This window comes from Lentzea sp. NPDC004782 (genome assembly GCF_040609115.1).
Classification (GTDB): Bacteria; Actinomycetota; Actinomycetes; order Mycobacteriales; family Pseudonocardiaceae; genus Lentzea.
This window is the reverse complement of record NZ_JBEXJN010000034.1, coordinates 1-57,671: the sequence shown is the minus strand read 5'-3', so window position 1 is coordinate 57,671 and position 57,671 is coordinate 1. Positions and strand designations below refer to the sequence as shown.

Genomic DNA, 57,671 nt, shown 5'->3' with positions numbered 1-57,671 from the left:
TCCAGCGCGGCAACCCGGCCGAGGCCCCACACGCCGGCCTGCCAGGGGCTGGTGACGGCGTCCGCGCGCCCGGTCGACACCGCACCGCGCGTCACCACCCACAACGGCGCCAGGACACCGGCGTCACCGAGCGCCTGGATCAACGCCGTGGTCGCGGTGATCGGCGCGAGCCCTTCACCGAACGCCGGCAACGACACCACGCCGGTGAACGGCTCCTGCGCGAACTCCGCGAGCCGCTGCGCCAGGTGCTCGCGATCGAACCGATCGACAGCGATCGCCGTGACATCACCGAGCGCCTCGATCAACGTCTCGTCGTGGCCGATCATGAGCCACTTGCCGGGCTTCGCGGTGAGACCGGTGATCGGCTGCCAGCTCTCCCCGTGCAGCCAGGACTCCACAGTGGACTGCGCCCTGCGCTTGCCCCTCCACGCCGACAGCGCGGGCAGCACACCCGCGAGCGTCTCGCTGTCGAGGTCGAGCGTGGCGGCGAGCGACGCGACGTCTTCCTGCTCGACCGCGGTCCAGAACGCCGCGTCGGCCGGGTCCGCCGCCACCACACCGGTCGCGGCCTCGGGCCAGAACCGCTCGTGCTGGAACGGATACGTCGGCAGGTCGACCCCGCGCCCGCCCCGGTAGAAGCTGGACCACTCGACGTGGACACCGCTGACGTGCAGCCTCGCGAGCGCCGTCAGGAACGCCTTGGGCTCGCTCCTGTCCTTGCGCAGCACCGGAATCGCGCCGTCCACGAGCGCGGCCAGCACGCCGTCCGGCCCGATCTCCAGGAACGCGTTCGCGCCCTGCTCCTTCAGCGCCGCGACGTTGTCGGTGAACCGGACGGTGTCGCGGACGTGACTGACCCAGTACTCGGGGTCCGTGACGTCGCCCGTGGCCGCGATCGGGATGCTCGGCTCGGCGAACCGGATTCCCGCGATCGCGCCGCGGAACGCGTCGAGCATCGGTTCCATCAACGGCGAGTGGAACGCGTGACTGACCTGCAGCTGCTTGCTCTTGCGGCCGGGGAACCGCGCGGTCACCGACCGCGCTTCTTCTTCCACACCGGCGATGACCAGCGAGTCGGCCGCGTTGATCGCCGCGATCGACACACCGGGCGTCAGGTGCGGGGCGACCTCGTCCTCGGTCGCCTGCAACGCGATCATCACGCCACCGGGTGGCAGCGCCTGCATGAGGTCCGCTCTGGCCCGGACGAGCCTCGCGGCGTCTTCGAGACTCAGGACGCCCGCGACGTGCGCGGCCGCGATCTCGCCGATCGAGTGACCGGCGAGCAGGCGCGGGGTGACGCCGAACGACTCCATCAGCCGGTACAGGGCCACCTCGACGGCGAAGAGCGCCGGTTGCGTGTTCCCGGTCCGGTTCAGGGCGTCGGGGTCTTCGCCCCACATGACCTCGCGGACGTCTCCCAGGTGCTCAAGCACCTCGTCCAGCGCCTGCTTGAACACCGGGAACTCTTCGTACAGCTCCCGGCCCATGCCGAGCCGCTGCGCCCCTTGGCCGGAGAACACCATCGCGAGCGTCTTGCCCGACGCCTCACCACTGGCCAGTACATCGCCGTCCAACAACACGGCCCGGTGCTCGAACAACGTCCGCCGGTGCAACAACGAGTACCCGATGTCGACCGCGTCCGCTTCCACGGCCCGGATCCGCTCGATCTGCGCCTCCAGCGCCTGCGCCGACCGCGCCGACACCAGCCACGGCACGCCCGCACCCTGGATCGATCCCGACTGGGGGCCCCAGGGGGAGACCGAGGTCCCCACTCCAATCGTCGCACGCGGGCCTGACGATTCCGGGCCGACAAGATCGGCAACGGCCGAGTTGTCCACAGGCGCCGAGTTGTCCACAGATTCCGCAGCAGTGCCCTGACCAGCGTTTTCTGCGAGTACGCTGGAAATCGGGGGGATCCCCGACGGCGCCTCCAAGATCACGTGCGCGTTCGTGCCGGACAGGCCGAAAGACGAGACACCCGCGCGCCACGGCCGGTCGACCGAAGGCCACGGGGTGTTCGAAGTGAGCAGCGAGACGGCGCCCGCGGACCAGTCGACGTGCGACGAAGGTTCAGTCACGTGCAGCGTCCGCGGCAGCAGGCCGTGCTGGAACGCCAGCACCATCTTGATCACGCCGGCCACACCCGCGGCGGCCTGGGTGTGGCCGAGGTTCGACTTGATCGCGCCCAGGTGGAGCGGGGCGCCGGTGCGGTCGCGGCCGTAGGTGGCGAGCAGGGCCTGGGCTTCGATCGGGTCGCCGAGGCGGGTGCCGGTGCCGTGCGCCTCGACGGCGTCGACGTCCGAAGTGGACAGTCCGGCGTTGGCGAGGGCTTGGCGGATCACGCGTTGCTGTGCGGGACCGTTCGGGGCGGTCAGTCCGTTGGAGGCGCCGTCCTGGTTCACCGCCGAGCCGCGCACGACGGCCAGCACGGTGTGGCCGTTGCGCAGCGCGTCGGACTGGCGTTCGACGACCAGCACGCCGACGCCCTCGGCCCAGCCGGTGCCGTCGGCGTCGTCGGAGAACGCGCGGCAGCGGGCGTCCGCCGCGAGGCCGCCCTGGGCGTTGAAGCCGGCGAAGTTCATCGGCGTGGACATCACCGTCACGCCACCGACCAGCGCGAGCGTCGACTCGCCCGACCGCAGCGACTGGGCGGCCAGGTGCAGTGCCACCAAGGAGGAAGAGCAGGCGGTGTCGATCGTGAGCGCGGGCCCCTCGAAGCCGAACGTGTAGGAGAGGCGGCCGGAGATCACCGCGGCGGCCAGGCCCGTGGAGGCGTGGCCCTCGATGTCGCCGCGCGCCCGCAGCACGAGGTTCGTGTAGTCCTGGCCGTTCGTGCCGACGAACACGCCGGTCTTGGAGCCGCGCAAGGTGGCGGCGTTGATGCCCGCGCGTTCGACGGCCTCCCAGGAGACTTCGAGCAGCTGGCGTTGCTGGGGGTCCATCGCGAGGGCTTCGCGTGGCGAGATGCCGAAGAACGCCGGGTCGAACTCCGCCGCCCCGTACAGGAAGCCGCCCTCGACGGTGCCGCCCGCCGCGAGGGCGTCCTGTTCCCAGCCGCGGTCGGCCGGGAAGCTCGCGATCGCGTCGGTGCCGTCGGCCAGCAGCCGCCACAGGTCCTCGGGGGTCGCGACGCCACCGGGGAAGCGGCACGCCATGCCGACGATCACGATCGGGTCGTCCGCGTCGGCCACGCCCTGCGCGGACACGTCGAGATCCGCGCCCTCTCCGGTCAGTTCGGCGAGCAGGTGCTCGGCCAGCACGAGCGGCGTCGGGTAGTCGAAGATCAACGTGGCGGGCAGCGTCAGACCGGTGGCCAGCGCCAGGGCGTTGCGCAGTTCGATCGCGGTCAGCGAGTCGAATCCGAGTGCGCGGAACTCCTTCTCGGCGCCCACCGCGCCGGCGTCGGCATAACCGATGACCTTCGCGGCTTCGCCGCGCACCACGTCGACGACGATCCGCACGCGTTCGGCGTTGGGCAGACCGGCGAGCTTGGCGAGCAGGCCGCCGGCGACGACCTCTCGCGCGGCGGTGCGGCGGCTCGCGCGGACCAGGCCGCGCATGATCGCGGGGACGTCGCCTTGTGCGGCACCGCCGCCGGAAGCGAGCGGGACGAGCAGCGGCTCGTCCGACGAGACGGCCGCGTCGAAGAGCGCCAGGCCCTGCTCGACCGACAACATCGGCATGCGGCGCAGATCGCTCTCGTCCAAAGTGGACGTCATACCGGTGTCCCAGGCGCCCCAGGCCAACGACAGCGCGGGCAGGCCGAGACCGCGGCGGTGCACGGCCAGGGCGTCCAGGAAGGCGTTGGCGGCGGCGTAGTTGCCCTGACCCGCGGCACCCATCACGCCCGACACCGACGAGTACAGGATCAGCTGCGCGTCACCGGCGAGCTCGTGGAGGTGCCACGCCGCGTCGACCTTGGGACGCATCACCGTGGAGAGCCGTTCGGGCGTCAGCGAGCCGATCACGCCGTCGTCCAGAACACCGGCGGTGTGGATGACGGCGGTCAGCTGCACACCGTCGAGCAGTTCGGCGACGGCAGCGCGTTCGGTGACGTCGCAGGACTTCACCTCGACGTCCGCGCCCAACGCGGCCAGCTCGTCGCGCAGGTCCGCGGCGCCGGGTGCGTCGAGGCCGCGGCGGCTGACGAGCAGCAGCTTGCGTTGGCCGCGCGTCACGAGGTGGCGGGCGATGACGGCACCGAGACCGCCCGTGCCGCCGGTGATCAGGACCGTGCCGTCAGAATCCCACTCGCGCACAACTGTTTCCGTGACACGGGCGAGCCGGCCTGCGAAGACCTCACCGGCCCGCACGACGACCTGGGTCTCCCCCGCGTCGATCAACCCGCCGAGGCCGGGCAGCAGCGCTTCCGACTCGGGGGCGTCGTCGAGGTCGACGAGCAGGTAGCGGCCGGGGTTCTCGGTCTGTGCGGACCGCACCAGTCCCCAGACGGCAGCGGCCGCGACGTCGTCACCGGTGACCGCGCCGCGCGTGACGAAGATCAGCCGGTCGGTGGCTTCCTGAAGAGTGGCCAGCGTTTCCGCGGCCAGTGCGTGCGCGGACTCCGGCGACTGCTCACCGGTCACGTGCACGAGCGTCGCGCTGCCGGGCGTGTAGGCGACGGGGACCCAGTCGAGGCGGAACAGCGAGTCGACGCCGCTCTGCGCGGTCAGCTCGCCGAGCGGTTCGATGCTCACGGATTCGGCCGTCAGCACGGGCTCGCCGGTGACGTCGACCGCGTTCAACGAGACAGCTCTGTCCACAGCAGACAGTCGAACTCGGACGACTTCGGCGCCGTTGGCATACAGGGAGACGCCGTGCCAGTTCGCCGGAACGCCTTCGAAGCCGAGGAAAGCGGCCGCGTGAGTGGCCGCGTCCAGCAACGCCGGGTGCACGCCGAAACCCTGCGCGTCCACGGGCAGGGCGATTTCGGCGAACACCTCCTGGCCTCGCCGCCAGGCCGCGCGCAGACCCTGGAACGCTTCCCCGTAAGGCGTTTCGTCGTAGAAGCCGTCGAGGTCGACGACGGTCGCACCCTTCGGCGGCCATTCGGTGTCCTTGACCGGTGCCGGAACCTCTTGCCCGAGAACGCCGTTCGCGTGTTCGGTCCAGTCCTGGTCGCCGCGCCGCGCGTGGAACCGGAACGCGCCGTCGCGCCCGACCTGGAGCTGCACCTGGACGGCGCCGCTGTCCGGCAGCACGAGCGGCGCGACCTGCGTGAGCCGCTCGACGCGTGCGTAGCCGGCGAGGTCGGCGGCGCGGAACGCCAGCTCCAGCGCGCCCGCGGTCGGGAACACGACGTGGTCGGCGAGCCACGCCGTCCTGGTCAGCGTGCCGGTGAGGATCAGCTCGCCGGAGCCCGCCACGGTCATCGCCGCGCCCAGCAGCGGGTGTTCGGCCGGGGTGAGGCCGAGGCTCGCCGCGTCGCCCGCGCTCACCGACACCGACGGCCAGTAGCGGTCGTGCTGGAACGCGTAGGTGGGCACGTCGACGCGCTTGCCGTTGGGGTAGAACGGTTTCCAGTCGACTGCGACGCCCGCGACGTGCAGACGGGCCAGTGCGGTGATGAACGTCGTGCGCTCGTCGCGGTCCTTGCGCTGGGCCGGGATCGCACCGTCGACCAACGCCGACAGGACGCCGTCGGGGCCGATTTCCAGGAACGTCTTGTCGCCCAGGCGGGTCACGGTGTCGTGGAAGCGGACGGTGTCGCGGACGTGGCGAACCCAGTACTCGGGGTTCGTGACGTCGCCGAGGCCGGGGACGGCCGGGGTGTGGAAGGTGATGCCGCTGATGGCGTCGCGGAAGTCGGCGAGCATCGGGTCCATCAGCGGCGAGTGGAACGCGTGGCTCACGGACAGCTGCTTCGTCTTACGGCCCGTGAACTTCGCCACCAGCGCACGGGCTTCGTCTTCCACGCCTGCGATGACGAGCGAGTCCGGGCCGTTGACGGCCGCGATCGAGATGCCCGGCGTCAGAGTGATCTCGTCCTCGGCCGCCTGCAACGCGATCATCACGCCACCCGGCGGCAACGCCTGCATGAGGGTCGCGCGGGCTTGGACCAGCTTCGCGGCATCTTCGAGGCTGAACACACCCGCGACGTGCGCGGCCGCGATCTCACCGATCGAGTGGCCCGTGACGTGTGCAGGGGTGACGCCGTAGGACTCCAGCAGCCGGTAGAGGGCGACTTCGAACGCGAACAGCGCGGGCTGAGTGTGGCCCGTCTGGTTCAGCGCGTCCTCGTCACCCCACATGACGTCGCGGAGGGCCGGGTCGAGGTGCGCCAGGACCTCGTCGAGCGCCTCGCGGAACACCGGGAACGCCTCGTACAGCCCTTTGCCCATGCCGACGCGCTGGGCGCCCTGTCCGGAGAACAGCAGGGCGAGCTCGGTGCGCCGCGCGAGTCCGGTCGCGATCTCGGCGCCGTCGAGCAACACCGCGCGGTGCTCGAACAACGCGCGCGTGGTCGCCAACGAGAACCCGATGTCCACCGGGTCGCCGTCGAGCGCGCGCACCCGGTCGATCTGCGCCGCGAGAGAGGCCTCCGTCTTCGCCGACACCAGCCACGGAATCGATTCGGATTGGCCGGCCCCCTGGGGGGATCGGGTCCCCACTCCAATCGTCTCAGGCAGGTCTGACAATTCCTGGCCGGTGGGAGTTGGCTCAGGCGGGCCCTCCAGGATCACGTGCGCGTTCGTGCCGGAGACGCCGAACGACGAGACGGCGGCGCGCGGGGCTCGGTCGGAGGAGGGCCAGGCCACGGCGGTGGTGGCGAGCTCGACGGAACCGGCGGTCCAGTCGACGTGGGTGGACGGGCGCGACACGTGCAGGGTCGCGGGCACCACGCCGTGCCGCATCGCCTGAACCATCTTGATCACGCCCGCGACGCCGGCGGCGGCCTGGGTGTGGCCGATGTTCGACTTCACCGAGCCGAGGAGCAGCGGCGTGGAGCGGTCGGCGCCGTAGGTGGCGAGGAGGCTGCGGGCCTCGATCGGGTCGCCGAGCGGGGTGCCGGTGCCGTGGGCTTCGACCACGTCCACGTCGGCGGGTGACAGGCCCGCGCGGTCGAGGGCGGCGCGGATGACGCGTTGTTGCGCGCGGCCGTTGGGAGCGGTGAAACCGTTGGAGGCACCGTCGGAGTTGACGGCCGAGCCGCGCACGACGGCGAGCACCGGGTAGCCCGCCGCGAGAGCGTCGGACAGGCGGGCGAGCACGAGCACGCCGACGCCTTCTGACCAGCCCGTGCCGTCGGCGTCGTCGGAGAAGGCTTTGCATCGGCCGTTGCGCGCGAGTCCGCCCTGACGGGAGAACTCGACCAGGGAGCCGGGTGTGCACATGACGTTCACGCCACCGGCGAGAGCGAGGCCGCACTCCCCCGCGCGCAACGCGTGCACGGCCAGGTGCATTGCCACCAAAGAAGAAGAACAGGCCGTGTCGACGGTCAGCGTCGGGCCTTCGAGGCCCAGGGCGTAGGAGATGCGTCCGGACTCAGCGGAGGCCGCGATGCCGGTGCCGACGTCGCCCGTTGCGTCGTCGAGGCCGCGGATCAGCAGATGTTCGTAGTCCTGGCCGTTGGTGCCGACAAAAACACCGGTGCGTGAACCGCGCAGAGACGACGGGTCGATGCCGGAGCGTTCGATGGCCTCCCAGGAGGTTTCCAGCAGTAGGCGCTGCTGGGGGTCCATCGTCACGGCCTCGCGCGGCGAGATGCCGAAGAACGCCGGGTCGAAGTCCGCGATTCCGTGCAGGAAGCCGCCCTGCACCGAGATGCTGTGGCCGCGTTCGTCGACGCCGCTGCCGAGCAACGCGTCGACGTCCCAGCCGCGGTCGGCCGGGAAGCCGGTGATCGCGTCACGCCCGGACGACACCAGCTCCCACAGCTCCTCCGGCGAGCTGATGCCGCCGGGGAAGCGGCACGCCATCCCGATGATGGCGATCGGTTCGGTGGCGGCCGCGACGAGCTGCCTGTTCTGCTTGCGCAGCCGCTCCGCCTCCTTCATCGCGGCGCGGAGAGCCTCGACAACCTTCTCGCTGGAGGTACTCATTCATCAGCTCCGTCAGTCCAGCCGGACACGGTCATCCCGCCAGCAATTCCAGCAGCCGAACCGGTAGCGATTTCCTCAGAAAAAAGGCCGGCCACCCGCGAAGGGCAGCCGGCCGTCGAGGACACCGCGGTCAGTCGGCCTGACCGTCGAGCGCGGCCTGGATCAGGTCGTCCACGCTCATCTCGTCGATGTCCTCCTCCACCGCGGCCTCGGTGGAACCGCGGCCGATGAGCTGCATCAACGGTTCCAGCACGCCGATCTCCCGCAGTTGCGCGAGGGGCACCCGCGCCAGCAGGTCGCGGATCTCCGCCTCCTCCGAGTCCTGCGTGGCGGAGTCCGGGATCAGCTCGGTCAGCACGTGCGTCGCCAGCTCCTCCGGTGACGGGTGGTCGAACACCAGCGTCGACGCCAGCGCCAGTCCCGTGGCGGCGTTGAGCTGGTTGCGCAGCTCGACCACCGCGAGAGAGTCGAACCCGAGGTCGCGGAACGGCCGGTCTGGCCGCACGGCGTCGACATCGGCCTGGCCGAGCACCTCGGCCGCCCGCGTCCGCACCAGGTCCAGCACCTCGTCGAACCGCTTGGCCGCGGGCAGCGCCAGCAGCTTGTCCCGGAACGCGCCTTCGGCCACCGGTGCCTCGACCGGCGTGTCCCCGGCGAGCTCGCGCAGCAGCGGGTTCGGACGGAACCCACCGGAGAACCGGCCCTTGTCCACCGCCGCCACGACCGCGGTCGCCAGGCCCTCACCGACGAGCTGTCGCAGCGCGACACACGCCAGAACCGGGTCCATCGACGCGATACCAGCACGTTTGGCGTTGGCCACAGCGTCTTCCGTGTCGGCCATACCGCCGCCACCCCATGCGCCCCAAGCGATCGACGTCGCCGCCAGGCCTTGAGCGCGACGCCGGTCGGCCAGCGCGTCGAGCATCGCGTTCGCCGCCGCGTAGTTCGCCTGGCCGGGGCTGCCGACCGACGACGACGCGGACGAGAACAGCACGAACGCGTCCAGGCCGGAGGTCAGCTCGTCCAGCAGCAACGCCGAGGTGACCTTGCTGCGGAACACCGCCTCGAACCGCTGCGGCGTCATCTTGTCCAGCACGCCGTCGTCGATGACGCCCGCGGTGTGGACGACGCCGGTCAACGGTCCGGGAATCGCGGAAAGCACCGCCTGCAGCGACTTCCGGTCCGCCACGTCGCACGCGGCGATCGTGACGCCGGCTCCCAGGCCGACGAGTTCCGAGCGCAGTTCCGCGGCTCCCGGCGCGTTCAGGCCGCTGCGGCTGACCAGCACCAGGTGCTCGGCGCCTTGTCGCGCCAGCATCCGCGCCACGTGACCGCCCAGCGCACCGGTGCCGCCGGTGATCAGGATCGTGCCGCGTGGCTGCCAGTCCTGCGCAGGAACGGGTGCCGGAGCGGCGATCAGGCGCCGGCCGAACACGCCGGTCGAGCGCACCGCGACCTGATCCTCGCCGTCAAGTCCGGAAAGGACGGACGTGAGGCCGTTCGCGACCCGGTCGTCGATCACCGCCGGCAGGTCGACCAGGCCGCCCCAGCGTTCGGGGTGCTCCAGCGTCACGACCCGGCCGAGGCCGTGGATCGCGGCCTGCGTGAGGTCCTCGAAGACCGTGCCGTTGACGGCGACACCGTCACGGGTCGCGCACCACAGCGGCGCGGTGATGCCCGCGTCGCCGAGCGCCTGGATCAACGCGGCGGTCAGCAGCACACCGGCCGGAGCGCTGGAAGAACCCGCCTCGGCGCGGCCGAGCAGCGACAGCACCCCGGCGAACGACGTGCCCAGCGACCGCAGTTCCGCCGCGATGGCCTCGCGGTCCGGCGCGGACACGTCGACCCGGACCACGCTGACACCGAGCGCGTCGACGACCGCGTCACTCCACTCGTCGTCCCCGGCGGTCACCACGAGCCACGTGCCCGTCAGCTCACCGGACCGGCTCGCGTCGAGCGGCTTCCACGTGATGCGGTGCCGCCAGCTGTCGACCAGGGCGAGGTCGTTGCGCTGCTTGCGCCAGTCCAGCAGCGCGGGCAGCACCTGTCCCAACGCCTGCGTGTCGACGCTGAGGACGTCCTGCAGCGACCCGAAGTCCTCGCCCTCGACCGCAGCCCAGAACGCCGCGTCGTCGTTCGCCGGTGCGGCGGGCCGCGCCGAGCTGACCATCGTCGACGGCCAGAAACGCTGGTGCTGGAACGCGTAGGTCGGCAACGTGATCTTGTGGCCGACGGTGCCGAAGAAGCCGGCCCAGTCGACCTTCACGCCGCGGGTGTGCAGGCGGGCGAGCGCCGAGACGATCGACTGCTCCTCGCCGCGGTCCTTGCGCAGCAGCGGAATGCCGCCCTCGACCAGACCGGACAGCGTGGCGTCCGGGCCGAGCTCCACGAACGCCGTGACGCCGCGTTCGGTGAGCATCCGCACGTTGTCCGCGAACCGCACCGCTTCCCGCACGTGCCGGACCCAGTACTCCGGTGAGGTCACATCGCCTTCCGCCACCACGGGAATCCGCGGCTGACCGAACGTCAGCGACTCCACAGTGGACCGGAACTCCTCCAGCATCGGGTCCATCAGCGGCGAGTGGAAGGCGTGCGAGACGCGCAGGCGCCTGGACTTCCAGCGTTCCGCGATCGCCACCACCGCGTTCTCCGGTCCGGCGATGACGACCGACTCGGGCCCGTTGACCGCCGCGATCGTCACGCCGTCGGTGAGGTGGGGCAGCACGACGTCCTCGCTGGCCTGCACCGCGACCATCGCGCCGCCCTCGGGCAGCGCCTGCATGAGCTTCGCCCGCACGGTGACCAGCTTCGCCGCGTCGTCCAGGCTGAGCACTCCGGCGACGTGGGCGGCCGCGATCTCACCGATGGAGTGGCCTGCCAGGAAGTCCGGCTTCAGGCCCCACGACTCGGCCAGGCGGAACAGCGCGACCTCGACGGCGAACAGCGCGGGCTGGGTGGTGCCGGTGAGGTTGAGCGCCTCCTGGTCGTCGCCCCAGATGACGTCCCTGAGGTTCGGGTCGAGGTGGCTCAGCACGTCCTCGAAGGCGTCCCGGAACGCCGGGAACCGGGCGTGCAGCTCGCGGCCCATGCCGAGGCGCTGCGAGCCCTGGCCGGCGAACAGGAACGCGAGCTTGCCGGAGCGCGCCACCTCGTCCCGGATCACCAGCGGGTTGCGGACGTCGGAGGCGATGGCGGCGAGCGCGTCGGTCAGTTCGGCGCGGTTGCTCGCGAGCACGACCGCGCGCTGGTCGAACGAGGCCCGCGTGGTCGCCGTCGAGCGGGCGATGTCGGCGAGGTCAGCGTCGACGCCGAGCAGGCGCGCGGCCTGGTCGCGCAATGCGGCGGGCGTGCGTCCGGAGACCAGCACAGGCAGCACCGCGAAGTTGTCCACAGATCGCCGAGCGGCACCTTGACCAGCGCTTTCGTCCGGTACGCTGGAAATCGGGGGGATCCCCGACGCGGGCGCTTCCAAGATCACGTGTGCGTTGGTGCCGCTGGCGCCGAACGACGACACGGCAGCCCTGCGCGCACGGTCGACCGCAGGCCACGCGGTGCGTTCCTGCAGCAGCTGAACCGCGCCGGAGCTCCAGTCGACGTGCGCGGACGGCGTCTCGGCGTGCAGGGTCCGCGGCAGCTCGCCGGCCCGCATCGCCATCACCATCTTGATCACGCCCGCCACACCGGACGCGGCCTGCGTGTGCCCGATGTTCGACTTCACCGCGCCGAGCAGCAGCGGCACCGAACGGTCCTGCCCGTAGACGCTGAGCAGCGCCCGCGCCTCGATCGGGTCGCCGAGCTTGGTGCCGGTGCCGTGCGCCTCGACCGCGTCCACATCGGACGGGCGCAGCCCGGACGCGGCCAGCGCCTGCCGGATCACCCGCTGCTGGGCCGGCCCGGACGGGGCCGTCAGCCCGTTCGACGCGCCATCGGAGTTGATCGCCGAGCCGCGCACGACCGCGAGCACCTCGTGGCCGTTGCGCACGGCGTCCGACAGCCGTTCGAGCACCAGCACGCCGACACCCTCGGCCCAGCCGGTGCCGTCGGCGTTGTCGGAGAACGCCTTGCAGCGGCCGTCCTCCGACAGCGCGCCCTGGGCGCTGAACTCGATGAACCCGACCGGCGTCGACATCACGCACACACCGCCGGCGAGCGCCATCTCGCACTCGCCCGTGCGCAGCGCCTGCGCCGCGAGGTGCAGCGACACCAGCGACGACGAGCACGCGGTGTCGACCGAGACCGTCGGGCCCTGCAGGCCGAACGTGTAGGCGAGGCGGCCGGACAGCAGCGACGCGGACTGCGCGGTCTGCCACTCCAGGCCGGTCTCCTCCGGTGAGGGCCGGTACTCGCCGCTGCCACCACCGACGAACACACCGGTGACGGAGCCGCGGATCGTGGCCGGGTCGATACCCGCCCGTTCCAGGGCCTCCCAGGCGGTTTCGAGCACGATGCGCTGCTGCGGGTCCATGACCATCGCCTCGCGCGGCGAGATCGAGAAGAAGTCGGGGTCGAAGTTCGGTACGTCGTAGAGGAAACCGCCGTGGCGGGTGACGCTCTGTCCACTGTAGAGGGCGGTGAGGTCCCAGCCGCGGTCCGCCGGGAACTCGCCGATGGCGTCACGGCCGTCGAGCAGCAGCTGCCACAGGTCTTCCGGCGACCGCACGTCACCCGGATAGCGGCAGGCCATGCCGACGATCGCGATCGGCTCGTCCGTCACGCTCTTCACCGTGAGCTGGATGTCGTCCGCGCCGCCGAGCAGTTCGGTGAGCAGGTGCGCGGCGAGCTCGTCGGGCGTCGGGTAGTCGAACACCAGCGTCGCGCTGAGCTGCAGGCCGGACTCGGCCTGGAGCTGGTTGCGCAGGTCGACGGCGGTCAGCGAGTCGAACCCGAGGTCGCGGAACGGAACGTCCGGCTCGATCGCCTCGGTTCCGTTGTGGCCGAGGACGAGCGCCGCCTTCTCGCGGACGAGGGTGAGCAGCGCGCCGTGGCGTTCGTACTCGGGCAGCTTGACCAGGGCCTGCTTCAGCACCGGCTCGGAGGCGGGCTTCTTCTGCACGAAGCCGCTGAACAGCCTGTTGTCCTGCCCGAACGTGTTCCAGTCGACGTTGGCGACGACGACGTTCGTCCGTCCACTCGCGACGGCGGCGTGGATGGCCGCGACGGCGTTCGGGGCGTCGAGGACCGGGATGCCGCTCATCCGCAGGTGTGCGGCCATGCTCTGGTCGGTCGTGCCTTCCCACGGCGCATACGCGATGGAGGTCGCCTTGAGACCACGAGCTTTCCGCTGCCGCGCGAACTCCTCGACGATCACGCTGTGCGCGGCCTGCTGGGCCTGGCCGCGGAAGCCCCACGTGCCGGCGACCGAACCGAAGACCACGAACGCCTCCAGCTCACGGTCACCCAGCTGCTCGTCGAGCCGCTTCAGCGAGCCGAGGTCGCCGAGGTGGATCACCGCGGTGACGTCGTCGGTCAGCGTTTCCGCGGTGTTCGGCAGGTGCTGCCTGAGCTGCTCACCCATCGGCCCTTCGGCGCCGACGAGAAGGATCTTGCCGGTAGGCGTCCACGGGGTGGTGGCCTCGATCCGGCGCAGGCGCGGGACGAACGCGCCCTCGTCGTGGAAGGCGACTTCTTTCTCCTGCACGGGGATCGCCCACGTGTCGGTCTCGACGCGGATCAGGCCACCCCAGCGTTCTGGCTGTTCCACGGCGGCGACCCGGCCCTCGCCCCAGACGGCGGGTTCGCTGCTGACGCACCACAGCGGGGCCGTGATGTTGTTGTCCGCCAGGGTGTTCAGCACCTCGAACGGGCTGGTGCCGCCTGCTGAGATGACACCGGCGTAGTCACCGGGCACGAGCTCGGTCGTCGTCCGTCCAGGGAAACCCGGCACGTCGCCGAGGACGAGCCAGGTGCCCTCGGTGGTGGTGCTGACGTCGTGCTTCTCCCACACCACCTCGTACAGCCAGTCGCCGGTGACGGACTTCGGCGTGGTCGTCGGCCAGTAGCGTTCGCGCTGGAACGCGTAGGTGGGCAACGGGATGCGCTTCGCACCGGTGCCGGCGAAGTACCGCGGCCAGTCGATCTCCAGCCCCTTCACGTGCAGGGTGCCGAGCGCGAGACCGAACGCGCTGACCTCGTCGCGGTCCTTGCGTTGTGTGGCGACGGCTCCGTCGACCATCGCCGCGAGCACGCCGTCCGGGCCGATCTCGACGAACGCGTCGACGCCTCCGAGGCTCTGGACGTTGTCGTGGAAGCGGACCGTGTCGCGGACGTGGTTCACCCAGTAGTCGACGGTCGTCACGTCGCCGGTGGTGGCGATCGGGATGCGCGGTTTCTCGAACTTGAGGTGCGCGATCGCCGCGCGGAAGTCGTCGAGCATCGGGTCCATCAGCGGTGAGTGGAACGCGTGGCTGACGGTGAGCTGCTTGGTCTTCTCGAACTTCTTGGCGATCTTCGCGACGGCGGCGCTGTCGCCCGCGATGACGACGCTGCTGGGCCCGTTGACCGCGGCGATCGACACCTTCTTGGACTTGCCGAGCTGCTTGCGCACCTCGGCCTCGGTGGCGAGGACGGAGACCATCGCACCGCCTTGTGGCAGCGCCTGCATGAGGCTTGCGCGCGCTGTGACGAGCTTCGCCGCGTCTTCGAGCGTCAGGACACCGGCGACGTGGGCGGCCGCGATCTCGCCGATGGAGTGGCCGGCGACGTGGTCGGGCAGGACGCCCAGGCTCTGCACGAGCCTGGCGAGCGCGACCTCGATCGCGAACAGCGCGGGCTGGGTGTACCCGGTCTGGTTGAGCTTCTGCTCGTCCTCGCCCCAGACGACGCTCTTCAGCTCCGGGTCGAGATGGGCCAGGACCTCGTCGAAGGCTTCGCGGAACGTCTCGAACCGCGCGTACAGCTCCCGCCCCATGCCGAGCCGCTGTGACCCCTGCCCCGTGAACAGGAACGCCGTGGTGCCCGCCTTGCGCGCCACGCCGTTGGCGACCTCTACGCCGTCGATCAGCAACGCCCGGTGCGCGAAGTGCGCGCGCGTCGTCGCCGCCGAGAACGCCAGGTCCAGCTGGTCCGCCTCGACCGCGCGGATCCGCTCGATCTGAGCGCGCAGCGCATCGGAGGACTTCGCCGAAACAACGACGGGGGCCCCCTTGGGGGGACGCGAAGTCCCCACTCCAATCGTCGCACGGGAGGCCGACGATTCCGAGGCGGCAAGATCCACAACAGCCGAGTTGTCCACAGGCCGCGAGTTGTCCACAGATTCCGCGACGGCGTCCTGACCAGCGTTTTCGGCGAGTACGCTGGAAAACGGGGGGATCCCCGCGCCGGCCACCGACGACGACGGCGCGGCTTCAAGGATGACGTGCGCGTTCGTGCCGGAGAGGCCGAACGCGGAGACGCCCGCGCGCCGAGGACGGTCCGACGACGGCCAGGCGGTGTTCTCGGTCAGGAGCGAAACCGGACCCGAGGTCCAGTCGACGTGGCTCGTCGGGGCATCGACGTGGAGGGTGCGGGGCAGCACGCCGTGACGCATCGCCTCGACCATCTTGATCACGCCCGCGACACCCGCGGCGGCCTGGGCGTGGCCGATGTTCGACTTCACCGAACCGAGGTAGAGCGGCGCCGAGCGGTCGGCGAAGGTCGCCAGCAGAGCCTGAGCCTCGATCGGGTCACCGAGCGTCGTACCGGTGCCGTGCGCTTCCACGGCATCGATGTCGCCCACGGACAGTCCGGCGTCCGCGAGAGCGCGGCGGATGACGCGCTGCTGTGAGGGACCGTTGGGGGCGGTGAGGCCGTTGGAGGCACCATCGGAGTTGACCGCCGAGCCACGCACCAGAGCCAGGACCTCGTGGCCGTTCGCCACCGCGTCGGACAGGCGTTCCAGCACGAGGATGCCCGCGCCCTCGGACCACGCGGTGCCGTCGGCGGCGTCGGCGAAGGCCTTGCAGCGACCGTCCGGCGCGAGGCCGCCCTGTGTCGTGAACTCGACGAATGAGTCGGGGCTCGACATCACGCTGACACCACCGGCGAGAGCGAGAGAGCACTCACCGGAGCGAAGCGCGCGCATCGCCCAGTGCATGGCGACCAACGACGACGAGCACGCCGTGTCGATGGTGACGGCCGGGCCTTCCAGGCCGAGGACGTAGGAGAGGCGGCCGGACATGACCGACGCGGTGTTGCCGGTGGCGAGGTAGCCCTGGATGTCCGGGTCGAGCGAGCGGCGCAGGACGTTCTCGTAGTCCTGGCCGTTCGTGCCGACGAACACGCCGGTCGGGCTGCCCTTCAACGACAGCGGGTCGATGCCGGTGCGTTCCAGCGCTTCCCAGGCCGTCTCCAGCACCAGCCGCTGCTGCGGGTCCATCGCGAGCGCTTCCCGCGGCGAGATGCCGAAGAAGTGCGCGTCGAAGTCCGCGACCCCGTCGAGGAAACCGGCTTCCAGCGACGCCGACGCGCCGGCACCGAGCGCGGCCAGGTCCCAGCCGCGGTCGGACGGGAACGAGCTGACGCCGTCACCACCGGAGGAAATCAGGTCCCAGAACGCTTCCGGGGAGGTCACGCCGCCGGGGAAGCGGCAGCCGATGCCGACGATCGCGATCGGGTCGTCGTCGGCCCGCTGCACCACCACCTCGGCCGGGACGTCGCCGACCTCGCCCAGCAGGAACTCCGCCAGGTCGTAGGGAGTCGGGTAGTCGTAGAGCAACGACGCCGGCAGCGTCAGTTCGGTCGCGGCCTGCAGGCGGTTGCGCAGCTCCAAAGTGGTCAGCGAGTCGAAGCCGAGGTCGAGGAACGCGCGATCCGGGTCGACGTCGGAAGCGTTGCCGTGCCCGAGAACCGCGGCGATCTGACCGCGCACGAGATCGAGCACCGCGCGGTCGCGTTCGGCCTTGGACAGGCCCGCGAGTGCCTTGCGGAACTGCGGCTGTTCCGCGGCTTCCACGACCTTTTCGGTGGTGTGGAAGCGTTTGACCTCGGGAAGGTCACCGACGAGCGGCGCGGGGCGCAGACCGGCGAGCGCGGGCAGGAACCGTTCCCAGTCGATCTCGGCGACCAGCACGGCCGCGTCGCCGTGTTCGATGGCCTGTTTCAACGCCTGCAACGCGAGCGCGGGCTCCATCGGCGTGAAACCACCGCGCTTCAGGCGTTCCGCGACACCGCCCGCGACCGCCATGCCGGCCCCGCCCCACGGCCCCCATGCCACCGAGGTGGCCGGAAGACCCTGCAGGCGACGGTGTTCGGCGAAGGCGTCGAGGAAGGCGTTGGCCGCGGCGTAGTTGCCCTGGCCCGCGCCGCCGATGACGCCCGCGGTGGACGCGAAGAGCACGAACGCGTCGAGGTCGGACGTGAGCTCGTGCAGGTTGCGGGTGGCGTGGACCTTGGCGCGCAACAGGTTCGTGAACGACGTGGCGTCCATCGACTCGACGAGGCCGTCCTCGACGACGCCCGCCGCGTGGAAGACCGACGTCACCGGGTGCTCGGCGAGCAGCGCCACCAGGGCGTCGCGGTCGGCGACGTCGCAGGCCTTGACGATCACGCGCGGGTCGGTGAACTCCGCGGAACCCGTGCGGCTGACCAGGATGACCTGTTCGGCGTCCTGGTCGAGCAGCCATTGCGCGACCTGCTTGCCGATCGCGCCGGTGCCGCCGGTGACGAGCACTCGGCCCGGCCGGTAGTCGCGGTGCAGGGCGCTAGGGGTGCTGTGGATGAGCCGGCGGCCGTAGACGCCGGACGGCCGCACGGCGACCTGGTCCTCGTCCGTTCCGGCGAGCACGCCGGGGATGCGGCGCGCGGTGTTCCAGTCGAGCTGGGCGGGCAGGTCGATCAGGCCGCCCCAGCGCTGCGGGTGCTCCAGCGCGATCACGCGGCCGAGGCCCCAGACGGTGGCGCTGTCCGGGTTGGTGATCTGCTCGCCGCCGCCGACCGACACCGCGCCGCGCGTCGCCACCCACAGCGGGGCGTCGACGCCGGCGTCGCCGAGTGCCTGCACCACAACGGAAGTGCGGACCAGCGCCCGTTCGGCGTCGGTGTCCAGCGCGAGCAGCGACAGCACGCCCGTGTAGTCGCCGCGGACCTGCTCGGCGAGCTCCTGGCGGTTGTCCGCGGCGTTGACGACCACGGTCTCGACGCCCAGCGCGTCGACCAGCTCGGACGCGTCGTGGTCGGTGAGGACCAGCCACGGGCCGGTGAGGGTGGACTGTGCCGTGATCGGCTTCCAGGTGACCGCGTACCGCCATGAGTCCACAGTGGACTTCTGTTTGCGGGAACGCCATCGCGCCAGCGCGGCGAAGTCCTCGCGCTCGACCGCCGCCCAGAACTCGTCGTCCACGAAGTCGCCGTCGGCGGCCTTGGTGGCGACGGGCTCCGGCCAGAAACGCTGGTGCTGGAACGGATAAGTGGGCAGTTCGACATCGGCCTTGGTGCCCGCGAAGTACTTGGCCCAGTCGACGGCCGTGCCGCGGACGTGGACACCGGCCAGCGCGGTCAGCAGCGTGACGACCTCGTCGCGGTCGCGGCGCATCGCCGGGACCAGCACGGCCTCCTCGGTGAGCGACTCCTGGGCCATGCCGGTGAGCACGCCGTCCGGGCCGAGCTCCAGGAACGCCCGCACACCGCGGCTTTCCAGGTGCGTGATCTTGTCGGTGAACCGGACGGCGTCGCGGACGTGCCGCACCCAGTGCTCCGGGTCGGTGACGTCGTCGGCGACCAGCGGGATCGACGGCTCGCTGAACCGGAGGCCGCTGATGGCGGCGCGGAAGTCGTCGAGCATGGGGTCCATCAGCGGCGAGTGGAACGCGTGGCTGACCTTGAGCCGCTTGGTCTTCTCGAACCGTGCCGCGATCGCCTCGGCCTCGGCTTCGTCGCCCGCGATGACGATCGACGCGGGCCCGTTGACGGCGGCGATCGACACGCGGTCGGTGAGCAATGGCGTGATGTCGCTCTCGGCGGCCTGGACGGCGATCATCGCGCCGCCGGCCGGCAGCGCCTGCATGAGGCGGGCGCGGGCCGAGATCAGCGTGCAGGCGTCGTCGAGGCTGAGGACTCCGGCGACGTGTGCGGCGGCGATCTCGCCGATGGAGTGCCCTGCCAGGTAGTCCGGCGTGAGGCCCCACGACTCGACCAGGCGGAACAGCGCGACCTCGATCGCGAAGATCGCGGGCTGGGCGTAGCCGGTCTGGTTGAGCTCTTGCTCGTCCTCGCCCCACATGACCTCGCGCAACGGGCGGTCGAGGTCGGCGTCGAGGTGGGCGCAGGCCGCGTCGAGGGCGTCGGCGAACACCGGGTAGCGCTGGTAGAGCTCGCGGCCCATGCCGAGGCGCTGCGAGCCCTGGCCGGTGAACAGGAACGCGGTGCGGCCGCGCGTGGTCTGGCCGCGGACGACCGCGCCGTCCGGCTGGTTGTCGCGCAACGCGGTCAGGCCGCGCACCAGCTCGTCGCGGTTGCTCGCGACGACGACCGCGCGCTTCTCGAACGTCGACCGCTTCGTGGCGAGCGCCGCGGCCAGTTCCGGCAGGTCCGCTTCAACGCCCAACAGGCGGCCGGCCAGCTGTTCGAGGGCCTTGTCCGCGCGCGCCGACAGCAGCACCGGCACCGCGCCGACCTGGATCGATCCCGCCTCGCCCCCTCCGGGGGAGAACGAGGTCCCCACTCCAATCGTCCCACGGGGGTCGGACGGGTTCGGGGCGTGGAGATCGACATCGGCGGAGTTGTCCACAGGGACCGAGTTGTCCACAGGTTCGGGAGCTTGCTCTAGCACCACGTGGGCGTTTGTGCCTGAGAGGCCGAACGACGAGACGGCCGCGCGGCGGGGGTGGTCGGTCACGGGCCACGGTTCCTCGGTGGCGAGGAGCTTGATCGCGCCCGACGACCAGTCGACCTTGGTCGAGGGCTGGTCGACGTGCAGCGTGCGCGGCAGGACGCCGGCGCGCAGGGCGAGCACCATCTTGATGATGGAGGCGACGCCGGACGCCATCTGGGTGTGGCCGATGTTCGACTTCATGGAGCCGAGCAGCAGTGGCTGCGTGCGGTTCTGGCCGTAGGTGGCGAGCAGGGCCTGCGCCTCGATCGGGTCACCCAGTGCCGTGCCGGTGCCGTGCCCGTCGATGGCGTCCACTTCGGACGGATCGAGGCGGGCGTTGGCCAGGGCCTGACGGATGACGCGTTGCTGCGACGGGCCGTTCGGTGCGGTGAGGCCGTTCGAGGCGCCGTCCTGGTTCACCGCGGAGCCGCGCACGACGGCCAGGACGCGGTGGCCGTTGCGCTGGGCGTCGGAGAGGCGTTCCAGCAGGACCAGGCCGACGCCCTCGGCGAGGGTCATGCCGTCGGCGGCGTCGGAGTAGGCCTTGCAGCGGCCGTCACGAGCCAGAGCGCGCTGGCGGGAGAACCCGACGAAGGCGCCCGGCGTCGCCATGACCGAGACGCCGCCGGCCAGCGCCAGCGTCGACTCCCCGTCGCGCAACGACTGGCAGGCCAGGTGCAGGGCCACCAAAGAAGAAGAACAAGCGGTGTCGAGGGTGACGGCCGGGCCTTCGAGGCCGAACAGGTAGGAGACGCGGCCCGACAGCACGCTGGAGAGCGTGCCGGTGATCATGTGGCCCTCGTCGCCCGGCTGGTCGGAGCCGCCCGCCGAGTAGTCCTGGTAGGAGGCGCCGATGAACGCGCCGGTCAGGGTTCCCTTGAGCGACTGCGGGTCGATGCCGGCGCGTTCGATGGACTCCCAGGCGGTTTCCAGCAGGAGTCGCTGCTGCGGGTCCATCGACAGGGCCTCGCGGGGGCTGATGCCGAAGAAGCCGGGGTCGAAGTTCGCGACGTCGTGCAGGAAGCCGCCCTGCACCGAGTAGGCGCCGCCGGGGGCGTCCGGGTCGGGGTTGTAGAGGGAGTCGCCGTCCCAGCCGCGGTCGGCGGGGAAGCCGGAGATCGCGTCGACGCCGTTCATCACGACGTTCCAGAGGTCTTCCGGGGTCGTGACGCCACCGGGATAGCGGCAGGCCATGCCGATGATCGCGATCGGCTCGTCGGACGCGACCGAGGCGACCACCTGGGTGCTCGGCGGAGTGTCCGCGCCGAGGAGCTCGCCGAGCAGGAACTCGGTGAGCGCCAGCGGGTTCGGGTGGTCGAACACCATCGTCGTCGGCAGCGTCAGACCCGTTGCGGCGGCGAGCTTGTTGCGCAGGTCGACGGCGGTGATCGAGTCGAAGCCGACCTCGCGGAACGCCCGGTGCTCGGTCAGCGCGTCGGCCGAGGCCAGGCCCAGCACGGACGCGGCTTCGGCGCGGACGAGGTCGAGGAGCTGCTGCTCGCGTTCGGCGGGCGGCAGGGCGCGCAGCTTGACCGCGAAGTCGGAGCTGTCGGATGCCGTGGTCTGCTCGGCGGCGACGGTGAGTGCGCGGACCTCCGGCAGCTCTTCGAACAGCGTGGTCGGGCGCATCGCGGTGAAGACCGGGTAGTAGCGGTCCCAGGCGATGTTGGCGATGGCGATCTCGGTCTCGTCGTCTTCGACGGCCCGCTGCAGACCGGCCAGCGCCAGTCGTGCCTTCATGAACTCCAGGCCGCTGCGGCGGATCTGGTCGGTGTCGACTCGGCCGAGGCCGATGTCGTCGGACCAGATGCCCCACGAGATCGAGGTGCACTTCAGGCCGCGGGCACGACGGTTGGCGGCCAGCGAGTTCAGATAGGCGTTACCGGCCACATAGGACGCGTGGTTGCCCGAGCCCCACATGCCGGAGATCGACGAGAACAGCACGAACGCGTCGAGGTCCTCGGTCAGCAGCGCGTCCAGGTGGGCGGCGCCGTCGACCTTCGCGGCGAGGATCTCGCTCAGGCCCTCCACAGTGGATCCGTCGATCGAGTGCAGGCCGATCACCGCGGCGGTGTGGATGACCGAGCGGATCTCACGGCCCTCCGCGCGCAGGTCGTTGAGCATGCGTTCGACGTCGTCCCGCCGGGAGATGTCACACGCGACGACCGTGGTGGGCGTGCCGATCTCCTCCAGCTCCGCCACGAGCTCGCGGGCACCGGGGGCGTCGAGGCCGCGGCGGCTGGTCAGCACCAGGTGCTCGGCGCCCTTGTGCGCGAAGAACCTCGCCACGTGCGGGCCGAGTGTTCCGGTGCCGCCGGTGATGATCGTGGTGCCGCGCGGGGTCCAGTCGCTTCGGGCGGGCTTCGACGGTGCGCGCACGACGCGGCGGGCGAGGGTGCCGGACGCGCGGATCGCGAGCTGGTCCTCGCCGCCGGCGTTGGCCAGGGCAGAGACGAACCGCTGCGCGGCACGCTGGTCGAGCTCCTCCGGCAGGTCGATGGAGCCGCCCCAGCGTCCCGGGTGCTCCAGGGCGGCGGTCCAGCCGATGCCGATGGCCTGCGCCTGCGCCGGGTGGTCGACGGTGTCGGCGCGGCCGGTGGCCAGGGCGTTGCGGGAGATGTTCCACACCGGGGCGGTGATGCCGGCGTCGCCGAGCGCGTTGATCAGGTGCACGGTGAGCAGCAGGCCGACGGGCAACCCGAGGGTTCCGGGGCGTTCGTCGGTGGGCAGCAGGGAGACGATGCCGTCCGCGTCGACCATCTTGGCGGCGATGGTGGCGCGGTCGTCGTCGGCGTCCAGCACGATCCGCTGCACGTCTCCGAGCGCGGTGACGACGTCGGTGTCGTTGACGGCGTCCGTGGTGACGACGACCCAGGTGCCGGTGAGCTTGCCGTTGTCGAGTCCGCGCAACGGCTTCCACGTCGTGCGGTAGCGCCAGGAGTCCGTTGTGGACTGGTCGCGGCTGCTCTGCCGCCACGTGTTGAGGGCGGGCAGGACTGCGGCGAGCGTGGCCTCGTCGAGGTGCAGGCTCTGGGTGAGCGTGGCGAGGTCGGACTGCTCGACGGCCTGCCAGAACGCGGCGTCCGCCGGGTCCTCCGGTGCCGCGGCGGGGTGCTGCGGCGGGCCGATCCAGAACCGCTCGTGCTGGAACGGGTAGGTGGGCAGGTCGACGCGCGTGCCCTGCAGGTGCCACCGCACCGGCACACCGCGGACCCAGACCTCGGCGAGACTGGTCAGGATCCGTTGCAGGCCACCGATGTCGCGGCGCAGCGTCCCGGTGACGACGCCGCGCTTGCCCTGGAGCGCGTCCTGCACGCCCGGCGTGAGCACCGGGTGGGAGCTGACCTCGATGAACACCTGGTGGCCGCTGTCGATCAGCTGCTCGACGGCTTCGTTCAGGCGCACGGTCTGGCGGAGGTTGGTGTACCAGTACTCGGCGTCGGTGTCGGCGTCGTTCCACTCGCCGGTGACCGTGGACAGGAACCGGGTGTGCGGGGTCTGCGGTGTGATCGTCCGGAGGTCGTTGAGAACGTCGTCGCGGATGTCCTCGACCTGGGCCGAGTGCGAGGCGTAGTCGACCTCGATGCGGCGGACCCGGACGCCCTGTTCGACGAGCTTGCCGCACAGCGCGTCGAGCGCCTCCAGGTCACCGGAGACCGCGACGCTGCGCGGGCCGTTGGTGGCGGCGAGGCTGAGGCGGTCGCCCCACTCGTCGAGGTGCGGCTGGACTTCACTGGCGGACAGTCCGATGGACACGATGCTGCCGCGCCCGGACATGACCCGGCCGATGGCCTGGCTGCGCAGGGCGACGACCTTGGCGGCGTCCTCCAGGCTCAGCGCGCCGCTGACGGCCGCGGCCGCGATCTCGCCCTGGGAGTGGCCGATGACGGCGTCCGGGGTGACGCCGTAGTGCTTCCAGACCTCGGCGAGCGACACCATCATCGCCCAGCTCGCGGGCTGGACGACGTCGACGCGGTCCAGGCTCTGGGCCTGGCGGATGACGTCGAGGAGGTTCCAGTCGGTGTGCGGCTGGAGGGCGGCGGCGCATTCGGCCATGCGGGCGGCGAAGATCGGCGACTCGTCGAGGAGCTGCGCGCCCATGCCGACCCACTGCGAGCCCTGACCGGGGAAGATGAACGCGACCTTGCGCTCCAGGTCGGCGACGCCCCTGGTCTCGACGCCGTCGATGATCACCGCGCGGTGGTCGAAGACCGGCCGCAGGGTGAGGCTGTAGGCGATGTCTCCCGGGCTTGCGTCGACGGTGCTCAGCCCGGCGATCTGGGCCCGCAGCGCCGCCTCGGACTTCGCCGACACCAGCCACGGAATCGATCCCGACTGGGGGCCCTGGGGGGAGACCGAGGTCCCCACTCCAATCGTCTCACCCGGCACCGACGGTTCGGCGTGGCGAAGATCGACAATGGCCGAGTTGTCCACAGGCGCCGAGTTGTCCACAGATTCCGAAGCGGCGGCCAACGGGCGTGGCGTGGCCGATACACTGGAAATCGGGGGGACCCCCGCGGCCTGTTCCAAGATCACGTGGGCGTTGGTGCCGGAGATGCCGAACGACGACACGGCGCAGCGGCGGGCGCGGCCGGTGTCGGGCCAGGCGGTCGTGTCCTGCAGCAGCGCGATGGTGCCCGGCGACCAGTCGACGTGCGTGGACGGTTCGGCGGCGTGCAGGGTGCGCGGCAGAACGCCGTGCTGCAGTGCCATCACCATCTTGATGACCGAGGCGACGCCCGCGGCCGACTGGGTGTGGCCGATGTTCGACTTCACCGAGCCCAGCAGCAGCGGGCGGTCGGCGTCGCGGTCGCGGCCGTAGGTGTTGAACAGGGCCTGGGCCTCGATCGGGTCACCCAGAGAGGTGCCGGTGCCGTGGGCGTCGAGGGCGTCGATGTCGTTGGGCGACACGCCGGAGTTCGCCAGCGCCTGCATGATCACGCGCTGCTGCGACGGGCCGTTCGGGGCGGACAGGCCGTTCGAGGCGCCGTCCTGGTTCACCGCCGAGCCGCGGATGACGGCCAGGATCCGGTGGCCGGCGGCGACCGCGTCCGACTGGCGCATCAGCAGAAGCATGCCGATGCCCTCGGAGAGGATCATGCCGTCCGCGGAGTCGGAGAACGACTTGCACCGGCCGTCGCGGGCGAGGGCCCGCTGGCGGGAGAAGGCGATGAGCGGCTTCGGGTTCGGCATGATCGTCGCACCACCGGCCACGGCGAACTCCGACTCGCCGGTGCGCAGCGACTGGCACGCCAGATGCATTGCCACCAAAGAAGAAGAGCACGCGGTGTCGACGGTGACGGCCGGACCCTCGAAGCCGAACACGTAGGCGACGCGACCGGACAGCACCGACGGCGACGTGCCGGTGACCTGGTAGCCCTCCGAACCGCCGTCACCGCCGCCGTACTCGATGTAGGACGAGCCGATGAACGCGCCGACCTTCTTGCCCCGCAACGCCGCCGGGTCGATGCCCGCGCGTTCGACGGCCTCCCAGGTGGTTTCCAGCAGGAGCCGCTGCTGCGGGTCCATGCCGGTGGCCTCGCGCGGAGAGATGCCGAAGAACGCCGGGTCGAAGTCGCCCGCGTCGGGCAGGTAACCGCCCGCGGTCGTGTAGGTGGTGCCGGGACGGTCGGGGTCCGGGTCGTACAGCTGCGCCATGTCGAAACCGCGGTCCGCGGGGAACTCGGTGATCGCGTCCGTGCCGGCGAGCACCATCTCCCAGAACGCCTCCGGCGTGTTCGCGTCACCGGGGAAGCGGCAGCTCATGCCGACGATCGCGATCGGCTCGTCCGAGTCGACCTGCGCGGAGTACGACAGGGCCTCCTCCGCCGAGCCGAGCAGCTCGGCCAGCAGGTGGTCGGCCAGCACCGCCGGGGTCGGGTAGTCGAACACCAGCGTCGCGGGCAACGCCAGGCCTGTCGCGTCGGACAGCTTCTTGCGCAGCTCGACAGCCGTCAGCGAGTCGAAACCGATGTCGCGGAACGCCCGGTTCTCCCCCACCTCCTCGATCGAGCTGTGGCCCAGCGTGGCGGCGGCCTCGGCGCGCACGAGCTCGACCAGCCTGCGCTTCTGGTCCTCTTCGGACAGTGAACGGAGCTTGCGCGCGAACTCGGAGTCGTCGCGGCGAACTTCCTCCACGACGTTCAGCGCGCGCACCTCCGGCAGATCAGCCAGCAGCGCGGACGGGCGCACCGAGGTGAACAGCGGGAAGTAGGTCTCCCAGTTGATGTCGACGACGGTCACACAGGTGTCGTCGTGCATCACGGCGCGGTTCAGCTCGACGACCGCCTGCTCCGGCTTCAGGAACGTCAGGCCGCGACGCGCGAGATTGTCGGACATGGCCTCGTGCGTCGCCATGCCGACCTCGGCCCACGGGCCCCACGCGATCGACGTCGCCCGCAGGCCGCGAGCGCGCCGGGCCTCGGCCAGGGCGTCGCAGTAGGCGTTCGCGGCACCATAAGCGGCCTGACCGCCGCTGCCCCACACGCCCGCGATCGACCCGAACAACACGAAGAAGTCGACCTCGCCGACCAGCGCGTCGAGGTTCGCGGCGCCGATCACCTTGGCGGACAACACCTCCGCGAAGTCGTCGAGCGAGGTCAGCTCCAGCGGCGCGTGCTGCGCGGCACCGGCGGTGTGCACGACACCGGACAGGTCAGCGATTCCCGACACGACGGAGGCGAGCGCGTCGCGGTCGCCGACATCGCAGGCGACGATCGAGACCTGCGGGCCGAGCTCCTCCAGCGACGCTTTCAGCTCGGCGGCGCCCGGCGCGTCCATGCCCCGGCGGGAAGTCAGCACCAGACCGGAAACGCCGCGCTCAGCGAGCCAACGAGCGGTCGTGGCACCAAGACCACCGGTACCGCCGGTGATCAGCACCGTGCCGTGCGCCGTGTAGTCCGACGGCAGCGCGTCGACCGGACGGTGCGCCAGCCGGCGCCCCATCACCCCGGACGACCGCACGGCCAGCTGGTCCTCGCCACCCAGCCCGGCGACGCAGGACACGAAGCGGCGCAACGAGTTCTCGTCGGGCACCTCGGGCATGTCGATCAGACCGGCCCAGCGCTGCGGGTACTCCAGCGCCGCGGCACGGCCGAAGCCCCACACCGCGGCCTGTGCGGCGGACCGCACCGAGTCCGACGTCTCCGCGGCGACCGCACCGGACGTCACCGTCCAGATCGGCGCCTCCACCGACTTGACCAGCAGAATCGACTGCTCCAGGCCGACGGTAAGAACTGACGAGGGCGACTCGTCCAGCGCCACCAACGACACCACGAGATCGCAAGCAGGCACGTCCTCGACCGAGGTGACGACGGTGACCTCGGCACCGTGAGCGGCGAGCACCGCGCGGTAGGGCTCGGCGTCGACCGCCGGAGTCGTCAGCACCACGACGTGACCGGACAGCACCGGCGTGCCCGTGACCCGGACCGGCGCCCACAGCACGCGGTACCGCCACGAGTCGAGCAGCGTCTTCTCCTGGTTGCCCGCCCGCCACGACGACAGCGCCGGGATCAGCGAGTCCAGCGACGACCGCTGCTCCTCCCCCAGCCGCAGCAACGCCGCCAGCTCACGGGCGTCGCCGCGTTCGATCGCCGCCCACAGCTTGGCGTCCGCCGGGTCCGTGTCCGTCGTGACCGGAGCGGCGGAGCCCAGCGGCCAGTAGTACTCGTGCTGGAACGCGTACGTCGGCAGCGTGACCCGGCGCGCCGGACCGAAGTAGGCCTTCCAGTCGACCTGGACACCGGACGCGAACAGCCGTCCGAGCGCGAGCGCGACCGACGCCTCTTCCGAACGGTCCTTGCGCAGCACCGGAATCGCACCGTCGACCAACGCCGACAGCGCGCCCTCGGGACCGATCTCCACGAACGTCGTCACGCCGGCAGCGCGCGCCGCCTCGACGTTGTCGTGGAACCGCACGGCGTCGCGCACGTGCCGGACCCAGTAGTCGGGTTGTTCAACAATCCCACCAGTGAACAGCGGGATCGTGGGATTGTTGAACGAAAGGCCCTCGACGACCTGGCGGAACTCGTCGAGCATCGGCTCCATCAGCGGCGAGTGGAAGGCGTGCGAGACCGAGAGCTGCTTGGTCTTGCGATCGTCGAATTGTTCAACAATCCGACGAACCTCTTGTTCAACACCCGCGATCGTCACCGACGCCGGGCCGTTGATCGCGGCGATCGAGACACCGGGCGTCAGCAACGGGGTGATCTCGGCCTCGGTCGCCTGGATGGCGGCCATCGCGCCACCGGCCGGCAGGGCCTGCATCAGGCGGGCGCGGGCCGACACCAGCGTGCACGCGTCGTCCAGCGACAGCACACCGGCCACGTGCGCGGCGGCGATCTCGCCGATGGAGTGGCCGACGAGCGCGTTGACCTTGACGCCCCACGACCGGACGAGCCGGAACAGCGCCACCTCGAACGCGAACAGCGCGAGCTGCGCATTGCCGGTCTGCTGCAGGTCCTCCTCGGAAGATCCCCACATCACGTCGCGGACGGGCAGCCGTTCGAGCACCTCGTCGAGCGCGGCGGCGAACACCGGGTAACGCTCGTGGAGCTCGCGCCCCATGCCGAGGCGCTGCGATCCCTGGCCGGAGAACAGGAACGCCACCTTGCCCGGCGCGACCTCCCCCTCCACCACCGCGGCGTCGGAGTTCTCGGTCGCGAGCGCACCCAGCGAACGCAGCAACGACTCGCGGTCACCGGCCACCACAGCAGCCCGCTGCTCGAACGCCGACCGGGTCGTCGCGAGCGAGAAGGCCAAGTCGCGCAACGAGACGTCGGAAGACTCGACGAACGACCGCAGCCGCGCGGCCTGTCCCCGCACGGCACGGCGGGTGCGGCCGGACAACACCACCGGCACGACGACGTCCGAAGGCGCGGAAGACACAGAATCCGGCGCGTCGGCGACCGGTGGCTGCTCGATGATGATGTGCGCGTTGGTACCCGAAATGCCGAACGACGAGACACCCGCACGACGAGGCCGGGAGACCTCAGGCCAGGCGCGCGGCGTGGTCACCAGCTCGACCGCGCCCTCGGACCAGTCGACGTGCGACGAGGCCGTCGTGACGTGCAGGGTCTGCGGCACAACGCCGTGCCGCATCGCCTGCACCATCTTGATCACGCCGGCGACGCCCGCGGCGGCCTGCGTGTGGCCCATGTTCGACTTCACCGAGCCGAGCAGCAACGGTTCCGTGCGGTTCTGGCCGTAGGTCGCGAGCAGCGCCTGCGCCTCGATCGGGTCGCCCAGCGTCGTGCCGGTGCCGTGCGCCTCGACAACGTCCACATCGGACGTGGAAAGCCCGGCGTTGGCGAGCGCGGCGCGGATCACCCGCTGCTGAGCCGGTCCGTTCGGTGCCATCAGGCCGTTCGAGGCGCCGTCCTGGTTCACCGCCGAGCCGCGGATCACGGCGAGGATCGGATGCCCGTTGCGCACGGCGTCGGACATGCGTTCCAGCACCACCACACCGGCGCCCTCGGACCAGCCCACACCGTCGGCGGAGTCGGAGAACGCCTTGCAGCGGCCGTCCGGCGACAGGCCGCGCTGCCGGGAGAACTCGATCAGCGCGGTCGGCGTCGACATGACCGTCACGCCACCGGCCAGCGCCAGCGAGCACTCCCCCGCACGCAGGGCCTGCATCGCCCAGTGCATTGCGACCAAAGAAGAAGAGCAGGCCGTGTCGACTGTGACCGCGGGGCCTTCGAGACCCAGGGTGTAGGAGACGCGACCGGACACGATGGACGGTGAGGTGCCGGAGCCCTGGAAGCCCTCGAAGTCACCGCCGCCGAGCCGGGCGCCGTAGTCGTTGTACATGACGCCCGCGAACACACCGGTCTGCGTGCCGCGCAACGACACCGGGTCGATCCCGGCGTGCTCGATCGCCTCCCACACGACCTCCAGCAGGATGCGCTGCTGCGAGTCGGTGCCGAGCGCCTCACGCGGTGACATGCCGAAGAAGCCGGCGTCGAACTCGCCCGCGTCGTGCAGGAAGCCACCGGAACGCGAGTAGGTCGTGCCGGGGTGGTCGGGGTCGGGGTGGTAGAGGTTCTCGAGGTCCCAGCCGCGGTTCGACGGCAGGCCGGAGACCGCGTCACCGCCCTCGGACACCAGCCGCCACAGGTCGTCCGCCGACCCGATGCCGTCCGGGTAGCGGCAGCCCATGCCGACGATCACGATCGGGTCGTCCGCGACCGCCGCCCGGACCTCCTGCGGCACCACGACGTCCGCCGCGCCGTCGAACAGCTCGTCGAGCAGGTGCGAGGCCAGCGCGACCGGCGTCGGGTAGTCGAACACCATCGTCGCGGGCAGCCGCAGACCGGTCACCGCGGTCAGCTGGTTGCGCAGCTCGACGGCGGTCAGCGAGTCGAAGCCCAGGTCCTGGAACTGGCGCGTGGCCTCGATCTCGTCACCGGAGGTGTGCCCGAGCACCGCCGCGACCTGGCCGCGGACCAGCTCCAGCACCGCGTCCGAGCGCTCCTCCGCACCGAGACCGGACAGCCTGCGGATCAACGTGCCGGCGGTCTCCGAACCGGAGGCCGCGCGGCGCGTCCGCACCCGGATCAGGCCGCGCAGCAACGGCGGCACCTCGCCGCGCTGCCGCAACGTCGCGAGGTCGAGACGCGCCGGAACCAGTGCGGTGCTGGAGGAAGCCACCGCGCGGTCGAACAGCGCCAGGCCCTGCTCGACGGTCAGCGGCGGCATTCCCGTGCGCGTCATGCGTTCGGCGTCGGCCTCCGAGAGCATGCCGTCACCGGCCCACGCGCCCCAGGCCAGCGAGATCGTGTTCGGGCGGTGCTCGGCGAGCGCGTCCAGGAAGTGGTTGCCGGCGGCGTAGTTGGCCTGCCCGGCGGTGCCCCACGTGCCGGCCAGCGACGAGAACAGCACCAGCGGCACGTCCGGCAGTGCCTGCGCGAGGTTCCACGCGGCGTCGACCTTGGGCGCCAGCACCGGGTGCAGCCGCTCCGGCGTGAGCGACGAGATGACACCGTCGTCCAGAACACCGGCGCTGTGCACGACAGCGGTGATCTCGTGCGCGGCGACCAGGGCGGCGACCTGGGAGGCGTCGGTGACGTCGCACGCCACCACGGAAACGTTGGCGCCCAACGCTTCCAGCTCCGACACGTCACCCGTGCCACGACGGCTGACCAGCACGAGCTCACGCACGCCGTGCTCGGTCACCAGGTGCTTGGCGACGATCTTGCCGAGACCACCGGTGCCGCCGGTGATCAGCACCTTGCTGCCCCACGCGATCGGGGCTTCCTCGATCTCGGCGCGGGCCAGGCGCGGCGCGTAGATCTCGCCGTTCCTGAGAGCGAGCTGCGGTTCCTCGGAGTTGACGGCGGCGGCCAACGCCTCGTTGGAGGCGTCGGTGCCGTCGAGCTCGATGAGCGAGAAACGGCCCGGCGACTCGGACTGCGCCGAACGCACCATGCCCCACACCGCCGCCGACGCGAGGTCGCTGCTGCTGGTGACGAAGACGACGCGCTCGTCGCGTTCTTCCTGCAGGAGACCGAGAACCCGCTCGGTCAGCTCGTGCACGGACGCGACGACGTCTTCGTTGCCCCGCAGGTGGATGACGACGGCGTCGGAGCTGTCCGCGGCGGGGACCGTGACCGGAACCCAGTCGACCTGGAACAGCGAGTCGCGGTCCACAGTGGACTCCGCAGCGACCGCGCGCACCACCAGCGAGTCGACCGAGACGACCGGCTTTCCCGCGCCGTCGACCGCGGCGATGGCGTAGGCGTTGTCGCCGGACCGGGTCAGGCGGACCCGCAACGCGGAGGCACCGGTCGCGTGCAGCGACACGCCTTCCCACGAGAACGGCAGCCCGGCCTCGCCCTCGCCGGAGACGATCGCGGCGTGCAGGGCGGAGTCCAGCAGTGCCGGGTGCAGGCCGAACCCGGCCGGGTCGACGCCCTCGGGCAGCGAGACCTCGGCGTAGACGACGCCGTCCTCGCCGCGCCAGGCTTGGCGCAGCCCCTGGAAGACGGGCCCGTAGTCGAAGCCCATCGCGGCGAAGCTGTCGTAGTCGACGTCCAGGGCGGTGGCGCCGGCGGGCGGCCACACCGCGGTGTCGAAGGCGGTCTCACGGGCGGGCGCGCCGAGGATGCCGATCGCGTGCTGCGTCCACGGCTCGTCGTCGGAACCCTCGGCCCGCGAGTAGATCTTGACGGTGCGGCGGCCGTTCGCGTCGGCGTTGCCGATCCACAGCTGCACCTGCACGCCACCGCGTTCGGGCACGATCAGCGGCGCGGTCAGCGTCAGCTCCTCGACGCGGTCGCAGCCGACCTCGTCACCCGCGCGGATGGCGAGCTCCAGGTAGGCCGTGCCGGGCAGCAGCACCGCGCCGCGCACCGCGTGGTCGACCAGCCACGGGTGGGTCTGGCGGGTGAGGCGGCCGGTGAGCAGCGCGCCGTCCTGGTCGGCGAACGAGACCGTCGCGGTGAGCAGCGGGTGGTGCGCGGCGCCGAGACCGGCGGCGCGCGGGTCGTGGAAGCCGCCACCACCCTTGGGCCAGTAGCGCTTGGTCTGGAACGCGTAGGTCGGCAGGTCGACGCGCTTTGCGCCGGTGTGCGCGAAGTAGGCCTGCCAGTCGATCTTCGTGCCGCGGACGTGGAGGCCGGCGAGCGCCTGGGTGATGGCCTCCTGTTCGTCGCGGCCCTTGCGCAGCAACGGGATCGTGGTGATGTCGTCGGCGGTTTCCTGTGCCATCGCGGAGAGGACGCCGTCCGGGCCGATCTCCACGAACTGCGTGACGCCGTGCCCGGTCAGCCACTTGACGCCGTCGGCGAACCGGACGGCCTCGCGGACGTGGCTCACCCAGTAGCCGGGGGTGGTGATCTGCTCGACGCGGGCCTGCTCGCCGGTGACGTTCGAGACGAGCGGGATGATCGGTGCCTCGAAGGTGAGGTCCGCGATCTTCGCCCGGAACTCGTCGAGCATCGGCTCCATCAGCGGCGAGTGGAAGGCGTGGCTGACGGCGAGCTGCTTGGCTTTGCGATCGTTGAATTGTTCAACAATCCTACGTGCCTCTTGTTCAACACCCGCGATGACGACGCCGGCCGGGCCGTTGATGGCGGCGATGGAGACGCCGTCGGTCAGGTGCGGGGTGACCTCGTCCTCGGTGGCCTGCAGCGCGATCATCACGCCACCTGCCGGGAGCTTCTGCATGAGGCTCGCGCGTGCGGTGACGAGCTTCGCGGCGTCTTCGAGGCTGAACACACCCGCGACGTGCGCGGCGGCGATCTCGCCGATGGAGTGCCCGGCGACGAAGTCCGGCTTCAGGCCCCACGACTCGGCGAGGCGGTAGAGGGCGACCTCGATCGCGAACAGCGCGGGCTGGGTGTTCCTGGTCTGGTCGAGGGCTTCCTGGTCCTCGCCCCAGATGACGTCCTTGAGGTCCGGGCCGAGGTGTTGCAGGACCGCGTCGAACGCCTCGGCGAACACCGGGAAGCGGGCGTGCAGCTCCTTGCCCATGCCGATGCGCTGGGCACCCTGGCCGGTGAACAGGAACGCCTGCTTGGCGCGGGCGGCGGTGCCCTGGATCAGGCCGGGCGCGGGGGTGCCGTGCGCGAGGGCTTCGAGGCCGGCGCGGAGGTCGCCGACGATGGCGGCGCGGTGGTCGAACTGGGCGCGGGTGGTGGCGAGCGAGTAGGCGAGGTCGAGCGGGTCCGCCGCGCCGGACGAGTGGGCGGCGTCGGGTGTCCGGGCGTCGGCGGCGGCCAGCAGCCGCTCGGCCTGGGCCCGCAACGCCTCACGCGACCGGCCCGAGACCAGGAACGGCAGCGCGCCGGCCCGCACGGGCACGGTGTCGCCGCTCGGAATCGATACGGATTGGCGGGCCCCCTGGGGGGAGCCACCCCCCACTCCAATCGTCTCAGAGGGGTCCGACAATTCCGGGGCGGGCGCTTCCTCGATGATCGTGTGCGCGTTGGTGCCCGAGAGGCCGAAGGACGACACGGCGGCACGGCGCGGCTGGCCCGTGGCGGGCCACGGGGTGTTGGAGGTGACGAGGCGGACGGCGCCCGCGTCCCAGTCGACGTGGGACGACGGGGTGTCGACGCCGAGCGTCTGCGGCACGATCCCGGCGCGGATGGCCATGATCATCTTGATCACGCCGGCGACACCGGCGGCGGCCTGGGTGTGGCTGATGTTCGACTTCACCGAGCCCAGCAGCAGGGGTCGTTCCGGCGAGCGCTGGCGGCCGTAGGTGGCGAGCAGCGCCTGGGCCTCGACCGGGTCGCCCAGGACGGTGCCGGTGCCGTGCGCCTCGACGACGTCGATCTGGTCGCTGGTCAGGCGGGCGTTCACCAGGGCGGCCTGGATGACGCGCTGCTGCGACGGGCCGTTGGGCGCGGTCAGGCCGTTGGAGGCGCCGTCCTGGTTGACGGCGGAACCGCGCAGCACGGCCAGCACCTCGTGGCCGTTGCGGCGCGCGTCGGAAAGCCGCTCCAGCACGAGCATGCCGACGCCCTCGGACCAGCCCGTGCCGTCGGCCGAGTCGGCGAACGAGCGGCAGCGGCCGTCCGGGGACAGGCCGCCCTGGCGGGAGAACTCGACGAAGGTGGCGGGGTTCGCCATGACCGTGACACCGCCGGCCAGGGCCAGGGACGACTCACCGGCGCGCAGGGACTGCATCGCGAGATGCATTGCCACCAAAGAAGAAGAGCACGCCGTGTCCAAAGTGACGGACGGGCCGACGAAGCCGAGGGTGTAGGAGATGCGGCCGGAGATCACCGAGTTCGACGAACCCAGCAGCACCATGCCCTCGCCGCCCTCGCCGGGGCCGAGCTGGTAGTCCTGGTTCATCGCGCCCGCGAACACCGCGGTGGCGGAGCCCTTCAGGGTGTGCGGGTCGATGCCCGCGCGCTCCAGGGCCTCCCACGTGACCTCCAGCAGCACGCGCTGCTGCGGGTTCATACCGAGCGCCTCGCGCGGCGAGATGCCGAAGAAGTCGGCGTCGAACTCGCCGGCGCCCTCCAGGAAGCCGCCCTGGTCGCTCGACGACAGCGCGAGCATCTCGGGGTCCCAGCCGCGGTCGGTGGGGAAGGCGCGGATGCCGTGCTCCCCGTTCACGACCATCTGCCACAGATCTTCGGGACTGCGCACCCCGCCGGGGAAGCGGCAGCCGATGCCGATCACGGCGATCGGTTCCGACGCGGCCGCCTCGAGGTCCTGCAGCCGCCGCTTGGTGCGCTGGAGGTCCGTGCTGGCCCGGCGGAGGTAGTCCCGGAGCTTCTGTTCGTTGTCCATCCCTCAACCCATCTCGAGACGCGACCTGCCAGGAATCCTCGCGTCCGAGCGCCTGGCATACCCCTAGAAACGAACAGGGGCGCCCCTGCAGGAGAGGCGCCCCGACGAAAAACACTTCACCAGACGACAGGAAGCTCCCGCAGCGAGTACACGATCGCGCCGTCGCGGAAACGCAGTTCCTCAGCCGGTTTCGCCAGAGCCAAGGTGGGCATGCGGGTGATCAACGTCAGCAGCGCGACCTGGAGCTCCACCCTGGACAGGAACTTCGCGATGCAGCTGTGAATGCCGTGCCCGAACGCCAGCGGCGTGGAGTCCTTGCGCGTGATGTCCAGCGTGTCGGCATCCGCGTACACCGTCTCGTCGCGGTCGGCGGACGACAGCAACGCGATGATGCCCTCCCCCGCCTTGATCGGCTGCCCGGCGATCTCCAGGTCCACTTTGGCCACCCGGCCCACCCCGCACTGCATCACGTTCTGGTGCCGCAACAGCTCCTCCACGGCGCCGACGATCAGGTCCGGGTTCTCCCGCAGCTTCGCCAGCTGCTCGGGATGCTCCAGCAACGTCAGGATGCTCAACGCGATCGACGACGCCGTGGTGTCGTAGCCGGCCGACAACAGCATCATGCCGATGACGACGGCCTCTTCGCGTTTCAGCTCACCCGCGGCCATCTGGTTCGAGACGAGCCGGCCGAGCACGTCGTCGGTGGGCTCTTTCTCCTTCTGGGCAACCAGCTTCGTCAGGTAACCGAACAGAGCACCGGCCGCGGCGTTGCGGTGTGCCTGCGACGACGTGGTCTCGACCAGGGTGTTGATCCACCGGCCGAACGCGAGACGGTCCTTGTAGGGCACGCCGAGCAGCTCGCACACCACGGTCAACGGGATCGGTCGCGCGAAGTGCGTCACCAGGTCGACCGGCTGCGGCAGCTTCAGGATCGCGTCGATCCGCTCGTCCACCAGCTTCTGCGCCGACGGACGGACCTCCTCGGCCTTCTTCTTGGTGAACATGGACATGATCATGCGCCGGTACCGGGTGTGGTCCGGCGGGTCGACCGTCACGAACGCGCCCGGCTGCGGGTCGACCGGGAACAGGTACCGCGGGTAGCCGGGGTTCATCACCTCCGCGGAGAACCGTTCCGTGTCGGCGAGAAGTGCTCGCACGTCCGCGTACCTGGACACCAGCCACGCCGTGTCCCCCGCCGGTGTCGTCACCTTCTGCACCGGCCGCTCGGACCGCAGCCGCGCGTACTCCGGCGGCAGGTCCAGCGGGCGGTGGGGGTCGCGGGCGAACGGGAACGGGCACGCCGAGGCAGGCGACAGGACTTCTTCCGTCATCGCGGGAACCTTCGCTAGGAGGTGCGGAACCGGTTGATCGCGCCGAGGTTTCTGTCCCGTAGCTCGTGGTCCAGCACGCCGAGACCTTCCGACGGCGCCAGGCACAGGACGCCGACCTTGCCCTGGTGGGTGTTGCGGTGCACGTCGAACGCCGCCTGGCCGGTCTCCTCCAGCGAGTACACCTTGGACAGTGTCGGGTGGATCTTCCCCTTGGCCACCAGGCGGTTCGCCTCCCACGCCTCGCGGTAGTTGGCGAAGTGCGAGGAGATGATGTGCTTCAGGTTCATCCACAGGTAACGGTTGTCATACTGGTGCATGTACCCGGACGTGGACGCGCAGGTGACGATCTTGCCGCCCTTGCGCGCGACGAACACGCTGGCGCCGAACGTCTCCCGGCCGGGGTGCTCGAACACGATGTCCGGGTCGTCGCCTCCGGTCAGCTCACGGATGCGCGCGCCGAACCGCTTCCACTCGCGCGGATCCTGCGTGTGCTCGTCCTTCCAGAACCGGTACCCCTCCGCGGACCGGTCGATGATCAGTTCGGCGCCCATCGCGCGGCAGAGCTCGGCCTTGTCCGGTGACGACACGACACAGACCGGGGTCGCGCCGCCGTTCAGCGCGAACTGCGTGGCGTAGGAACCGAGACCGCCGGACGCACCCCAGATCAGGACCGTGTCGCCCTGCTTCATGTTGCCGCCGTTGACCGACACGAGCTGCCGGTACGCGGTGGAGTTGACCAGGCCGGGAGAGGCGGCCTCCTCCCACGTCAGGTGCTCGGGCTTGGGCATCAGCTGGTTCGCCTTCACCAGCGCCAGATCGGCCAGTCCGCCGAAGTTCGTCTCGAACCCCCAGATCCGCTGCTGCGGGTCCAGCATCGTGTCGTTGTGGCCGTCCGGGCGCTCCAACGGCACGTCCAGGCAGTGCGCGACCACCCGGTCACCCGGCTTCCACACCGTCACACCGGGGCCGACGCGCAGCACGACACCGGCGAGGTCGGACCCCACGACGTGGTACGGCAACGCGTGCCGGCCGCCCAGCCGGCGCAGGAACCCGAACGTCGACACCGGCTCGAAGATCGACGTCCACACGGTGTTGTAGTTGATCGCGGACGCCATCACGGCCACCAGCGCCTCACCCGGCGCGAGCTCCGGCGTCGCCACCTCGCGGACCTTCAGAGACCGCCGCGGGTCCTTGTCGCGGGACGCGAGACCCGCGAACATCTCCGCGTCGGCCTCCTCCACGACCACGGCCCGGTAGCTCTCCGGCACCGGTAACGCCTCGAAGTCCCGCGCCACCGCGTCGCCCGATTCGATAGCGCTGAGGATCTCGCTCATGCCCTAGACGGTATGAGAGCGAACGCTAGGGAATGCCCAGAAGAAACTGCGGTCTGCTGGTCCGTGTGCTCGTCAGATTCCTGAACCACCACCTCCGGCCGTACCGGGGAACACTTCTGCTCCTGGTGGTGCTGCAGCTGGTCCAGACGGCCGCGACCCTGCTGCTGCCCACGCTCAACGCGCGGATCATCGACAACGGTGTGCTGCGCGGCGACGCCGGCTACATCTGGGGCACCGGCCTCACCATGCTCGGCGTGGCCGCGGTGCAGATCCTCACCGCGAGCGGCGCGATGCTGCTGGGCTCCCGCACGTCCGCCCTCCTCGGCCGGGACCTGCGGCAGAAGGTGTTCGGCAAGGTCATGAGCCTGTCGGCACGCGAGGTCGACCAGATCGGCGCGCCGTCGCTGATCACCAGGACGGTCAACGACGTCGGGCAGGTCCAGAGCATCGTGCTGACCACCGCGGACGTCGCCGTGTCGGCGATCATCATGTGTGTCGGAGGTGTCGCGCTCGCGCTGGTGCAGGACGTGCCGGTGTCCACGATCCTGATCGCGCTGGTGGCGATCGTGATCGCCGGGCTCGCGCTGATGCTGAAGCGGCTCTCGCCGTTCTACGAGGCCATGCAGAGGTTCCTGGACCGCATCAACCACCTGCTGCGCGAGCAGATCACCGGTGTGCGGGTGATCCGGGCGTTCGTCCGCGACCCGCACGAACGCGGCCGCTTCGACGCCACCAACCGCGACCTCTACCGCACGACGCTGCGGGTCGGGCGGATCATGGCGGCACTGCCGGTGATGGTCATGACCGTGATGAACGCGCTGACCGTCGCGATCATCTGGTTCTCCGGCCACCGCATCGACGACGGCACCATGCAGCTCGGCGCGCTGCTCGCCCTGCTGTCCTACGTCACGCTGATCATCGTCGCGATCATCATGGCCATGCTGGTGTTCACCGAGGCCCCGCGCGCCGCGGTGTCGGCGGCCCGCGTGAACGAGGTGCTGCAGGCGCAGTCCAGCATCACCGTGCCGAAGAAACCCGTCACCGGCATGAACACCCGCGGCCACCTGGAGCTGCGCGGCGCCACGTTCGGCTACCCCGGCGCCGAGAAACCGGTGCTGCGGGACGTCAGCCTCGTGGCACGACCGGGCGAGACCGTCGCGATCCTCGGCAGCACCGGCAGCGGCAAGTCCACGCTGCTGTCCCTGGCGCTGCGGCTCTACGACGTCACCGGCGGCCAGGTGCTGGTCAACGGCGTGGACATCCGCGACCTGGACCCGTTGGCACTGCACAAAACCATCGGGTACGTGCCGCAGAAAGCACACCTGTTCAGCGGCACGATCGCGTCGAACCTCCGCTACGGCAAGGAAGACGCGACCGACGACGAACTGTGGCACGCGCTGGAGATCGCGCAGGCCACCGAGTTCGTCCGCCCGCTCGGTCTCGACGCGCCGATCACCCAGGGCGGCTCGAACGTCTCAGGTGGACAGCGGCAACGTCTCGCCATCGCGCGGACGCTGGTGCGACGGCCCGAGATCTACCTGCTCGACGACTGCTTCTCCGCGCTCGACCTCGGCACCGAGGCCCGGTTGCGCGCCGCACTGGCCCAGGAGCTCGGCCACGCCACCATCCTGCTGGTCACCCAGCGGATCAGCACCGTAGAGGCCGCGTCGCACGTCATCGTGCTGGAGGACGGCCAGGTCACCGGCTCCGGCACGCACGCCGAGCTGATCGCCACCAACCAGACCTACCGGGAGATCGCCGGTTCCCAGCCCGTGGGAGGGGCGCTCCGATGACGCTGCTCGCCGATCCGCCGGCCCCGGCCGAGGTAGAGGACCACCGCGAACCCGGCACCACCAAACGGTTGTTCGGGCTTCTGCTGCCCTACAAGAACAAACTCGCCCTGATCGGGCTGTTGTCGGTCGTGTCCATCGGCCTGAACCTGCTCGGCCCGATCCTGCTCGGCCGTGCCACCGACCTCATCTTCACCGGCCTGGTCAGCCGCACCCTGCCCGCCGGCGCCACCGAGGAGCAGATCCTCGCCCAGCTGCGCGACCAGGGCAAGGACACCCTCGCCAACGTCATCAGCACCGTCACCGTCGTGCCCGGCCAGGGCGTCGACTTCCCCGCGCTCGGCCAGTTGCTGCTGCTCATCCTCGGCCTGTACCTGGTCGGATCGCTGAGCATGCTCGTGCAGGGCCGGCTCGTCACCAACATCGTCCAGCACGCCGTCTACCGGCTGCGCGAGGACATCGACGCGAAGCTGACCCGGCTTCCGCTGGCCTACTTCGACCGCAACCCGCGCGGCGAGATCCTCTCCCGCGTCTCCAACGACGTCGACAACCTGCAGCGCACCGTGCAGCTCTCGATCGGTCAGATGCTCACGTCCGTGGTCAGCGTCGTCGGCGTGCTGACGATCATGCTGGTGATCTCCGTCGAACTGGCCGTGCTCGTGCTGGTCTGCGTGCCGATCGCACTCGTGCTCGCCGCGTGGATCTCCAAGCGCGCCATGCCGAAGTTCGCGCAGCAGTGGCAGTCGACCGGCGCCCTCAACGCCCACGTCGAGGAGATGTACAGCGGGCACGCGCTGATCACCGCGTTCGGCCGCCAGGAGCAGGCGGCGAAGGAGTTCGCCGAGCGCAACGAGATCATGTACCGGTCGTCGTTCAGCGCCCAGGCCATCTCCGGGCTGATCGGGCCGGCGACCCGGTTCATCACCGACCTCAACTACGTGCTGGTCGCCGTGGTCGGCGCGCTGCGGGTGGCGACCGGCAGCGTGTCGATCGGTGACGTGCAGGCGTTCATCCAGTACTCCGGCATGTTCTCCCGGCCGATCATCGACGTCGCGAACTTCTCCGGCCAGCTGCAGTCCGGCATCGCCTCCGCCCGGCGCGTGTTCGAACTGCTCGACGAACCCGAGCAGTCACCGCCGCCCGCCGAGCCCGCGACCGTCTCCCCCGTCCGCGGCCACGTCGAGTTCTCCCGCGTGTCCTTCCGGTACGAGCCGGAGAAACCGCTGATCGACGACCTGTCCCTCACCGCTTCGCCCGGCAGGCTCGTCGCCATCGTCGGCCCGACCGGCGCGGGCAAGACCACGCTGGGCAACCTGCTGCTGCGGTTCTACGACCTCGACGGCGGCCGGATCCTGCTGGACGGCACCGACATCACGCACCTGACCCGCGAGGAGCTGCGGTCCGCCATCGGGCTGGTCTCGCAGGACACGTGGCTGTTCGAGGGCACGATCGCCGAGAACATCGCCTACGGACGACCGGGCGCGACCCGTGCCGAGATCGTCGAAGCCGCCCAGGCCATGTGCGTGGACCGGTTCGTGCGGGCGCTGCCCGACGGCTACGACACCGTGCTCGACGAGGAGCACGGCGGCCTCTCCGCCGGCGAACGGCAGCTCATCACCCTGGCGCGCGCCTTCCTCGCCCAGCCCGCGATCCTGCTGCTCGACGAGGCCACGTCGTCGATCGACACCCGCACCGAGGTGCTGATCCAGCAGGCGATGGCGTCGTTGCGGGCCGGGCGCACGAGCTTCGTGATCGCGCACCGGCTCTCGACCATCCGCAACGCCGACCTGATCGTCGTGATGGACCGCGGCGCGGTGGTGGAACGCGGCACGCACGAGGAACTGATGGCGGCCAACGGTTTCTACGCCCGGCTGTACTCGGCCTGAATCCGATCGTCACCGGGGAGAGGTCGTGTCACGCTGAGCCGCATGACCGCTCCGCGCATCGACACGCCCCTCGGCCCGGTGACGTTCACCGTGCGGTCCGATGTGGACCACGAGGTGGTCGCCGGTCCGGCCGCGCCCGTGCTGCCCGACCACTACCCGCCGGTGACGCTGTGGACCGCGACGTGGCGGTTCCCCGCGGGCAGGCCGGTCAACGGGTTCGAGGTCGTCGCGGGCCTGACGACGACGGGCGCCGAAGGCAGCCCGGACTCCGGTTACCGCCTCGACGCCGTCACGTTCGAGAACGCCACCACCGTGTTGTCCATCGGCGGACCGAACGAGGAACAGCTGCTCGAGGAGTTCGGCCTCGAGAGCAGCGTGTGGTACCTGGACGACCTGACCCTGAGGTGGCGGCTGCCGGCGTTCGAGCCTTCCCGCGACGTCCAGCTCGCCCTCGCGGTGGCCTGGGGAGAGCCGAGCGAGCTCCCGGCGACGTGGTGGGCCGTCGACCTGCCGTAACGGCGATCAGGCCAGCACGAACGGGATCGCGAGGTCGCCCAGCTCGGCGCGCTCCGCTTCGGTCGGAGCGCGCCGTCCCGTTCCCACCAGCAGCACGTCGGCGTCCGGCCACGACGAGGGGAACGGCCCGGCGATCTGCTCCAGCACCTCCCGGCACCGGGCGAGCGCCGCCACAGGCGGACCAGAAGCCCCAGGCAGATGCATCACCAGGTCCAGGTGGTGCAGCGTCCACTCCCAGACGTACGCGCCCAGGTAACCGGACGTGCACAGCACCATGTCCTGCGTGCTGACCTTCAACGTCGGATCGGCCAGCTGTGCGGCCCGCAACGCCGCCTGCCCCACGTCGTCGACGTGGTGCTTCAACATCCACGGCTCGCCGTAGGCCGCGGCGAGCCGGACCGTCAGCTCGGCCAGCGGATCGTCGGACGGCGAACCGGAGACCTTCCAGTACGTCACGGCGTCGTGCGTGACCGGGTCGGCGGTGGGCGTCACCAACGTGATCAGCACGTCCTGCGCGTCGATCACCAGGTGGCACACCAGGTCCCGCACCAGCCAGCCCGCACAGCCCGACGGCCGTTCGAAGTCGGAGTCCGTCAGCTCACCGACCGCGTCGAGCAGCGCCCCCAGCGCGAGCGAAAAAAGATCCACACCCCCAAGCTAACGATGAAGGGCTCCTTCATCCACCTGACGTGGATGAAGGAGCCCTTCATCGGGCAAAAGGCGCCTACCAGCTGGCGGCGGCCAGCAGGTCGCCGTACTCGTGCTCGGTGGCCACGTGCTTGAGGTCGGCCTCCACCATCATCTTCATCAGCGACGAGAAGTCGACCTCGGGCTTCCAGCCGAGCTCACCGCGCACGCGCGTGGTGTCGGCGCACAGGATCTCGACCTCGGCCGGGCGGACCAGCACCGGGTCGATGTAGACGTAGTCCTCCCAGTTGAGGCCGACGTGCTCGAACGCCAGCCGCACGGCGTCGCGCACCGAGTGCATCTCGCCGGTGCCGACGACGTAGTCCTCCGGCTCGTCCTGCTGCAGCATCAGGTGCATGGCCCGCACGTAGTCGCCGGCGAAACCCCAGTCGCGCAACGCATCCAGGTTGCCCAGCGCCAGCTTGTCCTGCAGGCCCTGCGCGATCTTCGCGACGCCGAGCGAGATCTTGCGGGTCACGAACTCCGCGCCGCGGCGCGGTGACTCGTGGTTGAACAGGATGCCGCCGACCGCGTACATGCCGAACGACTCGCGGTAGTTGCGGGTGATGAAGTGGCCGTAGGCCTTCGCCACGCCGTAGGGGCTGCGGGGGTGGAAGATCGTGGTCTCGCGTTGCGGCGTCTCGGCGGCCTTGCCGAACATCTCCGACGACGACGCCTGGTAGAAGCGGATGTCACGGCCGGAGGTGCCGTTGTTGCGGCTGCTGGACAGGCCCGAGACGATGCGGATCGCCTCCAGCATCCGCAGCACGCCCATGGCGTTGACCTCGGTCACGAGCTCGGCCTGCTGCCACGACATCGGCACGAACGAGATGGCGCCGAGGTTGTACACCTCGTCGGGCTGCACCAGGTCCACAGCGGACACCAGCGACGCCTGGTCCATCAGGTCACCGTCCACGAAGGACAGTTCGGACATCAGCCGCGACACCCGCATCTTGCGCGGGTTCGCCTGCCCCCTCATCAACCCCCAGACCTGGTAGCCCTGCCTGAGCAGGTGCTCGGCGAGGTACGACCCGTCCTGCCCGGTGATCCCGGTGATCAGTGCCCGCTTGGTCATCCCGTTTCCTCTCATCACCTTCTACCAAGGTCCGACACGGGACGGACCTGAATCCCTTGCCAAATTAGGGGTTCGGGCACTAGGGGATTCGCCGGAAACGACAGCGGCAACAGCACTTCTGTTGTCGGAAAGAAAGAAATGGCCACCGGCGAACACGTGCACGGAGAATGCGCCGGTCGTGCGTTCCCGCCACTGCCCGACCTCGTCCACCGAGGCCTTCGGGTCGGCGTCACCGGTCAGCGCCGTCACCGGGCACGCCAGCGCCGGTCCCGGACGGTACCGGTAGGTCTCCGCGGCCCGGTAGTCGGCGCGGATCGCCGGCAGCACCATCCGCACCAGCTCCTCGTCGTCGAACACCCGTGCGTTCGTGCCCGCGAGCCGCCGCACCTCGGCGATCAGGCCCGCGTCGTCCCGCAGGTGCACGCGGTCGTCCCGGACGATCTGGGGAGCGCGGCGGCCGGAGACGAACAGGTGGTCCACGGCCACGCGCAGAGCCACCTCGAACGCGACCATCGCGCCCATGCTGTGCCCGAACAGGTGCAACGGCCGGTCACGGGCCAGCAGCGGCGCGATCTGGTCCGCCAGCCCGCGGATGTCGTAGTCCAAAGGCTCTGACCTGCGGTCCTGCCGTCCGGGGTACTGGACGGCGACCAGCTCGCACCGGCCGGAGAAGTCCTGCGCGAACGGCTGGTACCAGCTCGCCGCGCCGCCCGCGTGCGGGAAGCACACCAGCCGGGGCGCGCCGGGAGGTGCCTCGCAGAACCGCCGGAACCACAGTCCGGTATCAACACTGGACGCCACGGCCTCGATGCAAGCACCGTTCGGGCTGAGGAAACGCCTGGAAACAGCTAGCGTGGCAGGCATGGGCAAGTCCCCGGCTGTGGAGCTCGAGGTGGAGGACCGCGTCGTGCGGATCTCCAACCCCGACCGCGTCTACTTTCCCGCGCGCGGCGAGACCAAACTGGATCTCGCGAACTACTACCTGTCCGTCGGTGACGGAATCGTCCGCGCACTGCGGGAACGACCGTGCATGCTGCACCGCTTCCCCGAGGGCGTGACCGGCGAGAAAGTGCACCAGAAAAGACTTCCGCACGGCGCCCCGCCGTGGGTGCGCACGGTGCGCGTGCATTTTCCGCGCTACAACCGGCACGCGGACGAGCTCTGCGTCACGCACCTCGCCGACGTGATCTGGGCCGTGCAGATGTCCACTGTGGAGTTCCACCCGTGGAACTCGCGCGCGGCGGACACGGAGAAGCCCGACGAGTGGCGCATCGACCTCGATCCCGGCCCCTCCTGCTCGTTCGACCGCGTCCGCAGGGTCGCGGGCGTCGTCGAGGAGGTGCTCGCGGAACTGGGCGCGACGGGCTTTCCCAAGACGTCCGGCAGCAAGGGCCTGCACGTCTACGTGCGGATCAAGCCCGATCACGGCTTCTCCGACGTGCGCAAGGCGGCGCTGGCGTTCGCGCACGAGGTCGAACGACGCGCGCCCGACGACGTGGAGACCACGTGGTGGCGCAAGGACCGCGACCCGGCGCTGGTGTTCGTCGACTACAACCAGAACGCCCGCGACCACACGATCGCGAGCGCCTACTCGGTGCGCGGCTTCCCCGAGGCCACCGTGTCCACGCCGATCCGCTGGGACGAGATCCCGGACGTCGACCCGCGCGAGTTCACCATCGCCAGCGTGCCGAAGCGCTACGCCGAGCTGGGCGACCTGCACGCCGGCATCGACGACGCCGTCTGGTCGATCGAGCCGCTGCTGGAGTGGGCCGCCCGAGACGAACTCGAGGTGCCTGATGAACAGTAGCCCGATGAAGTTCTCCAGCCTGGACCAGCCGCTGTTCGGCGGCACGGTCAAGGCGGACCTGGTGGAGTACCTGGACTTCGTGGCCGACCGGTTCGTGCCGGTGCTGGCGGGCCGGCCGTTGTCGGTGTGGCGGGTTCTGCGCGGCCAGGACCCGTTCATGCAGAAGAACGTCCCCAAGTACACGCCCGACTACGTCAAAACCGTCGAGGTCTGGGCGGAGGCGTCGCACCGCAAGATCAGGTACGCGCTGTGCGACGACAAGCAGACGCTGATGTGGTTCGCGAACCAGCGCGCGGTCGAGTACCACGTGCCATTGTTTCTCGGCGACCACCAGACGCACATGGTCCTCGACATCGACCCGCCCGAGGGAGCCGGGTTTGACGTGGTGGTCGAGTCGGCGTTCCTGATCAGGGAAGCACTGGCGAACGCCGGCCTGCGGGGCGCGGTCAAGACGAGCGGCGCCAAGGGCGTGCACATCTTCGTGCCGCTGGACAAGCACGACCCGGACGACGTCGCGGCGGCCACGCGGGCGGTGGCGGCGCGGGCCGAGAAGCTCGATCCCGAGCTCGCCACCACCGCCTACATCCGCGCCGAACGCGGTGGGAAGGTGTTCCTCGACTCGACCAGGGCCTGGGGTGCCACGGTCGTCGCCGCCTACAGCCCGCGCCTGCGCGAAGGCCTGCCGATCTCGTTCCCGGTGCCGTGGGACGACCTGCGGGACGTCAGCCCGGCCGACTTCACCGTCCGGAGCAGGTTCGACGGCGACCCGTGGGCCGAGCTGATGCCGCAACCCCAGCAGCTGCCGCAGGACCTGATCGCGCAGGGCCACACCATCCCGGTCGCCCGCGTCGTCGCCATGCACGAGGGCAAACGCCGCAAGGCTCAGCGCGAACGCGAGAAGTAGGCGGCCAGAGCGGCGGCGAGGGGCAGCGCCAGGTAGGTGACGCTCGTGAACGACAGTTCAGTCGCAGCCACGTACTCGTTGGCGCACAACAGCAATCCGGCGGTGACGGTGAGGTACCCGGCGAACCTGGCCGTGCCGCTGGTCAGGATCACGATCAGCGGAACCACGATCAGGCCGGCCAGGCTCGCGTACCCGACGAACGCCGGGACGCCCATCACGTGGAGAACGGCGTCCAGCAGCAGCAAACCCGGTGCGATGGCGGCGAGCCAGGCCCGTTCCCGCCAGAGCCGGTAGCCCGCCAGCCCGACGAGGACCGTCGCGACGGCCAGGAACGCCACGTCCAGACCGTCGCCGCCGAACGACTTCAGCTTGTCGGCCGAGAAGGCGACCACGAGGATCCCGGCCGCACCTGCCACCACGGCCGCGGCCGCCAGCCACCACGGCCGCGCCTGCCACGCGACCGCCACCACCGTCACGGCCATGCCGAGCAGCAACCACAGGTAGTCCCCGCCGCTGCTGCCGAGCAGCCCGGTCATACCGGCCAGCAGACCGAGGACGGCACCAGGCAGCCAGAGGTGGGCACGGCAGGTCAGCGTGAACATCGCGGCGACGAGCGCCCACGACCACACCGTGCCGAACAGCATTGTGCCGAAGGTGGCATGGTTCAGGTGACTCGGCAGACCACCCCGAACCGTCACGAGGCCGACCACCAGGAGCGTCAGCGCGAGACCGGCGACCAGCCGGGGCGCCGCGCCCACCAACCGGGCAGCCTTCCCCTTCGGAATCGATTCAACCTCGCCCCCTCCGGGGGAGACCGAGGTCCCCACTCCAATCGTCGCACGAGGGGCGGACGGTTTCGGCAGGGAAAGATCAACATCGGCGGGGTTGTCCACAGGCGTCGAGTTGTCCACAGATTCCGGGGTGGGGCTTGACGCGGGACGCATCGGGGAGGCGGGCGCCGGCCGCTCCCCCAGAGCAATGCGCGCGGCCGTCGCCACCATGCGGCTGTCGTCGTCCGAGAGCCGCCGCAGCGCAAGCTGAGCTGCCAGTACGCGTCCCTCGTGCGCCACCGACAGCATCCGGACCAGCGACGGGATCGCTCCGGCCCGCACACCTGGCAACGAGTGGTCGATCGCCTCCTGCAGGTCGGAGGGCAGGGCGGCGGGCACCGACACTGGTCGGGCACGACGGGCGATGCGCAGGTCACCGCGCACGTCGAGCATCCACTTGCCGGGGGTCTGGTGCGGAGTGACGCGGCGGACGCGGTCGTAGACGTACTCATAGAGCTCGTCCAGGCCCACGTGGCCGTCCTGGTCGCGGTCGGCGTCACCGGACTCAAGACCTTCCACCAGCGCCGAGGTGAAGACCGAGGGTTCACCCTCGGAAGCGTCGGCCACCGCCGCGCCCTCGAAGGCGTACTCCATGGACGACGACGCGGTGATCACCACCCGGCCGCTACCTCCGAATTGTTCCTCCAGGTCGACGGATCCACCAGCGCGGGCAACCATTCCACGGCCGAACGCGCCGGAGTAGCAGCAGTCCAGCAGGAGCACGATGCGGCGGGAGCGGGAGCGGTTCATGCGGCGGGCCACGAAGTCCGCGGACACTGCGGTGCCGGCCAGGCGGTTGAGCCTGGTGCGCGAGGTGGCGAAGTGCAGCTCGCCGGCCTCGTCCTTCACGCCGTGGCCGGAGAAGTGCAGGACGAGGAGGTCATCCGGCTCGCGGTCAGCGAAGAAGTCCTCGACAGCCTCGTTGACCTCGGCGGCCGAGGAGTTGATCAGGGTCCGCACGTCGAAACCGCCGATGCGCGGATCGGCCAGCACCTCGCCGAGGCGGGCGGCGTCGTGGGCGGGCGCGCGCAGCGCCGACAGACCGGGGTCGGTGAACTCGTAGCTCGCGATGATCAACGCGTACCGCTTGAAGCGGCGTCTCTCCAGCCACGCCGAGGCCGCAGCGCGTTCCGCTGCCGAGGGCGCGCCGGTCAGTTCCAGGACGTCGCCGTCGGCCTCGACCGTCACGGAACGCTCGCGGCGCTGCCCCAGCCACGACGAGACGGCGGTGATCAGCGCGGCCAGCACGGTCGACTGGGAGATCGTCGTCAGCAGCGTGCCCAGTTCGGTCAGGTCGACGGCTTTGGCGCCCTCGGCGGTCTCCGCGGGAACACTCGCGACGGGCGTGAGCTCCTGCAGCTCGGCCCGCAGAAACGCGGTGAGCTGTTCGATGCGTTCGGCGTCGGCCCCGTCCTCACGAACACGCAAGGTGATGTCTGCCATAGCGGCCTCCCTGTCATTGGAGGTCGCTCACGGGCCCTGAAGCATTACGAGGGGTCGGATCCCCGCCAGGCCGCCCACCACAGGCCCAGCGCGGCCGCCACCACCGTCGCGGTGATCCACCCGGTGAACCCGCTGCCGTCCACATAGGCCCAGAACAGGCCCACGACCGGCGCGGGCACCAGGAACACCGCGTCCACCCGCAGCTGGGCGAGCAGGCCGCGCGGCGCGCGCGTCTCGGGATCGGGCTTCGCGGGGTTGTCGGCACGCCGGCCCCGCGGGTGCTTCGTCACCGGCCGCCCGGACGGGTAGATCGTCACGCCGTCCACCACGGCGACCCGCCCGCCGCGCAGCTCGACGTCCACCGGCGACGGCAGCGTCACGAGCACCGGGTCGTAGTAGACGGGCAGCCAGCGCTCCACCGGGCCGTCGATCTCCAGCCACGACCGCACCATCAGCCCGGACTGCAACCGGATCCGCCGCACGGACACGGTGGCAGCGGCGGCACGCGCACACCGCACCGCCAGGAACACCCGCAGCAGACCGGCGACGAGCACCAGCAGCGCCACCGCGACCGCGAACGTCACGCCGCCGAGCGCGCGATCGGTCTGCAGCAACAGGTCCGCACCCGGAATCACGGCCCGGGAAGGGTTCGCGGGGTCGAACGCCACCTGCGTCTGCTTGCCCACGACCCGGTCGCCGTCCTCGTACGGCACGCGCGCCGAACCCGACGGCCACCGCACCTCGACCGCGCCGCCCGAGTAGGAGACGACGCTGCCGACCTCGCGGGAGGTCATGGACGACAACAGAGCGCGATCGTCCGAATAGGACAGCCATGACAGCACGGCCACCACGAGGCAGACGAACAACACGATCGCCGTGGCGAGAACACCGTGGCGCAGCGCACGAACCCGGAAACGCGGCAAAGCAGACTCCAAACAGAAACGAACGGCCCGGCGGAGAGCCCGCCGGGCCGTTCATCAGTGAACTACATCAGGAGGTGAAGCCCATGTGGATGTAGTCGTACGGGCGGTTCGCGAACGCGACGGCACCGAAGTTCGCCACGTTGCTCTTCACCGCGACCGCGCCGGGCAGCTGGTAGAGCGGCAGCTGGGCGCCGATCTCCCAGATCTTCTTGTCGGCCTCGTTGGTGATCGCGGCGCGCTTGGCGTCGTCGAGCTCACCGTTGGCCTGGTCGAGCAGCTTGTTGATCTCTTCCGACCCGGTGTGGCCGTAGTTCTGGTTGGTGCTGGTCGGGTCGAGGTAGTAGATGCCCTTGCTGTCCGAGATCGGCGTGGCCGAGGCCAGCCAGCGGAAGCCGGTCATGTCGAAGTTGCCGACGTTGACGTACTGCTTGAAGAAGTCGGTCGACGGCACGGCCTGGATGTCGACCTTGGCGCCGATGTCCTTCAGCTGCGACTGCACGAGCTTCGCGATCTGGTCGGACACGGGGTTCGGCGTCGGGATGACGTAGCGGACGACGAGCTCCTTGCCGTCCTTCTTCCGGGTCTCACCGTCGAGCTTCCAGCCCAGCTCGTCGAGCTGCTTCTTCGCGGCTTCCTTGTCGAACGACGCGATGGACGAGTTGTCCTTGTACTCCTTCGTGCCGAGCAGGAAGAAGTGGTTACCGGTGATCTGAGCGTCACCCTTGAGCATCTGGCCGAGCAGCGCCCGCGCGATGGTCTTGGGGTCGATACCGCGCATCAGCGCGACGCGGAGCTTCGGGTCCTTGAGGATCGAGGAGTCCGCGCCGTTGAACGTGATGTGCGTGTAGTCCGGCGTGATCGCCTGACGGATGCTGACGCCCTGCATCCCCTTCGCCTTGGTGAAGTTGTCGACGCTCGAGCCGATGTCGAACCAGTCGATCTGGCCGTTGGCGAGCGCGTCCGCGAGGGCGGGGCGGTCGACCTGGCGGAACGTGATCTTGTCGAGCTTCGCCTTCTCGCCCCACCACGCGTCGTCGCGCACGACGGTGACGGTCTTGGCGGTGAGGTCGATCGTGCCGATCTTGAACGGACCGGCGGTCACCTTCGGCTTGTCGGCCCAGCCCTTGTTGAACTCCTCGACCGAGGAGGACATGGACTTCGGGTAGAGGGGCGAGAACATGCCCATCCACTCGGCGAACTTCTTCTTGAACGTCACCTTGACGTCCTGGTCGGTCGCGCCCTTCTCGACCTTCTCGATGTCCTCGTAGCCGGTGGTGCCGGCGACCTCGTAGGCCTTGTCGGTGCCGCTGAGCGACTTCCACATGGCCTCGAAGTCCTGCCACGACAGCGGGTTGCCGTCCGACCACTTCGCCTTCGGGTTGATCTTGAACTCGAGGACCTCGGGGTCGGTGGACGCGAGCTTCGCCGACTCCAGGTAGTCCTTGTTGACCTCGATGGTCGAGTCGGCCTTCTGCTTGAACAGGTTCGGCATGACCGTGTCGATCATGCGGCGGCCGTCGGCGTTGGTGCCGTCGAGCTGGTTGTAGTTCCAGTTGTCCGGCAGCTGGTCGACCGGCCAGCGGAACTCGCCGCCGTCCTTGACCTTGGAGGCGTCCTGCGGGTTGATGTCCGCCTGACCCACCGTGTTCTCCGCGCCCTTCAGGCCGGAGTCAGTCTTGCTGGGCCCCCCACACGCGGTAAGCGTGAGGGCGACCGCGACCAGCGCGGTCACTCCCACCTTGGTACGTCGACTCACTGTCGTGAACCTCCCTCGTGCCCGGACACCAGTTGCCGGGGACACTGTTCCTTCGTGCTCGCAGGTCTGCTCTGAAGGCGACGGATGCATCAGAGGACCTGACGGATCTGGGCGAAGTGGCAGGCGGCCTCGTGGTCGGGCGCCTGGACCTCGCGCGGCGGTTCCAGCTCGATGCACGTGCGCTGCTTCTCGGGAGGCAGCGAGGCGTGCAGGAAGCACCGGGTGCGGAACCGGCAGCCGGACGGCGGGTTCGCCGGGCTCGGCAGGTCGCCGGTGAGGATGATCCTCTCCCGCTGGCGCTCCTTGACGGGGTCGGGGATCGGGATCGCCGACAGCAGTGCCTGCGTGTACGGGTGCCGCGGTGCGTCGAACACCGAGTCCACCTCGCCGATCTCCACGATCTTCCCCAGGTACATCACGGCCACCCGGTCCGCGATGTGCCGCACGACGGACAGGTCGTGGGCCACGAACAGGTAGGCGAGACCGAGCTTCGACTTCAGCTCCTCCAGCAGGTTGATGACACCCGCCTGGATGGACACGTCGAGCGCGGACACCGGCTCGTCGAGCACGACGAGCTTCGGTTGGAGCGCGAGCGCCCGCGCGATGCCGATGCGCTGCCGCTGACCGCCGGAGAACTCGCCGGGGTAGCGCGACAGCTGCTCGGGGCGCAGGCCCACGAGCCGCATCAGCTCCGGCACCCGGCGGTTGATCTCGTCCTTGCCGTAGCCGTGCACCTGCATCGGCTCGGCGATGACGTCGTTGATCGTCAGGCGCGGGTCGAGCGAGGCCATCGGGTCCTGGAAGACCACCGACATGTCCCGGCGGATCTCGAAGCGGCGCTTGGAGTTCAACGACGACACGTTGGTGCCGAGCACGGAGATCTCGCCGCCCATGGGCTTTTCGAGGCCGAGGATCTCCATCAGCGTGGTCGTCTTGCCGCAGCCCGACTCGCCGACCAGGCCGAGGGTCTCGCCCTCGCGGATGTCGAACGAGATGCCGGCCACGGCGTGCACGGTGCCGACGCGGCGCTTGAACACCACGCCCTTGTTGACCGCGTACTCCTTGACCAGGTTGTCGAGCTCCAGGACGGTCTCGCGCTGCTCGCGCGGCACCTTGGCGATCTCGGCGTCCTCGACGACCTCGGCGCCGAAGATCTCCGCGGCCGCCTCGGCGCCCTCGGCCTCGGTCGCCGCGATCTCACCGGTGCGGATGCACGCGGCGTGGTGCTCGGCCGAGCCGTCCACCTCGATCAGCGGCGGTTCCGCGGTGTGGCAGGCGTCGACGACCATCGGGCAGCGCGGCGCGAACGGGCAGCCCGGGGGCAGGTCCGTGAGCGACGGCGGCTGGCCCTTGATCGGCACCAGCGCCTGCTTCTCGCTGACGTCGAGACGCGGGATCGAGCCGAGCAGGCCGAGCGTGTACGGCATGCGCGGCTGCTGGTAGATCTCGTCCACCTGGCCGGTCTCCACGGCACGGCCCGCGTACATGACCATCAGCCGGTCGGCGAACCCGGCGACGACGCCGAGGTCGTGGGTGATGATCACGATGCCCGCGCCGGTGACCTCCTGCGCGGTCTCCAGCAGCTGCAGCACCTGGGCCTGCACCGTCACGTCGAGCGCGGTGGTCGGCTCGTCGGCGATGATCAGGTCCGGGTCGTTGGCGATCGCCATGGCGATCACCGCGCGCTGCCGCATGCCGCCGGAGAACTCGTGCGGGAACGCCTTGGCGCGTTCGGCGGCGTTCGGGATGCCGACGAGGTCGAGCAGCTCGACCGCGCGCTTGGCGGCGGCCGACCTGGACACCGCGCCACCGCGGTGCACCAGGATCGCCTCGGCGATCTGGTCGCCGACGGTGTAGACGGGCGTCAGCGCCGACAGCGGGTCCTGGAACACCATCGAGATGCGCCGGCCGCGGATCTTCGACAGCTCCGCGTCGGAGCGGCCGATGAGCTCACGGCCCTGGAACTTGATGGACCCGGTGATGCGCGCGGACGAGGGCAGCAGGCCCATGACCGCGAGCGACGACACGGACTTGCCGGAACCGGACTCGCCGACGATGCCGAGCACCTCACCGGGCGAGACCTCGTAGCTCAGGCCGCGCACGGCCCGCACGCGGCCCGCCTCGCTGGGGAACGACACGTGGAGGTCTTCGACCTGCAGAACCGGTCCTTCGACCACCGGGTCGGCCGGCGTGTCGAACAGGATCTCCGAACTGGTCATCAGGCGGCCTTCTCCTCGGTGTCCTTCTTCTCCCGCTTGCGCCCACGCGTGGAGGTGGGGTCGAGCGCGTCCCGCAGACCGTCACCGACCCAGTTCACCGCCAGCACGAACACGACGAGGAAGCCCGCCGGGAACAGGAACAGCCACGGGAAGGTCGTCGCGGACTGGGCGGCGTTGCCGATCAGGGTGCCGAGTGAGACGTCGGGCGACTGGACGCCGAAACCGAAGTAGCTCAGGCCGGTCTCGGCGAGCACCGCCGTCGCGACGTTGATGGTCGCGTCGATGATCAGCAGGGACGCCATGTTGGGCACGATGTGCTTGGCGATGATCCGCCGCGCGGGCTGGCCCATGAACCTGGCCGCCTTCACGAACTCGCGTTCCTTCAGCGTCAGCGTCATGCCGCGCACGATGCGCGCGGTGATCATCCACTGGAACGCCGCCAGCATCAGCACGAGCAGCCACCAGGACTTGCCCCGGAACCACGGGCTGAGGATGGCGATGATCAGGAAGGACGGCAGCACGAGCAGCAGGTCGACCACCCACATGAGCGCCTTGTCGGCGACCCCGAGGAAGTAGCCGGCGGTCGCACCGACGATCGCGGCCACGGTGGTCGAGATCAGCGCCACCAGCAGACCGATGATCAGCGACTTCTGCAGCCCGCGCATGGTCTGCGCGAACATGTCGGTACCGATGTTGTCGGTGCCGAAGATGTGGTCGGCGTACGGCGGCTGCAGGAACGCGGCGTAGTCACGGTCCTCATAGGACCAGTGCGTCAGCAGCGGGCCGATGAAGGCCAACAGGTACATCGCCACGATGATGATCAGGCCGATCAGCGCCAGCCGGTTGCGCATGAAGCGGAGGAACACCAGCCGGCCACGCGTCATCGCCTTGTCCGGCTCGGGCGCGGCGTCGATGGGGCTGCCCGATGCGGCGCCGGTGGTTCCCGCGGAGTCGCCCTCGTTGAGGATCACGGTCACGTCGTCACCTTGTCTAGTTCACGCGGATTCGGGGATCGAGCGCGGCGTACAGCACGTCGGAGAGCCAGCCGGAGAACAGCACGCAGACGGCGATGAACAAGGTCACCGTGGCCGTGATGTTCGTGTCCTGCGCCGAGATGCCGGTGACCAGCCAGTCACCCATGCCGTACCAGGTGAAGATCCGCTCCGTGAACGTGCCGCCCACCACCAGCAGGCCGAAACCGAACGCGAACAGGGTCGCCATCGGGATCAACGCGGTCCGCAGACCGTGCTTCATCAGCGCCTTGCGGCGGGTCAGACCCTTGGCCTGCGCGGTGCGCAGGAAGTCGCTGCCCAGCACGTCGAGCATCGAGGAGCGCTGGTAGCGGCTGTAGTAGGCGACCTGGCCGAGCGCGATGGCGAGCGTCGGCACGATCAGGTGCTGCAGGCGGTCGCCGAGGTGCTCGAACCAGTTGCCCTGGAAGCCGGGCGTCTCCTCGCCGACGACGATCAGGAAGTTGTTGCCGATCGCGTCGTTGACGCCCTGAGCACCGATCTTGAGCAGGTTGCCGAGCACCAGGACCGGCGTCGACAGCAGTATGAAGCTGAACAGGGTCGCGAAGTAGTCGCTGAACTTGTACTGCCGGATGGCGCTGACCACGCCGATCAGCACGCCGAACAGGATGCCGAGCGTGATGCCGAGCAGGAACAGCCGCAGGCTCACGCCGACGCGCCGGCCCAGCTCGTCGGTGATCGGGCGGTCGGCGATGGTCCGGCCGAAGTCTCCCTGAACCACACCACTCATCCAGGTCACGAACCGCTCAGGGATCGGCTGGTCGAGGTGCAGGTCTCGTTTCTTCGCCTCGATCGATGCCGCAGGAGGCGGTGGGTTGCGTTGCTGCAACACCCCGATCGGGTCAAAGGTGACGGAGGCCAACGTGAACGCGAGGAACGTCGCCACGAGGGCGAGCACCACGTAGTTGACCAACCGCCGCAACAGAAATCCGGCCACCCGTGTTCAGTCCTCTCCCCGGTGGTTGCGACGTCGGCGCACTGGATTGCAGTGGACGAGTTGCAAGAGATTAACCGCCGATCCGGCGGACCGCCGCCCACCCCCACCATTAGGCGAGGGCCCACTGACCGGGCCATAGTCACCCATGCGTGGCGGAATGTCGGCGCCAACAGCCACATCAACAGTTGACTCTGGGCAATTGTGTGTCCAAGCGTGACCATTGTGCGTCCAGATCGCTGTATTCACCGTGAACTTCCGTCTCGCAACGGTTACACGTGACGCATCCGGGTGAATGCATTGACCGGAGGTTGTGGGACAAGCAGCGCAATGTGATCGGAAACCGGGCATCACGCTCTGGAGCGCTTTGAACGTGGACGGTTACTGCATCGATGCGGAGGGGATCACGCGACCGTCCAGCGCACCGGCAGCTCGGCCACCCCGCCCACGAGCCGCTCGGCCCGAGGGGTGAGCTGGGCCACGTCCACGGCTGGGCCGAACGTCTCGAATCGGGTCGCGAGAGCGGTGAAGAGCTCCGTCAGCTCGATCCTCGCGAGCGGCGCGCCGATGCAGAACCTCGGGCCGTGACCGAAGGAGAGGTGCGGGTTGGACTCGCGCGGCACGAACGCGGACGGGTCCGGGAACCGGGTCTCGTCGCGGTTGGCCTGGCCGATGCCGAGCAGGACCAGGTCGCCGCACGGGATGTGGACGCCGTCGATGTCGATGTCGGCCATCGCGTACCGGGGCATGCCGGAGTCCTCGGACGGCGCCGAGATCGGTGACGGGTGCCGCAGGATCTCCTCCACGACGTCCCCGGCGGTGCCGGGGTCCGCGCGCAGCGCGTCCCACTGGCCGGGGTTGAGGCTCAGCAACATGACGCCGCGGTCGATGGCCGCGACCGTCGTCTCGTGTCCCGCGAACAGCAGGCCCGCGCTGAGCGACGCGACCGTCTCGTCCTGGCCGGGCGGGGCGGCTTCGATCAGCCGGGTGATGACGTCGTCGCCCGGTTCCTTCTTCTTCCGCTCGACGAGCTCGCCCATGTAGGCCCAGAGGCCGGCTGCGCCCTCCTGGGACTTCCGCGGGTCGTTGAGCGTGCCGACCGCCTCCGACCAGCGGCGGAACTTCTCGCGGTCCTCGTACGGGACGCCGAGCAGCTCGCAGATCACCACGACGGGCAGCTTGAACGACACGGCCTCGTGGAAGTCGGCGGGCTGAGGCTGCCGGACGAGGTCGTCGAGCAGGCCGTCGACGAGGTGCCGCACCCGTGGGCGCAGCGCCTCCATGTTCCTGGCGGAGAACGACGGCGTGAGCATCCTGCGCATCCAGGCGTGACGCTCGTTCTCCTCTTCTTCCGTGGCTTGGTGCGGTTTGCCGAGCAGCACCGCGTCCGTGAACTTCGGCGCGTTGTCCGGGTCGGCGTGGCCGCGACCGAGCCTGCGGTCCGCGAGCAGCGTCTTCACCAGGTCGTAGTCGGTGACGAGCCACGCCGGGTCGCCCGCGGGTGTGGTCACGCGCTTGATCATGTGATCCCCCTAATCCGTCGCATACGACGCGTCGCATCCAACGTACACTCCGGCCATGGCCGACAACACCGCTTTCCGCGACGCCGAGGCCGTGATGACGCATTTGCGCGCATTGCGGCAGGAGCTGCTGACGACGTCGATGGAGCCGTCCGGTGACCGCGAACGCAGCGGGCTGACCACACCCCAGGTCAGCGCCGTGCACTCGTTGCTCACGGTCGGCCCGGCCACGGTGACCGAACTGGCGCGGCGGCTGAACCTCTCGCACAGCACGACGTCGGGGATCGTGGACCGGCTCGAGGCACGCGGCCTGGTGTCACGGGAGCAGGACGCGAACGACCGCCGCTACACGCGGGTGCGGGTGACCGCGCCGGTCAAGCAGTACCGGCAGGACCTGTCGGACGGGCCGTACGGACGGCTGACGCTCGCGCTGCAGGGCGCTTCCCCGGCCCAGCGCAAGGCCGTGCTCGACGGGCTGGAGACGTTGCGGGCCTTGCTGGTCAGGTGAGGTGGATGAAGGGCGCCTTCATCCAAACCAAGGGGGTGTATGGGGCCGTGAACCACCAAAAATGCCCCGGGGGGGGTTTGGGGAGGGGGGCGAAGGGTGGC

At 70.1% G+C, this 57,671-nt stretch carries 20 protein-coding genes (1 of these 20 running past the window's edge); 6 read left to right on the top strand and 14 right to left on the bottom strand.

The genetic code is table 11. From position 1 onward, the window contains the following. From ABZV40_RS28635 to ccrA, 4 genes are all read right to left on the bottom strand, one after another. A protein-coding gene (locus ABZV40_RS28635) for a type I polyketide synthase (RefSeq protein WP_355448029.1) crosses the window boundary here: on the bottom strand, positions 1-8,042 show its beginning. Its footprint begins 12,022 nt before the window's first position; only the first 8,042 of its 20,064 coding nucleotides appear in the window; its start codon is at positions 8,040-8,042; its stop codon lies off the left edge, out of view. Between the two features lie 130 nt (positions 8,043-8,172). Further along, complete coding sequence (locus ABZV40_RS28630) at positions 8,173-35,076, bottom strand: type I polyketide synthase (protein ID WP_355448026.1); 26,904 nt, start codon at positions 35,074-35,076, stop codon at positions 8,173-8,175. A gap of 116 nt (positions 35,077-35,192) precedes the next feature. After that, positions 35,193-36,407, bottom strand: coding sequence for a cytochrome P450 (locus ABZV40_RS28625; protein ID WP_355448023.1), 1,215 nt, complete (start codon positions 36,405-36,407; stop codon positions 35,193-35,195). Between the two features lie 14 nt (positions 36,408-36,421). Then, complete coding sequence (gene ccrA, locus ABZV40_RS28620; protein WP_355448020.1) at positions 36,422-37,741, bottom strand: crotonyl-CoA carboxylase/reductase; 1,320 nt, start codon at positions 37,739-37,741, stop codon at positions 36,422-36,424. 65 nt (positions 37,742-37,806) lie between these two features. Between ccrA and ABZV40_RS28615 the strand changes: the two genes are divergently transcribed. The 3 genes from ABZV40_RS28615 to ABZV40_RS28605 are packed head-to-tail and all read left to right on the top strand — an operon-like array spanning position 37,807 to position 41,933. After that, entirely contained in the window at positions 37,807-39,534 is a 1,728-nt protein-coding gene (locus ABZV40_RS28615) for an ABC transporter ATP-binding protein (protein WP_355448017.1), read from the top strand. Next, positions 39,531-41,417: an ABC transporter ATP-binding protein gene (locus tag ABZV40_RS28610; protein ID WP_355448014.1), complete on the top strand. Its 1,887-nt coding sequence runs from the start codon at positions 39,531-39,533 to the stop codon at positions 41,415-41,417. The genes ABZV40_RS28615 and ABZV40_RS28610 overlap by 4 nt, the downstream gene beginning before the upstream one ends. Positions 41,418-41,459: 42 nt before the next feature. Then, positions 41,460-41,933, top strand: a complete 474-nt coding sequence (locus ABZV40_RS28605; protein WP_355448011.1) for a hypothetical protein — start codon at positions 41,460-41,462, stop codon at positions 41,931-41,933. A 6-nt stretch (positions 41,934-41,939) separates the two neighbouring features. Here the strand turns inward: ABZV40_RS28605 and ABZV40_RS28600 are convergent, their stop codons facing one another. The 3 genes from ABZV40_RS28600 to ABZV40_RS28590 form a co-directional block, all read right to left on the bottom strand. Then, positions 41,940-42,581, bottom strand: coding sequence for a maleylpyruvate isomerase N-terminal domain-containing protein (locus ABZV40_RS28600; protein WP_355448008.1), 642 nt, complete (start codon positions 42,579-42,581; stop codon positions 41,940-41,942). Between the two features lie 76 nt (positions 42,582-42,657). Then, complete coding sequence (locus ABZV40_RS28595; protein ID WP_355448006.1) at positions 42,658-43,695, bottom strand: GDP-mannose 4,6-dehydratase; 1,038 nt, start codon at positions 43,693-43,695, stop codon at positions 42,658-42,660. Positions 43,696-43,716: 21 nt separating this feature from the next. Further along, the gene (locus tag ABZV40_RS28590) at positions 43,717-44,496 is read right to left on the bottom strand and encodes an alpha/beta fold hydrolase (RefSeq protein ID WP_355448004.1); all 780 of its coding nucleotides are present in this window, start codon (positions 44,494-44,496) and stop codon (positions 43,717-43,719) included. A 61-nt stretch (positions 44,497-44,557) separates the two neighbouring features. Here ABZV40_RS28590 and ligD point away from each other — a divergent pair, with 61 nt between their 5' ends. Together ligD and ABZV40_RS28580 are read left to right on the top strand one after the other, a co-directional pair. Then, positions 44,558-45,502, top strand: a complete 945-nt coding sequence (gene ligD / locus ABZV40_RS28585; protein ID WP_355448001.1) for a non-homologous end-joining DNA ligase — start codon at positions 44,558-44,560, stop codon at positions 45,500-45,502. A 4-nt stretch (positions 45,503-45,506) separates the two neighbouring features. Next, a complete protein-coding gene (locus tag ABZV40_RS28580) occupies positions 45,507-46,406 on the top strand; it encodes an ATP-dependent DNA ligase (RefSeq protein WP_355447998.1) in 900 nt (299 codons plus the stop codon). Here the strand turns inward: ABZV40_RS28580 and ABZV40_RS28575 are convergent. The 7 genes from ABZV40_RS28575 to ABZV40_RS28545 all read right to left on the bottom strand — a co-directional run bounded on the left by ABZV40_RS28575 (position 46,385) and on the right by ABZV40_RS28545 (position 57,065). Then, positions 46,385-48,679: a caspase family protein gene (locus ABZV40_RS28575; protein WP_355447995.1), complete on the bottom strand. Its 2,295-nt coding sequence runs from the start codon at positions 48,677-48,679 to the stop codon at positions 46,385-46,387. The two genes, ABZV40_RS28580 and ABZV40_RS28575, sit on opposite strands and share 22 nt — an antisense overlap. A 44-nt stretch (positions 48,680-48,723) precedes the next feature. After that, the gene (locus tag ABZV40_RS28570; protein WP_355447992.1) at positions 48,724-49,602 is read right to left on the bottom strand and encodes a hypothetical protein; all 879 of its coding nucleotides are present in this window, start codon (positions 49,600-49,602) and stop codon (positions 48,724-48,726) included. A 67-nt stretch (positions 49,603-49,669) separates the two neighbouring features. Continuing rightward, positions 49,670-51,358 carry an ABC transporter family substrate-binding protein gene (locus tag ABZV40_RS28565; RefSeq protein ID WP_355447989.1) on the bottom strand — a complete coding sequence of 563 codons (1,689 nt, stop codon included), beginning with the start codon at positions 51,356-51,358 and terminating at the stop codon, positions 49,670-49,672. A gap of 89 nt (positions 51,359-51,447) precedes the next feature. Continuing rightward, on the bottom strand, positions 51,448-53,577 hold the full coding sequence (locus tag ABZV40_RS28560) for an ABC transporter ATP-binding protein (RefSeq protein WP_355447986.1): 2,130 nt from the start codon (positions 53,575-53,577) through the stop codon (positions 51,448-51,450). Further along, complete coding sequence (locus ABZV40_RS28555) at positions 53,577-54,554, bottom strand: ABC transporter permease (RefSeq protein WP_355447983.1); 978 nt, start codon at positions 54,552-54,554, stop codon at positions 53,577-53,579. Before ABZV40_RS28555 ends, ABZV40_RS28560 begins: the two co-directional genes overlap by 1 nt. 13 nt (positions 54,555-54,567) lie before the next feature. Next, positions 54,568-55,545 carry an ABC transporter permease gene (locus ABZV40_RS28550; RefSeq protein WP_355447980.1) on the bottom strand — a complete coding sequence of 326 codons (978 nt, stop codon included), beginning with the start codon at positions 55,543-55,545 and terminating at the stop codon, positions 54,568-54,570. Positions 55,546-55,946: 401 nt separating this feature from the next. Further along, on the bottom strand, positions 55,947-57,065 hold the full coding sequence (locus ABZV40_RS28545) for a cytochrome P450 (RefSeq protein WP_355447978.1): 1,119 nt from the start codon (positions 57,063-57,065) through the stop codon (positions 55,947-55,949). A gap of 55 nt (positions 57,066-57,120) precedes the next feature. On the opposite strand from ABZV40_RS28545, the gene ABZV40_RS28540 reads away from it, so the two are divergent. Beyond that, entirely contained in the window at positions 57,121-57,570 is a 450-nt protein-coding gene (locus tag ABZV40_RS28540) for a MarR family transcriptional regulator (RefSeq protein ID WP_355447975.1), read from the top strand. Positions 57,571-57,671 lie beyond the last annotated feature (101 nt).

Bases quoted from the DNA above. Each gene is read 5' to 3' on its own strand.
- ABZV40_RS28610 (WP_355448014.1), top strand. From the start codon at position 39,531: ATGACGCTGCTCGCCGATCCGCCGGCCCCGGCCGAGGTAGAGGACCAC.
- ABZV40_RS28560 (WP_355447986.1), bottom strand. From the start codon at position 53,577: ATGACCAGTTCGGAGATCCTGTTCGACACGCCGGCCGACCCGGTGGTC.
- ccrA (WP_355448020.1), bottom strand. From the start codon at position 37,741: ATGAGCGAGATCCTCAGCGCTATCGAATCGGGCGACGCGGTGGCGCGG.
- ABZV40_RS28630 (WP_355448026.1), bottom strand. From the start codon at position 35,076: ATGGACAACGAACAGAAGCTCCGGGACTACCTCCGCCGGGCCAGCACG.
- ABZV40_RS28605 (WP_355448011.1), top strand. From the start codon at position 41,460: ATGACCGCTCCGCGCATCGACACGCCCCTCGGCCCGGTGACGTTCACC.
- ABZV40_RS28625 (WP_355448023.1), bottom strand. From the start codon at position 36,407: ATGACGGAAGAAGTCCTGTCGCCTGCCTCGGCGTGCCCGTTCCCGTTC.
- ABZV40_RS28575 (WP_355447995.1), bottom strand. From the start codon at position 48,679: ATGGCAGACATCACCTTGCGTGTTCGTGAGGACGGGGCCGACGCCGAA.
- ligD (WP_355448001.1), top strand. From the start codon at position 44,558: ATGGGCAAGTCCCCGGCTGTGGAGCTCGAGGTGGAGGACCGCGTCGTG.
- ABZV40_RS28540 (WP_355447975.1), top strand. From the start codon at position 57,121: ATGGCCGACAACACCGCTTTCCGCGACGCCGAGGCCGTGATGACGCAT.
- ABZV40_RS28545 (WP_355447978.1), bottom strand. From the start codon at position 57,065: ATGATCAAGCGCGTGACCACACCCGCGGGCGACCCGGCGTGGCTCGTC.
- ABZV40_RS28580 (WP_355447998.1), top strand. From the start codon at position 45,507: ATGAAGTTCTCCAGCCTGGACCAGCCGCTGTTCGGCGGCACGGTCAAG.
- ABZV40_RS28595 (WP_355448006.1), bottom strand. From the start codon at position 43,695: ATGACCAAGCGGGCACTGATCACCGGGATCACCGGGCAGGACGGGTCG.